This window comes from Buchnera aphidicola (Aphis helianthi) (assembly GCF_005083845.1).
GTDB classification, from domain to species: domain Bacteria; phylum Pseudomonadota; class Gammaproteobacteria; order Enterobacterales; family Enterobacteriaceae; genus Buchnera; species Buchnera aphidicola_AW.
Map to the genome: position 1 here is coordinate 230,687 of NZ_CP034894.1, position 57,671 is coordinate 288,357.

The window sequence follows — 57,671 nt, forward strand, 5'->3', positions numbered from 1 at the left end:
GTATTTTTCCATTCCAATACCAGTGGCTACTACTGTTACTCGAAGTGTATCATTCATATCAGGATCTAAAGATGTCCCTATAACAACTGTGGCATTATCTGAAGCAAAAGATCTAATAGTGTTTCCTACAGTTTCAAATTCGTCTAATTTCAAATCAAAACCAGCAGTAATGTTAACTAAAACACCTCGAGCTCCTGACAAATCTATATCTTCTAATAAAGGACTAGATATTGCTATTTCTGCGGCTTCTTCTGCACGATTTTCTCCAGAAGATATCCCTGTACCCATCATAGCATATCCCATTTCTAGCATAACAGTACGTACATCAGCAAAATCTACATTCATAAGACCAGGTCTTGTAATTAGTTCAGCAATACCTTGAACAGCTCCCTTTAATACATTATTTGCAGCACCAAAAGCATCTAGTAAAGAAATACCCCGACTTAGTACTTTTAGTAATTTATCATTTGGTATAGTAATTAAAGAATCTACATGTTTTGATAATTCAACAACTCCTTGATCAGCTATAATCATTCTTTTTTTACCTTCAAAATTAAAAGGTTTTGTGACTACAGCTACGGTTAAAATTCCTAATTCTTTTGCTATTTCTGCTACTACTGGAGCAGCTCCGGTTCCTGTTCCACCTCCCATTCCAGCAGCTATAAAGACCATATCAGAACCATCTAACGCTGATTTTAGTAGTTCTTTATCTTCTTCTGCTGAATTTCGACCAATTTCTGGATTTGCACCAGCTCCTAATCCCTTAGTAATATTGTTTCCTATTTGAATAGTTTGACCTACTTCTATTTTTCTTAAAGCTTGAGCATCAGTATTAATAGCAAAAAATTCAACACCTTCTATACGTTCTCTAACCATATATTCTACTGCATTTCCACCACCTCCACCAACACCAACGACTTTAATTATTGCATTATTACTTAATTCTACAGGCTCAAACATAATTTAATTCCATTATCTATCTTAAATTTTAGAGATGTTTAAAATTGGTTTAAAATTCTTTTTTAAACCAATTATTAATTTGTTTAAACCATTTTTCAAGAAAAGAACTTTCTTTTTTTATATTTTTAGATTGTAAGTAAGATTCTTTTCCATAGTGTAATAAACCCACTACTGTTGAATAATGTGGTTCAGTTATATTTTCTGTTAAACCTGAAATATTTATTGGTTTAGCAATTCGAACTTTATTTTGAAACACCTTTTCTGCACATTTATTTATTAATGAAATAGTTGAAGCACCTCCTGTTAATACTATACCACTTGATAATTGATGTTTTCTGCCTTCTTTATAAAGTTGATTTTGTATATAAAGAATTCTATTATTAATTAAAGTTAATAGTTCATTATATCTGGATTCAATTACTTCTGATACAATATCTAATTGTATATTTTTAAATGCATTTTGATGTTTCTCAGAAAACTCAATATTATTTGATGATTCTATAGATGATTTTAATAAAGAACCATAATTTATTTTTATAATTTCTGAATCATTATAAGATTTGCTAAATGCATATGAAATATCTTTAGTAACAATATTTCCTGCATATGGAATAACTTGGCTATCTTGTATAAATCCGTCGATATAAGTAGTAAAATCTATTGTGCCTCCACCTATATCAATCATACATACACCTAGTTTACATTCTTCTTCGGTTAATACAGATTTACTAGATGCAAGACCTGAAAAAATTACTTGATCAACTTTGATATTACATGTTTCTACTGCTTTAATAATGTTTTTAGCTATATTTTGATGACAAGTAATTAAATGAACTCGTACTTGCATTCTTATCCCTGATAAACCTATAGGGTTTTTTATTCCAGATTGTTGATCAATTGAATATTCTTGTGGAATAACATGTAGTATATGATGTTCATTTAGAATTTTTACCGATTTTGCAGTATGTATTACATTTTCTATATCTTCTTCTGTAACTTCATCTTCAGAAATCGGAACGATTCCAATTTCATTTTGACAATTAATATATTTACTAGATAATGCTAAATATACAGAAGTAATGTTGCAATTAGCCATAATTTCAGCTTGATGGACAGATTCCTTTATACATGAAACAACTGTATCTAAATTGTTAATTCTACCTTTATCTATTCCCTTTGATTTACATATTCCAATTCCAATTATTTTTATGGTATTATCTATTAAAATTTCGCCTACTAAAGTAACCACTTTAGTAGTTCCTACTTCCAGTCCTACTACCAATTTTTTATTTGTTGATATAATCATTATTTCTTAGCCTATACTATATTTTTTAAATTATTAATTTTATTATCAATCAGGATTTCTGATATTTTATATTATAGTTGTTTGACATCAACAATGTTTTTAAAATTGTTTATTTAGACAGAAATAAGTTTTTAAAAATCTAAATTTTTTAAAAATTTTTTCTTATAGAATATTTCATAACGTTTATTTTAAAAAGTAAATTCGTTAAATTATAAAAATATTATTAATATTAAAATAATAAAGTATATTTATTTTATGTAAATTTATTAATTAATAATAAACGTTTTATTTTAAAACACTTTAGAATTTTCAATATATTTAAATTAAAATATTAATTAAATAATTGGTATAATAGTTTTATTCAAAATTTTTAATACTAATTCATCGAATGATATACCTATAGCGTTTGCAGACATTGGAAGTAAACTACGATTTGTCATACCAGGAATAGTATTGATTTCTAGTAACCAAAAATTATTATTTTTATCTAATATTACGTCTATTCTACCACATCCGTTACATCCTAATGCATTCCAAGCGTGTTGTGCTATTTTTTTTAATGTTTGCTCTTGTTGTAAATTTAATCCGCTTGGACATAAATATTTGGTAGAAGATAATTGATATTTTGCAGAATAATCATAAAAATTATTTTTTGCGATAATTTGAATAGAAGGTAATATTTCTTTATCAAGAATTGAAATTGTATATTCTGTTCCTTTTATAAACTTTTCTACTAAAATATCATTGCTATAATTAAATGCTATTTCAATTGCATTCTTTAGTTGATTTTCTGAATGAACTAATGTTATTCCTATACTTGATCCTTGACTATTTGGTTTTACCACAAGAGGATATTCTAATTTAAAAATTTTTTTTGTTAAAATAGAATAGAAATTTTTTAAAAAATCTTCTTTTTGTATATATATATCTGGTAATACAGGAAGACCAGCAGATTTCCATAATAACTTAGTTCTTTTTTTATCTAAAGCAATAGAGGATGCCATAATTCCACTACCAGTATAAGGAATATTCAAATATTCTAATACTCCTTGTATACTACCATCTTCTCCACCTTTTCCATGAAGCGCAATATATGCAATATGAAATCCTTGCGTTTTCAAATGCATAATAGGAAAATCACGTGGATCAAATGCATATGCGTTAATACCAGATCGAATTAAACTCTGTAGAACTGCATTTCCTGATGCTAATGATATTTGACGTTCTGTCGAATTTCCACCTAATAATACTGCTACTTTTTTTTTCATATTATCACTTTTTTATTTTTTTTAACAAAAATTTTATTAGCTATTTTTTCTATATTACCAGCACCTTGTATTAAAATAATATCATTTCCATTTAAACAAGAAACAATAGAATTTAATATTAGTTTATAATTTTTAATTAGAACTATATTTATACTTTTTGTTTTTTTTATATCCCTATATAGTGATTTGCTATCTGCTCCAACAATAATATTTTCATTTGCAGAATAAACATCTAATATTAATAGTGTATCTACTTGAGATAAAACTTTAATAAAATCGTTATATAAATTATGTGTTCTTGTATATCGATGAGGTTGAAAAATCATTATTAAGTTTTTTTTAGGCCAACTGCTTCTTATTGTCTTAATGTTTTCAGATAATTCATTAGGATGATGTCCATAATCATCTATTAACATAATATTTTTATTTATAGTATTATTTATTTTTATTGATATTTTCCCAAGATATTCAAATCTTCTACAAGTACCTTGAAATTTTTTTAATGATTTAAGAATGTTTTGATCGGATATTTTTTGATTGGTTGCTAGAGCTACTGCAGCTGCTGCATTTAAAGCATTATGTTTTCCAGGTATTTTTAGAACAACATCTAAATTTGATTGATTTTTTCGAACTAAACTAAAATTTGAAATAAAATTATTTTGTTTATAACAATTAATTTGAATTGTAGCAGATTTATTAAATCCATATGTAATTATTTTACATTGTATTTTTGGTATTATTTCTTGTATAGCAGGGTTGTCTATACATAATATAACAGTATTATCTAATGGGATTGTTTTTATAAATTTTAAAAATGATTGTTTTAACAAATCAAAATTATTGTTATAATAATTCATGTGGTCAGGTTCAATGTTAGTTACAATAATAGTTTTTGGAGTTAAATAAAGAAATGAACTATCACTTTCATCTGCTTCTGCGATAAGATAGTCAGAATATCCTAGTTTAGAATAAGAATTAATTGATTTTATTAAACCACCATTAATAATAGTCGGATCTAATTTGTTTTCGTTAAATATATCAAAAATCATAGCTGTAGTAGTTGTTTTTCCATGTGTTCCAGAAACAGCTATTCCAAACTTAAACTGCATTAGTATTTGTAACATTTCTGCTCTTAATAATATAGGAATTTTTTTTTTTTTGCTTCTATAATCTCTGGATTGGTAAATGGAATAGCACTAGATATAATAATTAAATCAATATTATTAACATTTTTTTTAGAATGCTGAAAATAAATAATTGCGCCTAATTCTATTAGTTTTTTTGTAACTGATGTTTTTAATATATCTGAACCACTAATTTTATATCCTAATTGTAATAAAATTAAAGCAATTCCATTCATTCCAGAACCTCCAATTCCTATAAAATGAATTTTATTGAATAATTTATTTTTAAAGAAGTTATTTTTTTTTACGTTAATTATATTCATTTTTTTTATATATTTTATTGTTAAAAATTTATTTTTTATAAATATTGTTAATTATTTTAAAAATTTTTATTGTAGAATTTCTTACTCCTAGAGAAAAAGCTTTTTTTGCCATTTTAAGTAATTTTTCTCTGTTTAAAGAATTTAATATTTTCACTATTACTTGTATATTAAATTCGGATTGATTAATAATTTTTGCAGCACCATTATTTTGTAAGTCCTGTGCATTTAATAATTGTTGTTGATCTTTATGTGGATATGGTATAAATATTGCTCCTAATCCTACAGTAGTAATTTCACTTACAGTTAGGGCCCCAGAACGAGATATAACTAGATCTGCCCACTCGTATGCAGATGCAATATTTTCAATAAAAGCATTAATTATATGCTGATCAAATCCATATTGTTGATATTTTTTTTTTGTTTTTTCTAATTCATATTTTCCTACTTGATGCCAAATAATAACTTTTGATTTTAACAATAATGATATTTCAGGTAAAACACTATTAAAAATAGATGCACCTTGACTTCCACCAATAATTAATATTCGTAGAGGACCAGATCTATTTATAAAACGTTTCATAGGAGATGGAATTTTAATAATATTTTCACGCACTGGATTTCCAACGACTTCAGCATTGGGTAAAACACCTGGAAAAGCCTGCATATTTTTTGTAGATATTTTAGCAAGTAATCTATTTGTAATACCAGGAATTTTATTTTGTTCATGTAAAATAAAAGGAATTTTTGAAGTCCATGCTGCCAATCCTCCAGGACCAGATACATACCCTCCCATGCCTAATACAACATTTGGTAAATAATTATTTATAATTTTTTTTATTTTAAAATATGATTTTAATATATGTATGGGAGAAGCAAGTAACGTTTTTAACTTAGCATTTCTTAATCCATTTATATGAATAAGATGAAGTTTAATATTATATTTAGGAACAATATCAGACTCTATTTTATTTTTTGTTCCTATCCAATTTACATTCCATCCATGTTTAATTAAATATTGAGCTATAGTAATAGCTGGAAATACATGTCCACCACTACCACCTGCTATAATTATAATTTTTTTAGCACTCATTTAATTTTCCTTAGGTAAAGCTTGATTTTCACTTAATCGTAATTCAAAATCAATTCTTAATAACATACAAATAGCAATTAAGTTAATAATTAAACTTGAACCTCCATAGCTAATTAATGGCAAAGTTAATCCCTTAGTAGGTAATATTCCAGTAACAGCACCAATATTAATTAACGTTTGAAAACTAAACCACAAACCAATAGAGCAAGCTAAAAAACCTGAAAAAATTTGATTTTTTTCCAAAGATTTTTGTCCAATATACATAGCTCGAAAAGAAATAATAAAAATAGTTAATAATATTAAAAAACAACCTATATATCCTAGTTCTTCTCCAATAATAGAGAATATAAAATCACTATGAGCTTCTGGTAAATAGTTTAATTTTTGTATAGAATTTCCTAAACCTTGTCCAAAAAAATGTCCTCTTCCTAAAGCTATTAATGATTGTGTTAATTGATATCCATTACCGAATGGATCTTGCCAAGGATTCCAAAATGATATTATTCTATTAATACGATATGGTTTAATTAATATTAAAAATCCAACTATTAATATAACTACGCCAATAATTAAAAAAAATTGTTTTATTTTTGCCCCAGAAATAAATAAAATTGATAAAGAGGTAAGAAATAAAACAACTACTGTTCCTAAATCAGGTTCTACTAATAAAAGAATTGATTGCATAGTAATAATACTCATGGGTTTAAAAAATCCCCAAAAGTTATTATGTACTTCTTTAATTTTTCTTGAAAGGTAATTAGAGATATAAAGAAAAGAAGAAATTTTACATATTTCAGCAGGTTGTATATGTAATATACCTATACTTATCCATCGATGTGATCCATGTATTGATTTACCTATTAATAGTACAAAAATAAGCAATAAAACTGAAAATATAAGAATAATATTGCTATATTGATTCCAAAAAACAATAGGTATTCGTAAAAATAAAAAAGATAATAAAAACGTTAAAATAAAATAAAATATTTCTCTTTTTGCAAAAAAAAATGGATCTTTATATAAGCTTTGCCCTATAGGTATAGATGTAGATACCACCATAATTAATCCGGTAATACATAATCCTAAAGTTAACCATACTATTAATCTATCATATAATATGATATACTTTTTTGTATTTTTTTTTATTTTTTTTTTAAAAACATTAACTTAATTCCTTTGATAATGTTATAAAAAGATTACCTCTTTCTTCAAAATTCTTAAATTGATCTTTACTACTACATCCTGGAGATAAAAGTACTATATCACCTGATCTAACTTCTTTAGAAATTAGAGTCATAGCATCTTTTAAATTTTGAACATAAATAGATTTTTTTTGAAATATTTTTGCTATATTCATACCGTCTTTTCCAAAACAATAAACTTTAATTTTTAATTTTTCTAAATAATTTTTTAGAATGTTAAAATCAGCAGATTTTTTATCTCCTCCTAATAATAACCATATTGTTCCTTTAGTGTTAATGTTTTTTAAAGCTGCTTTAGTGCTATCAATATTAGTGGATTTTGAATCATTAATCCAAGATATATTATTCCGTTTATGTACTATTTGGAATCTATGTGGTAAACTCGAAAAGTTGCTAAGTACATCTATAGCTTTATCTCTAGGAAAACACATAGCATCTGAAATAGCTAATGATACTAAAGCGTTTTCATAATTTTGATATCCATACAATGATGTTTTTGATATATCAAGTATTTTTGTTTCTTTGCAGTATAAAAATACTTTATCTTGTATATTATCAATATAATAATCACTATCATTTGTTCCAAAAGTAATACATTTTTTACATGATTTTTTAAAAAAGTAGTTTTTTTCTTTTGCGTTAACTAAACATATTTCTGAGTTTTTATAAATAGATAATTTAGTTTTTTTATATTGTTTAAAACCTCCCGGATACCTGTCTAAATGATCTTCTTTAATATTAAGTACTGCAGCTATTTTTGATTGTAAACTAAATATATTTTCTAATTGAAAACTAGATAGTTCTAATATGTATAAATCAGATTTTTTTTCTAACATATCTAATGCTGGAAATCCAATATTACCTCCTAAATAGACTTTGTATCCTAAATTTTCAGAAATTTTTTTTACCATTGTAGATACAGTACTTTTTCCGTTAGTTCCAGTAATGGAAATAATTGGAGATTTTGCTTCTCTAGAAAATAATTCAATATCACTAATTATTTCGATACCTAACATTCGAGCTTCTATTAAAATGGGTTTAAACGAAGACACTCCAGGACTAATAATAATTAAATCTGATTCTAAAATCCATTTTTTTTCTAAACTTCCTAATTTGTATTGAATATTCTTAGGGATTTTATCTAAATAATAAGGTTTATTAGATTCATCAATTATTTTAGGCATTGCACCTCTTTTTAGAAAAAAATTAATACAAGATATTCCAGTTAGTCCTATACCTAAAATTAATATTTTTTTTTTCGAATACTTATATGACATCATGTATCCTTAAAGATATAATGCCTATTAATAATAGTATAAAAGATATTATCCAAAATCTAATAGTAATTATAGGTTCTGATAATCCTTTTATTTCGTAATGATGATGAATGGGAGCCATTTTAAATATTCTTTTTTTTCTAACTTTAAAATAAATAATTTGTAATATTACTGAGATGGTTTCAAAAACGAAAATTCCACCCATTAATAATAATAATAGTTCTTGATGTAATAATATAGATATTATTCCTAATGCACCACCTAATGATAAAGATCCTACATCTCCCATAAATATTTTAGCTGGATGAATATTAAACCATAAAAAACCTAATCCAGAACCAACAATTGAAGCACATAAAACACTCATTTCACTTGCTTTATCGGAGTAAGAAATATTTATATAATTAATTAAATTAAGATCTGAACTAAAAAAAGCAATTAAACCTAATCCAAACGATACAAAAATTACTGGCATTATTGCTAGTCCATCTAATCCATCTGTTAAGTTTACTCCATTACTTGAACCTAACAGAACAAAGTAAGATAAAAATATATAAAAAAAATTTATTTTCAAAGGTATTGCATGGTAAAATGGAATTATCAGTTCAATATAAATATTATTTTTTTCATTAGAATACATTACATAAATGATTAATATAGCAATTATTGATAACCAAAAAAATTTCCAAAATATTTTTAATCCTATTGAATTATTACATTTAATTTTTTTATAGTCGTCTAATAAGCCAATTAAACCATATCCTAATATAATAAAAAGCACATACCAAATATACATATTATGTAAATTACAATAAAGTAAAACAGATAAACATATTGAAATAATAATAAATATTCCACCCATAGTAGGAATATTGTTTTTATCGAGATGTTTAATAGGTCCGTCAATTCGAATTATTTGAAATTTTTGTATTTTTTTAAAATAAGATATAAAATATGGTATAACAAGTAAATTTATACAAAATGATGTTAATAAACTAAATATTATTCGAAAAGAAATAAAAGTAAATATTTTAAAATTTAAGTATTTGTTAATTAAAAATATCATTTTTTTTTACACTCTTTTATTAAATATTGTATGATTGTTTCCATTTTCATACTACGTGAACCTTTGATTAAAATTGTACTTATACTTTGTTTTAAAATAATTTCTTTTAATTTTTTTTTTAATATATGTTTATTTTTTTTTGTGAAATGCTTTCCATTTTTACATATTTTAAAAACTTCATAACTATAACTTCCAAAACTAAAAATATGATCAATATTTGATAAATTAGCAATATTGCCTATAATTTTATGGTATAAAATACTTTTTTCACCTAATTCTGCCATATCTCCTATCACTAATATTTTATAACCTGGCATTTTTTCTAAAATTTTAATAGCTATAATCATAGAAGCAACGTTGGAATTATATGTATCATTAATTAAAGTTATATTTTCACTTAGTTTTATTGGTTCTAATCGTCCTGGTATAATAGGAGTTTCTAATAATCCAATTTGAATTTGTTTCAATGGTATTTGAACAGAAAATGCAAGAGCACTAGCAGCTAATGCATTAGATATACTTTGATACCCTAAAAAAGGTAAAACGATATTTATATTACCAGATGGTGTATGCATAACAAAACATGTTTGATTTGCATGCATTTTAATATCAGTAGCAAAAAAATTACTATCTTTTTTTTTTCAATAGAAAAATAAAATATTTTTTTATTTTGAATTTTTTTTATCCATTGTGAAAGATGATGACTATCTAAATTAATAATAACTATACCTTTATATTTTAAATAAGATAGTATTTCTGATTTTTCTTTTGATATTCCTAACAACGATTTAAATCCTTCTAAATGGGAATAATAAATATTATTTATTAATGCGATATTTGGTTGAGCAATTTTTGAAATATAATGAATTTCCCCAGGATTATTAGATCCTAATTCAATTACTCCATATTTATCTGTTTGTTTTAATTTTAATAAAGTAATAGGCACTCCTATATGATTATTTTCATTACCCATAGTGTATATTATATTATGGTGTTTTTTAAGTATAGAAGCTGTCATTTCTTTTACTGAAGTTTTTCCACATGATCCAGTAATAGCTAATATTTTTGGATTAGTTATATTACGAACCCAAGTAGCAATTTGTCCTAAAGCAATCGCAGTATCTTCAACTATAATATAAGAAATACATGATATTATTTTTCTATTAGTTATTACAGCAGAACAGCCTTTCATAATAGCTTCTTTAATGAAGTTATGTGCATCAAATTTATTACCTTTTAAAGCAATAAATAAGGTATTCGGTATTACTTTTTTAGTATTTATACTAATATGATTTATTATTATATTTTTTCCGTATAAAAAACCATTTGTAATACTAGCAATTTTTTTTAACGAAATCGGAATCATGTTTTTTTTCCAATAAGTTTAATACTATTTCTTGATCTGAATAGTGAATATATTGATTTCCAATTATTTGATAATTTTCATGTCCTTTTCCAGCAATAAAAATTATATCATTAATATTCGATTGAAAAAAAACATAAGAAATAGCTTTTTTTCTATTTGGAATAATTATTATTTTTTCTTTTTTTATGCATTCAGATATAATTTCTTTAATGATTTTATTTGGATTTTCATTCCTAGGATTATCATTAGTAATAACAACTGTATCTGCTATTTTTTCTGATATTTTACCCATTAAAGAACGTTTTCGTTTGTCTCTTTCTCCTCCACAACCGAATATACACCATATTTTTTTTTTAGAATATTGCCATTTAATAGCGTTTAATGATTTTTCTAATGCATCAGGAGTATGAGCATAATCTATGATACAAATTGGTTTTTTAACAATATTAAATTTTTGCATACGTCCATATACTGGACTAAGTTGAATAGCTGTTTTAATAAGATCAGATAATTTATAATTCATTTCCAACATACATGCTAGTGCTAATAATAAATTTTCTATGTTAAATTTGCCTATTAAATAAGTAGACAAGGTTCCATTGCCCCAACTAGATTCAAATTTTATATTAGTTTTTTCACCATTACTTTGAATATAAATGGCATTTATCCATTTTGTAGAATATTTTTTTTGTGTACAATCTTGGATTGTAACTGCAATTGTATATTTATTAGAAAACTTTTTTAACCATTTTTTTGCATATTTATCGTTGGCATTTAATATTATTTTTTTGACTCTATGATTAGTAAACAGAGAAAGTTTAGCTAATTCATAGTTTTTCATATTTTGATGATAATCTAGATGATCTTGTGTTAAATTAGTAAATATTGCAATATAAAACACAATATTTTTAACTCGATTTTGAATTAAACCATGTGACGAAACTTCCATAGTAACTAATTGAACTTTATTTAATACTGAATATAAAAACGATTCTATATCGACAGCTGATGAAGTAGTATTATATGTTGATTGTAATGATTTATAAAATCCATTTCCCAGAGTCCCCATTGTTGCAATTTTATTTCCTAATAATTCACTCCATTGATTAATTAATTGTGTTACTGTAGTTTTTCCATTAGTTCCAGTAATACCAATAACTTTTAATTTACTGCTTGGTCTATCATAAAATCTTTCAGCTAATCTTGAAAGATATTTAGATAGTTTAAAAAAAGAGATTATAGGAACATTATTAATATAATTTATTTTACCATGCTCTGTTTTTTCTGTAATTTCAGATAATACTGCTACTGCTTTTTTAGAAATCGCTTCGCAAATAAAATTATTACCGTCTTTTTTTTTACCTTTTATAGCTATAAAGATATCTTTAGATTTTATTTTTCTACTATCTATAACTAGATTATTAATACTTTTATTTGGAAGATTTTTAATCCAAGGTAATAAAAAATATTTTAAATTGTTTTGTTTCATAAAATTGTATATAAATTTTTTGCTATTTTTTATAAATTATCTGGTTTTATTTTCATTTTGTCTAATACTGATACCATTATCTGATTAAAAACTGGAGCTGAAACTGCACCTCCATAATATTTGTTTCCCTTTGGGTTATCAATAACAATTACTAAAGAAAATTTTGGATTATCTGCTGGAGCAACACCTGCAGTATAAGCTACATATTTTTTTATATAACGTCCATTAGGACCAACTTTTTTTGCTGTTCCTGTTTTAATCGCAATGCGATATTTTTTTACTTCAGATTGTTTATCGTTTGGGTTTGTTTGAATTACATTTTCTAGCATATTCAGTACATTTTTTACATATTTTTGAGGAAAAATTCGTTTTTCATATGATGGATGATTAATTTTAACAATAGAAAGTGGTCGATAAACTCCATAACTTCCTATAGTTGTATATAATCTTGCTAATTGAAGTGGTGTTACCATAAGTCCATATCCAAAAGAAAAAGTAGCTTTTTCTAATTTTGATAATTTTTTCTTTTTAGGCATAAGTCCTGGATGTTCACCAATTAATTTTAAATTAGTTCGTTGACCTAATCCAAATTTTAAATATGTTTGAATTAGATCTTGACTTTTCATAGTGAGTGCAATTTTTGATACTCCAACATTACTAGATTTTTTTAATATTCCTGCAATATTTAATTTTTCATAATATGAAACATCTTTAATTTGATGTTTGTTAATAAAAAAAGGTTTAGTATTTATTATTGAATTTTTATTAATAAGTCCTTCTTTTAATGCTTCCATAATAACTATTGGTTTAACTGTAGAACCAGGTTCAAAAATATCTGAAACAGCTCGATTTCGAAAATTTTGAGATGTTGCATATTGTCTTTCATTTGGATTATATGCGGGGCTTGTAGCCATTGATAATATTTCTCCAGTCTTAATATCAACTAAGATAGCTATTCCGAAGTCTGCTTTATTTTTATCGACTGCTTCATATAATTTTTGATAAGTAATATTTTGTAATTCTTTATCAATACTTAATATTAAATTTTTAGCATTAGATTTGTGAATCAAAGACATATTTTCAATTACATGACCTTGATTATCTTTTCTTATTTGTCTTCTACCTGGTTTTCCTATTAAGTGATCGTTGAAATTTTTTTCAATACCTTCAATCCCTTGATCATCTATATTATTCACTCCAATAAGTTGGGCAGCAATTTTACCAGAAGGATAATAGCGTTTTGCTTCTGTTGTTAAATAAATACCAGGTAGTTTAAGATCTTTAATATATTGACCAAGGTTAGTATTAATTTGACGTGCTAAATAAATAAATTTGAAATTTTTATTAAAATTAAGATGAAAAATAAATTTTTTTAATGGAACAGAAAGAATTTGAGATAATTTTTGCCATTTTATATTATTTTCAATTTCTATATCATTGTGAACTATACTAGGATCTATAAAAACTGCATTTACTGGAACAGTTACGGCTAATGGATATCCGATACGATCATTGATAATACCTCTAGTGTTCATAACTGATTGTATTCTCAACGTTCTACGATCTCCTTCATGCGATAATTTTTCAGAATCAATAAATTGAAGAAATATTATACGTAATGTTAAGATAATCAAAAATGAAAAAACAATAATACATAATGCGATAAAACGCCAATTGATATAAATTGTTTTTTTTATTTTTTTATTTTGATATAATTTTATATTTTTTTTTGTATACATTTTATAATTATCTTATGTTTCGAGAATTTTAACAAATTAATAAAATTTATATTTTATTATATTTAACTTTGAAATAATTAAATTTTTTGATCAATTAACTTCAGGAATATCAAGAGTATTTTTTTCAATAATTAAATTTCTCCATTCATCATTTTTTTTATTTTTTTCTATATGTAACTGTTCTTCTTCATTAATTAACATTCTAGTTTTATAAACTATAATTACAATAGAATTAGCAGATAATATTATTGCAAACAATAAAATTAGATGAATTTTAAAATATAAAAGAAAATCATTTTTAATAATATTTGGTAGATCATAGTGTTGTTTTGTATTCATATTATTTTAATTCTGCTGTACGTAATATAGAACTTCGAGCTCTAGGATTTTTTTTAATTTCTTCGAAACTTGGAAATAATCGATTTATAATTTTTAATTTACATATTTTTAGTTTTTCAATTTCTTTTTCTGTGATAGGCATACCATATGGTATTATTTCTTTAACACTATTTTTTATCATAAATTTTTTGATTATTCTATCTTCTAATGAATGAAAGCTAATAACAATAATACGACCTCCTGGTTTTAATATTTTTAATGTATCTTTTAGTGCATTTTTTATTTCTTCTAATTCTTGATTAATATAAATTCTAATTGCTTGAAAAGTTCGTCTAGCTGGATGTTTAAATATATTTTTTATTGGTATTGATCTTTTTATAATATTTACTAATTCTAAAGTTTCTGTTATTTTTTTTCTTTTATTGTAATTTTTAATTGCATATGCAATTTTTTTTGCAAAACGTTCTTCTCCAAAATTTTTTAAAACACAAATAATTTTTTTGATATCGCTTTTAAAAATCCAATCTGAAGCTGTAATTCCACAATTTTGATTCATTCTCATATCTAAAGGTCCATTTTTTTTAAATGAAAAACCTCTTTGATAATCTTCTATTTGTAATGAAGAAACTCCTAAATCAAATAATATTCCATCTACTTTTCCAACAATTTGTTTAGATTTAGCATAATTTAAAATATTTGAAAAGGTATCATGAATTATACAAAAACGTTGATCTTGAATTTTATTTCCTATTAATACAGAATTTAAGTCTTTGTCAATAGCATATAATTTTCCTTTTTTTCCTAGTTTTTTTAAAATTTCAATAGAATGCCCACCCATGCCAAATGTACTATCAATATAAATACCATTTTCTTGAATTTTTAATGATTCAATTATCTCTTCTGTCATAACAGGAATATGTTTTATATTTTGGTTCATAGTAGAATTGTATAATATCAATGAAAAATAAACATGATCATTCGTATTTTAAATGATCATGTTTAATAATTAATAAAATGCTTATAAATATGTTTTTAATTTTTGTCTAAAAACATATTATAAATATATTATATTTTTTTATCCTCGAGAAATTCCTACTATTCCAGAACGAGTCATTTCAATAATTTCGGATATATTTCTAATTATTTTAAGAAAAGAATCTAACTTTTTTGTAGTACCTGAAAGTTGTAATACATATGTTGTAGAAGTGATATCTACAATTTGTCCTCGAAAAACTTCAGTAATATGTTTAATATCATTTTTGCAATTGTTTTTTTGTACTTTTAACAACATAATTTCACGTTCTATATGAGATGTTTGTTCAATTTTTATAACTCTTAAAACATCAATTAATTTATGTAATTGTTTTTCAAGTTGTTCAATAGATTGTTCATTTCCTACTGTTTGTATAGTCATTTTTGATAGAGAAGGGTCTTCGGTAGGTGCTACTGTAACTGTTTCTATATTATAACCTCTTTGTGAAAAGAGCCCTATTACACGTGATAATGCACCTGATTCATTTTCTAAAAGAATAGATAAAATTCTTCGCATATTTTATTAGCCCTCTTTTTTCCTTAACCACATTTCATTCATACCTCCTCCTTGAACCTGCATAGGATAAACGTGCTCTGAATTATCTATTTGAATATCTAAAAAAACTAAATTGCCTTCAGATAGTTTTTTTAAAGCAAATATTAATTTTTTTTCTAATTCTTCTGTTTTACTTATACGTAATCCAATATGTCCATATGATTCTACTAATTTCACAAAATCTGGAAGTGATTCCATATATGAATGAGAATGTCTTCCAGAATAAATCATATCTTGCCACTGTTTTACCATTCCTAAAGAAGAATTATTTAAATTTAATATTAAAACAGCTAAATTATATTGTTTTGCAGTTGATAACTCTTGAATATTCATTTGAATGCTACCATCACCAGTAATACAAATTACAGTAGCTTCAGGTATTGCTAATTTTACACCTAGTGCTGCTGGTAATCCAAATCCCATAGTACCTAATCCACCGGAATTAATCCAATGTCTAGGCTTGTCAAATTTATAATATAGTGCTGCAAACATTTGATGTTGACCAACATCGGAAGTAATATAAGATGTGCCTTTAGTTAATTTAAATAGAGTTTGTATAACATTTTGAGGCTTTATTTTTATGCTTTGTTTATTATATTCTAAACTTTTAGTTTGTTTCCATTCTTTTATATTATTCCACCAATTTTCTAAAGAGTGAATTTTTGGTTCTTTTTTTATTAGTTCTAATATTTCTCTTAAAACATGTTTAGCATCTCCAACTATTGGTATATCTGCAGAAACAGTTTTAGAAATAGATGTAGGATCAATATCAATATGTAAAATAGTAGCATTTGGACAGTATTTTGTTAAATTGTTTGTTGTTCTATCATCAAATCGAACACCAACAGCAAAAATAACATCGGCATTATGCATTGCCATATTAGCTTCATAAGTACCGTGCATACCTAACATTGAAATACTTTGAGGATGATTACCGGGAAAAGCTCCTAATCCCATTAAAGATGTTGTGACAGGACAATGAGTTTTTTCTGCGAATTTTAATAATTCATGATTGCTGTTAGAACTAATAACTCCACCACCAGCATATATAACAGGTTTTTTTGCTTTTAATAATATACTTAGCGCTTTTTTAATTTGTCTGTGATGACCTTTAGTAGTTGGATTATAAGATCGTATATGCACATTTTTAGGCCAAATAAATCCATATTTACTTTTTTGTTTTAAAACATCTTTAGGTAAATCAATAACTACTGGACCAGGACGTCCAGTAGACGCTATCCAAAAAGCCTTTTTAAAGATATTAGGTATATCTTCAGTTTTTTTAACTAAAAAGCTATGTTTTACTATTGGTCGAGAAATACCAATCATATCACATTCTTGAAATGCATCATACCCAATTAATGATGATGCTACTTGTCCTGAAATTACTATCATTGGAATTGAATCCATATAAGCTGTGGCAATTCCAGTAATTGCGTTAGTAGCACCTGGTCCGGAAGTCACTAATACCACACCTGTTTTTCCAGTAGATCTTGCGTATCCGTCAGCCATGTGAGTAGCTGCTTGTTCATGTCTTACTAAAATGTGTTCAATTCCACCAACGGTTTTTAGGGCATCATAAATGTCTAGTACCGCACCACCAGGATAACCAAATATATGTTGTATTCCCTGATTAATTAATGATCTAATAACCATTTCGGCTCCTGATAATATTTCCATTTTTTCCTCCAGGATGCTATTTTATTAGTTTTATTCCTAGTTTTTTATTTGTAGTTTATCCTGATAGTTTATCTAGATAAAGCAAGAACAATATTGATAATTAAAAAATAAAAATTTAAATATTTTTTAGTATTTTTGATGTTTTAAATTAAAATTAATTTATTATTACAAATATATTAAATATTATCAATAAATTGAAATAAATTAAACCATTATATATTCTATACAAAATTAAATATTTTTTAGAATAGTTGTTATTTTATCAAAAATTTTTTAAATTGTGGTGATGTCCATGTTGATAATTTATTTTTTTCTTTAGATATAATGCAAACAGCTAAATTTTCCTTTATAGATAATTCCTTAGCTTTTTTCAAACCTAATAAAAGCAATCCAGTATCCCAACTATCTGCTTCTAACGCAGTTGAAGAAATAACGCTTACAGATATTAAATTATTTTTTACAGGAATTCCATCTTTAGGATTAATAATATGTGCAATATTTTTGCCATTAAGAAAATAATAATTAAGATAAGTTCCAGCTGTACTAATAGACTGATTTTTTAGATGAATAAGTAATTGAATTGCTTTTGTTTTATCAGTAGGTTTTTGAATTGCGATAAGTTTTGATTTTTTATTATTTTCTATTTTAACTAAAACTGTACCTCCTATTGAAATAGTGTAATTTTTTATTCCTTTTTTAGATAAAATACAAGATAAATGATCTACAGCAAATCCTTCAGCTAATGTAGAAGGATTGATTTTTATACCATCTATATTTTTTTGTAAATATATTCCATGTACGTTATTAATAAGTTTTAAATGTTGAATACCTGTAAGATTGATATTTTTTTTTATTATATTTTTTGAAGGATAATTATGAGGTTTTTTTTGAGTTCCAAATCCCCATATATCAATTAAGGTGCCAATAGTTATATCTAATTTTCCATGAGTTTTCTTATGAATTGTTTGTGCTGTTAAAATAATTTTTAGAAAGTTTTTATTAATTTTTAATAGTTTATATTTTTTTAATTGATTGAATTGATAAACTAAAGATTTTTTTTTCCAAGGAGATAATAATTGTTCATCTATATCTAAATTTTTTTGTATTAATTTTTTTATATATTTTATATTTTTAATTTTTATATTGGGAATTTTTACCTGCCAGTATGTTCCCATTGTTTTTCCTTGTAATTTTGTTATTTGTGTTTTTTTTTCGTTTTGATAATCTTTACAAACGATATAAAAAAATATCAAGCAATATAAAAAGATTTTAATTATCTTATTTAAGATCATAATTATAAAACCATTTTTTTTAAACAAAAAATGTTATATAGAAAAAATACAATTTAATTTATTTTATATAAATATTTATAAATTTACATAAAAAATAAATATTTATAAAATTACAAATTTTTAATTGTTTATTAAAAGTTTTTTTATTTATCTGATAACGATCGATGGAGTTAATGGATGATGGAGTGTATACTAAAATTTTATTTCAATTGATAATTTTAATTGTTATTCGTTTTATCAAGATTAGATTGTAATTTATGAGAAAGAAATAATGAAAAGAATAAATATAGTATTACGCGGGACAGTATTTATTTTAACTCTATTACTAAGTTTTGGAATGTCTTGGGGAAATGCAAATGTTACTTCTAATAATATATCCTCAACACAAATTATTCCTAGTTTAGCACCTATGTTAGAAAAAGTAATGCCTTCAGTAATTAGTATTAATATTGAAGGTAATAATACAATTCAAACGTCTCGATTACCTCATCAATTTCAACCATTTTTTGGTGATAATTCTCCTTTTTGCCAAGGTAATTCACCTTTTCGGAATTCTCCTTTTTGTCATTCTAATCCAAATTCCGATAATACAAATGAAAAGTTTCATGCGCTAGGATCAGGTGTTATTATTGATGCTGAAAAAGGATATGCTGTTACTAATAATCACGTTGTAGAAAATGCAAATAAAATACAAGTACAATTAAGTGATGGACGTCGCTATGCAGCTCATGTAATTGGAAAAGATCCAAGATCTGATATTGCTTTAATACAATTAAAAAATGCAAACAATTTAAGTGCAATTAAAATTGCAGATTCTGACTCTCTAAGAGTTGGTGATTATACTGTAGCTATAGGTAACCCGTATGGTCTTGGTGAAACTGTGACATCTGGTATTATTTCTGCTTTAGGCAGAAGCGGACTAAACATTGAACATTACGAAAATTTTATTCAAACTGATGCTGCTATTAACAGAGGTAATTCTGGAGGAGCATTGGTTAATTTAAATGGTGAATTAATAGGTATTAACACTGCAATATTAGCTCCAGATGGGGGTAATATAGGTATTGGTTTTGCTATTCCTGGAAACATGGTTAAAAATCTTACTGCACAAATAGTTCAATTTGGACAAGTAAGACGTGGTGAGTTAGGAATAATAGGTATGGAATTAAATTCTGATTTAGCAAAAATCATGAAAATTAACACTCAAAAAGGTGCTTTTATTAGTCAAGTTTTACCTAACTCCTCTGCATTTCAAGCAGGTATTAAAGCTGGAGATATTATTATATCTTTAAATAAAAAACCTATTTACAGTTTTGCAGCATTACGTGCTGAAATTGGATCTTTACCAGTGACTACTAAAATGGAGCTAGGAATTTTCCGAAATGGTAAAATTAAAGATATTATTGTTGAATTAAAACCATCTTTTAAAAATAGTATTAATTTTGGCGAGATTTATATAGGTCTCGAAGGTGCTAATTTATCTAATTATATATTAGATCATCAGAAAAAAGGCGTAAAAGTAGAAGATGTTAAAATACATACTTCAGCTGCAAAAATTGGCTTTAAAAAAGATGATATTATTCTAGAGGTTAATCAAAAACTAATAAATAATTTAGATGATTTGAAACACGAATTAGATTCCAAGCCACATGTATTAGTTTTTGGAGTAAAAAGAGGAAATTCTAATATTTACTTAGTAACTGAACAATTAGTAAATGAATAATTTTTATATAATTCCGCCCGATTTTTTCATACGGGCGGTTTTCTATATTATTTTAAATTACGTAATAATTGATTAATTTCTACTTTGCTCATTGTCTTACAATCTACTTTTTTGACAATAATTGCAGAATATAAATTATATTTTTTATTTTGTGATGGTAAACTTCCTGAGACTACAACAGAATTAGCAGGAATTCGTCCATAAGAAATTTCTTCTGTTTCTCTATTATAAATTTTAGTACTTTGACCAATAAAAACACCCATAGATATTACAGAACCTTTTTCTACAATTACCCCTTCTACAATTTCAGAACGAGCACCAATAAAACAATTATCTTCAATTATAGTGGGATTATTTTGTAGAGGCTCTAATACCCCACCTATACCAACTCCTCCTGATAAGTGTACATTTTTTCCGATTTGAGCACAGGATCCTACAGTGGCCCATGTATCAATCATAGTTCCTTCATCTATATATGCACCTATATTAACGTATGATGGCATAACTACTGTATTACGATTAATGAATGCGCCATATCTAATAGTAGCCTGAGGTACTATACGAACTTTTTCTTTTTTAAAATTTTCTTCAGTATATTTATTATATTTAAGTGGAATTTTATCGTAATAATTAGTATTTTCACCTATAAAAATATTATTTTTTGTAAAATATATATATAATAAAATTGCTTTTTTTAACCATTGATGAGTAATCCATGTATTATCTTGTTTTTCTGAAATACGAATTTTTCCTTTATTTAATAATTTAATTATATAAGTGATTGTTTCATAAGTTTCAGCATTAATAGTTTTAAAATTTATTTCATTTCTATGTTCATAAGCATTTTCAATTATTTGTTGAAATTTTTTCATTATAAATTATCCTAATTTACTATATTTTGTTATATAAAAAATTTAATTTTATTAATTAATGAAACTAGGAAGTATTTTTTCATGTTTTTGCCATGTTAAAATATCACATCCATTATTTGTGACCAATATAGTATGCTCGTATTGAGCAGATAATGAGTGATCTTTTGTTTTTACAGTCCATCCATCTTTCATACATTTGACTTCTGATTTTCCTGCATTAACCATAGGTTCAATAGTAAAAATCATTCCTTTTTCTAATAATATTTTATTATTATTTTTATAGTGTAATATATGTGGTTCTTCGTGAAATGAAGCACCGATTCCATGCCCACAATATTCTTTTACAACTGAAAAACCATTATTCTCAACATAATTTTCAATTATTTCTCCAATTTTATAAAGTGGTATTCCTGGTTTAATTATATTTAAAGAAGCATAAAGGCTTTCTTGAGCAACTTTACATAAACGTTTAGATAACGTATTTGTTTTACCTACAAAAAACATTTTTGAGGTATCAGCATAATAATTGTTTTTAATAACTGTAACATCAATGTTTACTATATCTCCTATTTTTAAAATTTGATTTTTATTTGGAATACCGTGGCATACAACATCATTAACAGAAATACAGACAGATTTTGGAAAACCATGATATCCTAAGCAAGCTGGAATGGCATTGTTTTGCTTAATAAAATCATGACAAATATCATTTAGTTCTTCTGTACTTATATTTGGTTGAATATATGCTTCAATCATTTCTAATACTTGTGCAGCTAGTTTTCCAGATATTCTCATTTTTTCTATTTCTGATTCTTTTTTTATTATACAATTCATAATATTTAACCAATTTAAATAAATTAAATTTAATTTGCTTAAATTATAGTTTATAAAATTTAGTTATAAAAATTTTTTATTTTAATATTTAATTATTAATTGAAAGAAAAAATGAAACACATTAATAATTATTGCTGTTCTTAAGTATCTAATATGATATATTTTATTCAATTTGTTAAATATATTTAATATTATTACATTTAGCTAAAATATTTGTCTTTTCTTGTTTGATATAAACGTTATAAAATTATTTATTTCATCAAACATTTATGTTTTATACTTTTTATTTAAGGAATTGTTATGGAAATTGTATCAATGAGAGATATGTTAAAAGCAGGGGTTCATTTTGGACATCAAACCCGATATTGGAATCCGAAAATGAAACCATTTATTTTTGGTTCTAAAAATAAAGTACATATTATTAATTTAGAAAAAACTCTTCCAATGTTTAATTTTGCTTTATTAGAATTAAAAAAAATATCTGTTAAAAAAGGTAAAATATTATTTGTTGGAACAAAAAGAGCAGCTAGCAAAAAAATTAAAGAAACAGCAATAATTTGCGAACAATTTTATGTTAATCATCGTTGGTTAGGAGGTATGCTGACTAATTGGAAAACAGTACGTCAATCTATTAAGCGCTTAAAAGATTTAGAAATAGAATCTAAAGATGGTACTTTTTTAAAACTTACAAAAAAAGAAGCATTAATACGAACACGTGAATTATTTAAATTAGAAAATAGTTTGGGTGGTATAAAAAATATGGGAGGTCTTCCAGATTGTTTATTTGTTATTGATGCTGCTCATGAACATATTGCCATTCAAGAAGCAAATAACTTAGGGATTCCTGTTTTTGCTGTCGTAGATACTAATTCTAATCCTGATGGTGTAGATTATATAATACCGGGAAATGATGACGCAATTAGATCTGTTTCACTATATTTAAAAGCTGTAACAATAAGTATTTGTAAAACAAATCATCAAACTTCATTATCTGAAGTATTAATAAATGAAAAAGAAAATATACATATTTAATTAATATATATTCGTATTTCAAAACTGAAAAGAGAAAAACTATATGACTACTAATATTAGCGCTGAATTAGTTAAAAAATTAAGATTACGTACAGGTGTTGGTTTTATGGAATGTAAACGAGCGTTAATAGAAGAAAATGGAGATATTGAGTTATCAATTGATAATTTGAGAAAATCAGGAAAATTGCAAGCTTCTAAAAAATTACAAAATACTACAAATCAAGGTTTAATATTTTCTAATATTGAAAATAATACTGGAGCCATGATTGAGTTAAATTGTCAAACTGATTTTGTTTCAAAAGATGCATTATTTATTGCTTTAGGAAAAGAAATAATTTCATCAATATTATCTAATAAAATCATAAAAATTGATGATATAAAAAAACATTTTGAAGAACAATTAACAGAATTGATTATTAAGTTTGATGAAAATATTAAAATCAATCGATTTAAAATTATTAAAGGTAATAACATATTTTCTTATATACATGCTGGTCGCATTGGTGTATTAGTTAGTGCTAATAATTTAAACCAAGATATATTAAAAAATATTGCAATGCATATAGCTGCAAGTAAACCTGAATATATATATCCACATGAAGTACCTAAATCTATTTTTGAAAGAGAGTATAATATTCAATTAGAATTAGTAAAAAATTATAAAAAACCCACTAGTATATTACAAAAAATAGTAGATGGTCGTATGAATAAGTTTGTTAATAACATTTCACTTGTTGGTCAAAATTTTATAATTGATCCAAATAAAACAGTAGGTGAAATATTAAATGAAAATAATGGAAGTGTTGTATCTTTTGATAGATTCGAAATAGGAGAAAATATAGTTAATGAAAAAAATATTGATTAATAGTGATATAATTTTCTTTTAAAGAAAATATATGTTTATTTAATACATAAAATATATTCGGATTAAAAAAAATGTCAACCAATATAAAATTTATATACCCCCGTATTTTACTAAAAATAAGTGGCGAAGTATTACAAGGAGTGAATAAATTTGGTATTGATATAAATTCTTTAAAAAAAATCGCTAAAGAAATAAAATTAGTATTAAATATTGGTGTACAAGTAGGATTGGTCATTGGTAGTGGAAATTTATTTCGTGGTTCAACTTTATCTAAAACTGGTATAAATAGAATAGCATCTGATCATATTGGCATATTATCAACGATAATTAATAGCTTAGCAATGCATGATATAATGCATTATTACTCTATTCGTTCTTATGTCATGTCTGCTATACCAATGAATGGTATATGCGAAACTTATACTTATAAACGAGCAATAAAACTTTTATGTAATAATTGTGTAGTAATTTTTGCTGCCGGTATAGGTAATCCTTTATTTACCACAGATTCAGCAGCATGTTTACGTGGAATTGAAACACAATCAAATATTATTTTAAAAGGAACAAAAGTTGATGGAGTTTATTCTAAAGATCCAAAAAAATATTCTCATGCAATTTTTTATAAAAAATTAACATACAAAGATGTTCTTAAAAAAGAACTAAAAGTTATGGATTTATCTGCTTTTTCTTTAGCTAGAGATCATGATTTACCCATTCGAGTCTTTAATATTAATAAGCCTCAATCTTTATATCGTATTGTTACAGGATATGATGAAGGTACTATTATTACCACATAAAATATAATAATTATAGATACGTAAAATATTTCAAAAGAATAAACTTAATAATAAATAAAAAATAAATATAACCGATAGGTAATCATGTGATTAATCAGATTTATATGAACAGTAATCAAAAAATGGAACTATGTATCAAAAATTTTCAAATTCAAGTAAATAATATTAAAACTGGAAGAGCATCTCCAGAACTTCTCAAGAATATATATGTTGAATATTTTGGTTCTAAAGTACCAATTTTCCAAATATCTAATATAATAGTTGAAGATTATCATACTCTTAAAATTAATATATTTGATAGTTCTAATACAAATTTAATTAATAAAGCTATTTTGAATTCAAATCTTGACTTAAATCCAATTATACATGGTAAAGATATAATTGTACCAATACCAGGATTAACAGAAGAAAGAAGAAGAAACCTTGTTAAAATTATAAGAAATAATGCAGAAAATACTCGGATTTATATACGAAATATTCGAAGAGATGCTAATGAAAAAATTAAAATTTATTTGAAAAATAAAATTATTGGAACAGATCAAGAACATAGTGCACAAAATAAGATTCAAAAAATAACAGATGAATATATTAAGAAAATAGAAACTATTTTGGTCGTAAAAGAACAAGAATTGATGAAATTTTGATATATTATTAACAACAAAAGTGAAAATTAATATTTATATCTTAAATAGATTAATAAAAACATTTTTTATAATAAAAAGTTTTATGAAAAAAATAACAATTTTAGGTTCAACTGGTTCTATTGGTATTAGTACAATATCTATTATTAAAAAACATCCTAATTTATTTAAAATAGTCGCCTTAGTTGCAAATAAAAATTTTTCTATGATGTTGAAGCAATGTGAATTTTTTTCTCCTGATTGGGTAGCTATGAAAAATGAAAGATCTGCAAATATACTTAGAATAAAACTTAAAGAGAAAAAAATTAAAACACAAGTTTTATCTGGAATTAAAGAAATTTGTGCACTAGCTTCTTTGGAAGATAATGATGTTGTAGTATCTGCAATTGTTGGAATGGCAGGTTTAATGCCTACTTTATCGGCTATATATGCTGGAAAAACAATTTTATTAGCTAATAAAGAATCTTTAATTACTTGTGGTCATATATTTATGAATGCTGTGTCTTTTCACGATGCTAAAATAATTCCTATAGATAGCGAACATAATGCTATTTTTCAGGTTTTACCTAAACGTTTACAAAAAAATTTAGGAAAAGTTAATTTAAAAGAAAATGGTATTAAATCTATTATTTTAACTGGTTCAGGTGGACCATTGTATAATTTAAAAAAAGAAAATTTACCTTTTGTTAAACCTGAACAAACATTTATGCATCCGAATTGGTCAATGGGAAAAAAAATATCAGTAGATTCAGCAACTATGATAAACAAAGGTTTAGAATATGCTGAAGCAAGATGGTTATTTAATGCCTCAGATAGTGAAATTAATATTTTAATTCATCCTCAGTCAATTATTCATTCTATGGTAGAATATATTGATGGTTCAGTATTAGCTCAACTTTCAATTCCAGATATGAAAGTTGCTATTTCATATGCGATGTCATTTCCTAATCGTATTGCTTCCGGTTCTGATTTTTTAAATTTTAAAAAATTGAAGTATTTAAATTTTTTTGAACCAGATTTTATACAATTTCCATGTTTAAAATTAGCAATTGATGCTTTTTCGAATGGTCAATCAGCAATGACAGTTTTAAATGCTGCTAATGAGATTTCCGTATCTGCTTTTTTACATTCAAAAATTCAATTTAATAAAATTTATGAAATAAATAGTGATATTTTAATATCCTCTTCTTTTTTAGAACCTACTTCCGTTGAAGAAATTTTAGAAATCGATAAAAAAACTAGAATAAAAACAGAAAAAAAAATATTAACTTTAATTAATTAAACAAATAATAATATTTTTATTTTAAATTAATTTTATTTATAAGAGAAATATATATTTAATGTTATGTAAATATTTACAACCCAAAACAACATTAAGAAAAAAAATACCTCGTCATATTGCTATTATTATGGATGGAAATGGAAGATGGGCTCAAAAAAAAGGTAAAATACGTACCTTAGGTCATAAAGCAGGTTTTAAAGCAGTTAAAGAAGCAATTAAATTTGCTATTCAAAATAAAATAGAAGTATTAACATTATATACTTTTAGTAGTGAAAACTGGAAACGTCCGAAATTAGAAGTAGTATCTTTGATTAAATTATTTTTATTTGCATTAAAAAATGAACTAAAATATTTAAATAAATATAATATTTGTCTTAAAGTAATTGGTGATTTAACGTTTTTTAGTGAAGAATTACAATCGTGTATTTATCAAGCAGAAAAAATTACTTTAAATAATAGTGGTTTGATTTTAAATATTGCTGCAAATTATGGTGGTAAATGGGATATAGTGCAAGGTGTAAAGAAAATAATAACTGCTGTTCACAATGGAGATTTAAATATTAATCAAATTGAAGAAAAAACGTTTTCTCAATATTTGTCTACTAGTAGTTTATTACCAGTAGATTTAGTCATTAGAACTGGAGGGGAGAAAAGACTGAGTAATTTTTTATTATGGCAAATAGCATATTCTGAATTATATTTTACTGATGTCTTATGGCCTGATTTCAATCGATTTGTATTTCAAGATGCAATGAGTTATTTTAGTACTCGAAACCGTCGTTTTGGAGGACTTATTAAAGATTAAAATATTGGTAATATTATTTAAATTTTATTAAAAATATTTTTTTGATAATATTAAATATTACCAAAATTTTATTTTTTATTTCTTATTATATCTTTTAGATTATATGCTATAAAAGCATGTAAGGTATTAGATCTATTGCAGGAAAAGTTGCAATAATGTTAATTAAAAAATTTTTTATGGTTTTTTTAATGTTTTTTAGTATAAATATTTATTCAAAAAATCTATGGACTATAAAAAACATTGAATTTCAAGGATTAAGATATTTTTCAAAAGAGGAAGCATTGAAAAATATTTTGTTTAATATTGGTAGTGAGATATCTGAACATGATATTAAGAACAGCATTAAATCTTTATTTCAAACGGGAAAATTTGCAGATATTAAAGTATTATGTTCAGAAAAATCACTTATTTTTAAAGTAATAGAACGACCTTTAATCTATCATATTAATTTTTTAGGAAATCATGTAATTACAAATACTATTTTAAAAAAATATCTTGATCAATTAGGATTTGAAATAGGTAAACAATATAATCCATATTTAACAAATATTTTTATAGAAAATATAAAAAAATTTTATAATCATGTTGGACGATATAAAGTAAAAATTAAATTGATAACAACTTTTTCTTCAAATAATAGAGTTAATTTGAAAATATTAATTGATGAAGGAAATTTGTCACAAATAAATAGTATTCAAATTTTGGGAAATAAAAATTTTTCTCGAGATGAAATAATTTCTTTATTTAAGTTAAAAGATTATACACCCTGGTGGTATTTATTGGACAAATGTGTTTATTATTCTGATCAATTAGAAAAAGATTTAAATAACTTAAGTAAGTTTTATTTAAACAAAGGATATTATTATTTTCATATAGATAAAAAAACAATTAATTTTTTAAAAGATCAAAATAAAGTTAATATTGTTTTGCACATTTCCGAAGGAAATAAATATAACATTGCTCAATTTTTTATTAATGGAAATACATTACAGTATTATAAAAAAATCAAAAATTTAATTAATATCAATCATAATGAAGTTTATAATCAAGAAAAAATTGATTTAATCATTCATAAAATAAAGTATTTTTTATCTGAAAATGGATATATTAATGCTCAAATTGTAATTAATCCTCAAATAAATTTTAAGAAAAAAACTATAATTTTAAATTTTAATATAAATATTAATCAACGTTATTTTGTTAATAAAATACGTTTTATAGGTAATGAGTTAACACAAGATTCAGTTTTGCGTCGTGAAATAAAACAAATAGAAGGTGAATGGTTAAATTTAAAATTAATTGATTTAGGGAAAGAATCACTAGAAAGAATTAAATATCTTTATGATATTAAAATTACTAAAGATTTTTTATATCATAAAAAAAATGCAGTTGATATTACCTATGAAATAAAAGAGCAACCTACTGGTACTATAAATTTTGGATTAGGATATGGAAAAGATAGCGGTTTAAGTTTTAATGCATCTCTTTCAAAAGATAATTTATTGGGATCTGGTAATTCTATTAAAGCTAGTGTTATTAAAAATGACAATCAAAAATATGCAGATTTTCTAGTTACATATCCATATTTTTTCGATGATGGTACGAATTTAAATATGAGATTATTTTATAATAATTTTAAATATCATCTTAATGATACATCAATGCTTACAAAGCAAACAGCTGGTTTTGAAAGTGATTTAAGTTTTTTAATTGATGAATTTAATAGGTTTAATGTAGGTTTTGGATATACTAGAAATAGTTTAATTAACACAGATAATTTAATTAATACAACTAGTTTAGTCCATCAAAAAAATAAAAAAATTTTTATAACTAATATTAATCAAAAATTTGATGATAAGTCTTTAACAAATAGTTTAGTAAATAATTTTACTTTAAATTATTCATTTTTACATAATACTTTAAGAAATGTTTATTTTCCTGTTTCTGGTAATCAAACTTATTTCAGTGGTAAAAATACTATTCCTGGTTCTGATGATAATTTTTATAAATTTTTATTAGATACTGAACAATATATACCGTTAGATGAAGAAAAAAAATTTATATTTTTAACTCATTTTCGAGCTGGTTTCGGAGATAGTTTAAATAAAGAAAAACTACCTTTCTATGAAAATTTTCATTCAAATAGCTCTAATAATGTTCGTGGATTTCGTGTTAATACTATTGGTCCAAAGCAAAATGATGCTATTAATAATTTAAAAGAATGTTTGGGACATAAAAACAATAATTTTTGTGAATCTTTAGACTCAGTCGGTGGAAATGCTATGATTATGACTAATTTAGAATTAGTTGTGCCCATACCATTTGTTAAAGAAGAGTATACAAATTTTCTTAGGTCTTCATTGTTTTTAGATGCTGGTAATATTTGGGATACTAAATCGAAACAACAAAAAAATAATTCTAATTTACAGTTTATAGATTTTAGTAGCTTAAAAAATATTTATTCTTCAATTGGTTTGTCTTTACAGTGGTTTTCGCCTATTGGACCGTTAGTATTTTCTTATGCTTTTCCTATTTATACAAATCAAAGCAATCAGTTAGAGGCGTTTCAATTTAATATTGGTAAAAATTGGTAATTTAAAGTAAATCAAATTTTTTATTATTATTTGTTAAAAAATATACGGTTTATTTATAAAATATGTGTTATTTGAATTGGTTATTTTTTATAAGGTAAGTATGTTAAATTATAATCATAATATTTTAGACATCAAAAAAATTTTAAAAATTTTACCCCATCGTTATCCTTTATTATTAATTGATCGAATTTTAGATTTTAAAATATTTTGTTATGTGAAAGCATTAAAAAATTGTACTATAAATGAGCCATTTTTTCAGGGACATTTTTTAAAAAAACCTATTTTTCCTGGTGTTTTAATTATTGAGTCTATGACTCAAGCAGCTGCTATTTTAATATATAAGAGTACAGGAATTTTAAATATCAACAAATTATACTATTTTGTTGGTATTGAAAATGCTAGATTTAAAAAAAATGTTATTCCTGGCGATCAAATATTTATTGAAGTATTTTATATTAAAAATAAAAAAAATTTAATTCAATTTAAAGCTATTGCATTAGTAAATAATATAAATATTTGTCATGCTACTATTCTTTTTTATAAAAAAGTTAATATTCAGTAAAATATTTTTATATCAAGTTTGGAAAATAAATGAGTTCATTAAAATTTGTTCATCTTCATGTACATAGTGATTATTCAATATTTGATGGGTTATCTAAACCAGAAGATTTAGTAAAAAAAGCATTTTCTTTTAATATGATGGCTCTAGCTCTTACAGATTTTAGCAATTTGTATGGTGTAATTAAATTTTACAATTCTGCACATAAATGGGGTTTAAAACCTATTATTGGAACAACAGTAAAATTTGTTTCAGAATTTATAAAAAACGATTTAGTAGAACTAACTATATTAGCTTCAAATCAAGAAGGATATAAAAATTTAATTACATTAATTTCTCGTTCTTATAAAAAAGGATATATTAACAATAAATCTGTAACAATAAAAAAGAAGTGGCTTACAGAACTTAATAATGGATTAATATTACTTTCTGGTGGATGCCAAGGTGAAATTGGAAAAGTTTTATTGCGTAGTCAATATACATCAATATACTCTTGTTTAAAATTTTATGAAACATACTTTCCTTCTTGCTATTATTTAGAATTAATACGAACAGGAAGAAAAAATGAAGAAAAATATTTACATTTAGCTGTAGATTTATCTTATTCTAAAGGTATTCCAGTAGTTGCAACTAATGATGTTTGTTTTTTAAACGAAGAAGATTTTAAGATTCATAAAATTAGAATCGCAATTCATGAAGGAGAAATCTTAAAAAATTCTAAAATTCAAAATAATTATAGTAAACATCAATTTCTTAAAAGTGAAGAACAAATATTTCATCTTTTTTCTGATATTCCTGAAGCATTAGTAAATAGTGTAGAAATTGCAAAACGTTGCAATGTTTTTATATCTTCTGGAAAATATTTTTTGCCACAGTTTCAAACAGGTAAAATAAGTGTACAAGATTATTTAGTTAACAAAGCTAAACAGGGATTAAAAAAACGTTTAAGAGTATCTTTTTCTAATATTAACATAGATAAAGAAACTTATTTAAAATATAAAAATCGTTTAGTTATGGAACTAAATATAATAAATAAAATGGGTTTTCCTGGTTATTTTTTAATTGTTATGGAATTTATACAATGGGCAAAAAATAATAATATTCCAGTAGGACCTGGTAGAGGTTCAGGTGCAGGTTCATTAGTCGCATATGTATTAAATATAACAGAAATAGATCCTTTATTGTTTAATTTATTATTTGAACGATTTTTAAATCCAGAACGTATTTCTTTGCCTGATTTTGATATTGATTTTTGCATGGATAAGCGAGATAAAGTAATTGAACATGTTTCAGATATGTATGGGAGAAATGCAGTAGCTCAAATTATTACTTTTGGAACAATGACAGCAAAAGCTGTAATTAGAGATGTAGGAAGAGTTTTAGGTTATCCCTATGGATTTATTAACAATTTATCTAAATTAGTACCTTTAGATCCAGGCATAACACTTGACGAAGCTTTTTCTAGTAAATCAGAGTTATATAATCTTTATAAGAATGATGAAGATATAAAAAAATTAATTGATATATCTAAAAAGTTAGAAGGAGTAACTCGAAATATTGGGAAACATGCAGGTGGAGTTGTAATTTCACCTACTAAGATCACTGATTTTTGTCCATTGTATTGTGATGAAAGTGGAAATAACCCTGTTACTCAATTTGATAAAAATGATATTGAGTACGTTGGTTTATTAAAATTTGATTTTCTTGGTTTACGTACATTAACAACAATTAGTTGTACAGTAGATATGATTAATTCAAGATTATTATCGAATCAACAAAAAATTAATATTAATTCTATTTCTTTAAATGATAAAAAATGTTTTTATTTATTAAAAAAATGTAAAACTACAGCTATTTTTCAATTAGAATCTCATGGAATGAAAGATTTAATTAAAAAGTTAAAACCAGATTGCTTTGAAGATATTATTGCTCTTTTAGCACTCTTTAGACCCGGACCATTACAATCTGGAATGGTAGACAATTTTATAAATAGAAAACATGGATATGAAAAAATTTCATATCCGGATCATAAATGGCAACATATACTTTTAAAACCAGTATTAGAATCTACTTATGGTATTATTTTATATCAAGAACAAGTAATGCAAATTGCTCAAATTTTAGCAGGTTATACTTTAGGAAAAGCTGATATTTTAAGACGTGCTATGAGTAAAAAAGATTTAAAAGACATGGAAAAGCAAAGAAAAATTTTTTTAAAAGGATGTGAACATAATAGTATTAATATAAATTTAGCAACAAAAATTTTTGATTTACTAGAAAAATTTGCAGGATATGGATTTAATAAATCACATTCTGTAGCTTACGCTTTAGTATCTTATCAAACATTATGGCTAAAAACATATTATCCGGCAGAATTTATAGCTTCTACTATGAACTCTGATATAGATAATACGGAAAAAATTATAATTCTAGTAAATGAAGCGTTTAATATGAAATTAAAAATTATTCCTCCAAATCTTAATTTAAGTAAATATGAATTTTATGTTGATTATAGTAATAATATAATTTATGGTCTTGGTGCGATCAAAGGAATAGGTGAAAATTCAATAAAAAGTATTATTAAAGAAAGAGATAAAAATGGTTGTTTTTATGATTTGTTTGATTTATGTATTCGTTGTGATTTAAATAAGATAAATCGTAGAATATTAGAAAAACTAATTATGTCTGGTAGTTTGGATTCTATTAATAAAAATAGAAATCAGTTACTTAATTTAATTGAAAATGCTATTAAAGTTGGAAAAGAGCATAAAAGAATTAAAAATAATGGACAAGCCAGTCTTTTTGGTACGTTTCAAGATGAATTGAAAATAATAAAAAAAAATAATTTATCTCAATCCTCTTATTTTGAAAAAGATCAATTAAAGAATGAATATCAAGTTTTAGGTTTTTATTTAACAGCACACCCTATTAATCAGTATGAAAAAGAATTAAAACATTATATAAATAAATTAAAAATTTCAAAACTAAAGTTTAGTAATAAAATTAAAATAGTTTCAGGGATCGTAGTTTCAGTTAAAGTAAAAACAACAAAAAATAAAAATAAAATAGTTATACTGATATTAGATAATTATACTAGCCGTATAGAAGTTCTAATATTTAAGAAAGTATTCAATTTATTTGAACATCTAATTAAAGTAAATGAAATTTTAATAATTCAAGGAACAATCGATTTAACTAGGAATTCAAAAATAATAGCACATGATATTATGAATTTAATGCTAGCAAGAGAAAAATATGTTCAAAAGTTAATTATTATATTAACGCAACAAAACGATGAACTTTTTTTAAAAAAAATATATCAGTTATTAGAAAAACAAGATAAAGGAAGTATTTTTGTTGATCTTTTTTGTAAAACAGTCAAATTATCTTTTAATTTCATCAAAAAAGAGAATTTTTATATTACTGTTAATAATGAGTTTTTGAATGAACTAAAATTTTTAGTTGGATCAGAAAAAATACAATTAAAATTTTATTAAATTAAATATTTTATAAAATTTTTTTCATTTTTTTCTTAATATAAGAAAATGATTTTAATATTTTAATTTATTTTTTAAAAAAGAAATAATATCTTGTATATTAATGAGAATATTTTTTTTATTTCTTCTTTCTCGATACTCAACACTGTTTTTACTTATGTTACGTTGACTAACAATAATTTGATGAGGAATACCCAGTAAATCTATTTCATTAAACATTATACCTGGTCTTTTATTTCTATCATCTAAAATTACGTCTATTTTTTCATTTTTAATTAATTTATATAATTCTTCTGTAACTCTTTTAGTTTGTTGACAATTATTTATATTAATGGGTAAAATAGCTACTTGAAAAGGAGCAATAGAATTTGGCCAAATAATACCCTTATCATCATAATTCTGTTCAATGATAGCAGCAATAATTCTTGTTATTCCAATTCCATAACACCCCATATATAAATTTTTTTGTTTTCCCAATTTATCTTTTACTAATATATTCATTTTTTTAGAATATTCTTGTTCTAATTGAAATATATGTCCAATTTCAATACTTTTTTTAATTTCTAAAGATTTTAAACCGTCTGGTCCTACATCATTTTCTGTAATATTTCTAATATCAACAATAGTTGGAATTTGAATATCTATATTCCAGTTTACATTAATAAAAAATTTATTATTAATATTTGCTCCAATAGTAAAATTCTCCATATAGTATACTGAAACATCAGCAAATATAGGAACATTTAAATTTAAAGGTCCTAAAAACTTTTTTTGAATTCCCGTTGATGAAATAATTTCTTCTTCATTCATTAATTTTAATGGTTTTTCAAAAATATCAATTTTTTCTAATTTAAATAAGTTTAATTCATGTTCTGATTTTATTAGTACAGCAGCAAACGAAAACTTTTCATTTTTACGAGTTCGAACTAAAATGGTTTTTACTAAATTTTTGGTAAGGTTTTGAATTTCATGAATACTTTTAATAGATTTTATACTTTTAATCTTATTATGAATATTGTTATTATTTTTTTTAAAAAAATTAATAGATTCTATTGATTGAGCTGTATTAACATTAGAAGAATATAATGTATTTTTTGAAAATACTATCTCATCTTCTCCATTCTCAGATAATGCTTGAAATTCATGAGAAATTTTACCACCCATTGATCCGGAATCAGCATTAACTACTCTAAATTGAAGTTGCATTGTATTAAATATGTTAATATAACTTTGATAAAATTTATCATAAGTTTGTTTTAAGCAAGATTTATTAATATGAAAAGAATAAGCATCTTTCATAGTAAATTCACGAGATCTAATAATTCCAAATCTTGGACGTATTTCATCTCTAAATTTAGTTTGAATTTGGTATATAATTAATGGTAAATCTTGATATGAACGGATTTCATTGCCAATCAAATGAGTTACAACTTCTTCATTAGTTGGTCCTAATATAAACTTTTGATTACGTCGATCAAAAAATTGTAATAGCTCTTTTCCATATATATTTAAACGTCCACTTTTTTCCCATAATTTTTCAGGTTGTATAATAGGCATAGAAATTTCTAATGCGTTGATTTTTTTCATTTCATTTATAATAATTTTATTTATTTTTTTTAAAACTCTTAAACCTGTTGGCAGCCAAATATATAAACCTGAAGATAATTTTCTAATCATTCCACTTCTTAACATAAGTTGATGACTAATGATTTTAGTATCATGAGGAGTTTCTTTTAAAGTTAGTAGTAAATATTGAGTTGCACGCATATATTAAGATCTCAATGTAAATAAAAAGTTATATAAAATTAAAGTACTTATTTTTAATTATCAATATTAATTCTATTATATAATAAAATATTTTATAAGATATTTTTTAATAGTTTTAATTTTTTAGTATTAATTAAATTTCATTAATAAAATATTTAAATCAATTTTTTTTATTCATTTCTTATTAAATAGAACAACAATAATGGTTAAAAATATTTAAAATGAATCATGATATGCACGAAGAAAAAACTGAACAACCAACTGAACATCATATTAAAAAATCTCGAAAGAAAGGACAAACAAGATATTCTCGAGAATTAAATTCTTTATTAATTTTAATAGTTGGATTATTAAACTTATGGTGGTGTGGAGATTTAATTGTACTTGAATTTAGCAAAATTATATCTAATAGTTTTTGTTTTGATAATAGTATTATTTTCAATAAACAAAACATTTTATTAAATATTTTTATTTCTTTAAAAAAAATTTTTATTGTCTTTTCTCCATTGTTAGGGTCTTTGCTTTTTATTATTATAGTACCCGCTGTTTTTTTTAGTGGTATTAAATTTAATTTAACGTCATTAAAATTTAATTTAAAAAAATTAAATTTAATAAGTGGATTAAAAAGAGTTTTTTCTTTAAAAATATTTCTTGAGTGTTTTAAAAACATGTTAAAGTTGTTTGTAATTGGAAGTATAGCTTGTTGGTATTTATGGATACATTTTTTTGAAATATTATTCTTTAATATTAAAGATATTTTTTCTGCTTTATCTTTTGGATTTCATACTATTGTTTTTTGTTGTATTTTAACAATATTAGGTTTAATTCCAATTGTGATTTTTGATATTTTTTGGCAACAATTTCAACATTACAAACAATTAAAAATGACTCATCAACAAATAAAAGATGAATTTAAAGAGCAAGAAGGTCATCCACATTTAAAAATTAGAATTCGTCGTCAAATGAAAGAAAATTTTAGAAGAAGAATGATTTTAAATGTTCCACAATCTGATGTTGTTATCACTAATCCGGTACACTACTCAGTAGCATTAAAATATGATGAAAAAAACATGAATGCACCTAAAGTAATTGCGAAAGGTATAGGCGATGTGGCTATTAAAATACAAAAAATTGCAATTCAAAATAATGTTGCTATAATTTCCGCTCCTTTATTAGCACGTGCATTATATCGTTATTCAGAAATCGGACAATATATTCCAGGTCCTCTTTATAAAGCTGTTGCTGAAATTTTAGCATGGGTATGGAAGGTAAGAAAGTGGAAAAAAGAAGGTGGAATTTTTCCAGAAAAACCAAAGAATATCTTTGTTCCATCAGAATTTAATTTTAAAGGAGAAAGTAAAAGTAATGGTTAATTTTTCTTCTATTTTTCGAATTATAAAAAATTTCAAAAATACTCAGTGGAAGGTATTAGCAGGACCAATACTTATTTTAATTATCTTATCAATGATGGTTTTGCCATTAGCACCTTTTATTTTAGATGTTTTTTTTACTTTTAATATTGCGTTATCAATAATAATTTTACTTGTTTCTATGTTTACTAGAAAAACTTTAGATTTTGCTGCTTTTCCAACTGTTTTACTATTTTCAACATTGTTAAGACTAGCATTAAATGTTGCATCTACTCGTGTAATTTTTTTAAACGGTCATACTGGAACTTATGCAGCCGGTAGAGTTATAGAATCGTTCGGTCATTTTTTAGTAGGTGGAAATTTTGCTATTGGTATAGTTGTATTTGTTATTCTAGTTATTATTAACTTCATGGTAATTACGAAAGGGGCAGGAAGAATAGCAGAAGTTGGAGCAAGGTTTATATTAGATGCCATGCCTGGTAAACAAATGGCAATTGATGCTGATTTAAATGCAGGTTTAATCGGAGAAGCAGAAGCCAAAAAACGTCGATTACAAATTACACAAGAAGCTGATTTTTATGGTTCTATGGACGGTGCAAGTAAATTTGTTCGAGGAGATGCAATTGCTGGTATTTTAATTATGGTGCTTAATATATGCGGCGGATTAATCATTGGTGTTTTTCAACATAACATGTTATTAACTAAAGCTGCAGAAGTTTATACTTTATTAACTATAGGAGATGGTTTAGTCGCTCAAATACCTGCTTTAGTTATTTCTACAGCTGCTGGCGTTATTGTTACGAGAGTTAGTACTAATCAAAATGTTGGTGAACAAATGATTAGTCAGTTGTTTTGCAATTCTCAAGTAATATTATTAAGTGCAATTGTTTTGGGTATACTTGGTTTAGTACCTGGCATGCCAAACATAATCTTTTTGATATTTACAATTTTGTTATTTATTCTTGCTTGGTGGTTAAATCAAAAAAAACATATTTTTAAAAACAATATTTCATCGGTTTCTCAAAATGAATATAAACCTATTTTAAATTCAACTTCTGAAGCTTCTTGGAACGATGTTGAATTAGAAGATCCTATTAGAATAGAAATAGGATTAAATTTAATTCCTATGATAGATGTTAAAAAAAATGGTGATTTATTGGAAAAAATTCGTGTTGTTCGTAAAAAAGTTGCAAAAGAAATTGGATTTCTTCCTCCTTTAGTACATATTAAAAATAATATGAATTTAATTGGGAATTCATATCGTATTTTTATTAAAGGTTTAGAAGTAGGTAATGGAGAATGTTTATACGGAAAATTAATGGCAATTACTACTGGTAAAGAAATAGAATCATTACCTTTTAAGAAAGTTACTGAACCTACTTTTGGTTTATCTGGTTATTGGATTGATAAAACATTTAAAATAGAAGCTGAAAAAAAAGGATATTCTGTAGTTGACTCAAGTTCTGTTATTGCAACACATTTAAATTTTTTAATTTCACAACATATTAATGAGTTATTTGGTCGTCATGAAACTCAGCAGTTGTTAGATCGTGTTAATTCAGAAATACCAAAAATTACTGAAGATTTAATACCTAATGTAATTGATTTAACAACTTTGCATAAAATTTTAAAAAATTTACTTTTAGAAAAAGTTCCTATACGAGATATGCGAACTATTTTAGAAACATTATCAGAACATGCTATTAATCAAAAAGATTCCAATGAGTTAACTAGTATAATTCGAATTGCTTTAAGTAAACTTATAATACAAAAACTATTTCATAAAAAAAATGTTATTGAAGTTATCGTTATAGAATCAAATTTAGAGCAATTATTATTAGATAGTTTAAAAGGTGAAAAAATTAATATAGAACCAGGTTTATCTGATATGTTATTATCTAAAACTAAAGAAGCAATTGAAAAGCAAGAGTCAATAAATGCTCCTATTGTTTTATTAGTACCTCATTCTTTAAGATTATTTTTATCTAAATTTTTGCGTGCTCATTTTCCAGAATTAACTGTTTTATCTCAATTTGAGATCACAGAAATCAATGATATAAAAGTGACTAATATAATTGGAAGTTAACAATATATTATGAAACAGATTGGTGTGGTTTTAAGTGGTACGTTAAATTAGTACTACATTATTGCCTCACCGTACTGATATTTAAAAAATTTTTATTGTTACATTTTTTTTAATATTTTAATTCCTAAAATATTAAGTCCTTTTTTTAATGTTTTTGCTGTTAAAAAAGCAAGTTTTAATCTACTTTTACAGGTTTTAATTTTTTTAGAAAATAAAATTGAACAATTTTCATAAAAATTAGAAAAATATGTTGCTAATTGATAAAGATAATTACACATAATATGTGGAGTTCCTTTTTTTTCAAGAATTAAAATAATTTCTTCGAATTCTAATATTTTAATTGCTAATCTAATTTCAGTATCTTTAGTTAAAACAATTTTTTCTGAGATTTGATGTATTTTTATAGTAGATTTTTTTAAAATAGATATAATTCTTGTATAAGCATATTGTATATAAGGAGACGTATTACCTTCAAAAGTTAACATTGTATCCCAATCAAATATATAGTTAGTATTTCTGTTTTTAGATAAATCTGCATATTTTACTGCGCTTATACCTATAATATTTGATAACTTAATAAGTTTTTTTTGAGATAAATTTGGTTTTTTTTTCTTAATTAAATCTCTAGCTCTCTTTATTGCTTCTTCTAACAGTACAGTAAGTTTTATAGTATTTCCATCACGAGTTTTAAAAGGACGTTTATTTTTAGATAGCATCATTCCAAATGTATGGTGTTCTAATGATAAATTGTGAGGTATATATTTAGCTTTTTTAGAGATAGCCCATACTTGTTGTAAATGTTGAGATTGTCGAGAATCAGTATAATATATTATACGATCAGCATGTAGTGTTTCATATCGATATTTTAAACAAGCAATATCGGTTGTAGCGTATAGGAAAGCTTTATCTTGTTTTTGAATAATTACTCCCATATGTTTTCCTGATCTATTTTTAAATTCATCTAAAAAAACAATAGTAGAACCATTTTTTTCTATAGCTATTTTTTTTTCTTTAAGATCTTTAACAATACTTGGAAGCATTGTATTATATAAACTTTCTCCCATAGTATGCTCTTTTTTTAAAGTAACATTAAGTTTTTTATATATATGATAGTTATAATTCATTGTAATTGACACTAATCTTTTCCAAATAAAAAAACAATTATCATCTCCATTTTGTAATTTAACTACATATTTTCTTGATTCATTTTCAAATGTTTTATCTACATCACATTTTTTTTTTGATTTACAATAAAAAGTTTCAATTTCTTTTAGCGAAATAATATTTTTTTTTAACTTTTTTTCTAATTTTTTATGTTTTAAATATGCGATTAACATTCCAAATTGAGTGCCCCAATCTCCGATATGATTAGCTCTAATTACATTGTGTCCTAAAAATTCTAAAGTTCTTACTATAACATCGCCTATAATTGTAGATCTTAAATGTCCTATATGCATTTCTTTAGCAATATTTGGAGAAGAATAATCAACTACTATTGTTTTTTTAGGGTAAACATAATTTATACCTAAACGAGATGAAAAAAATAACTCTTCTAACTTGTTTGATAACCAATTCTGGTCAATAAAAATATTAATAAAACCAGGATAAGAAAATGTTATTTTTTTATATATATTTTGTGTTTTAATAAAAAAAAATATTTTTTCAAATAAATCATATGGTTGAATTTTAGTAATAGTAGACATTTTAATTAAATTATTAACTTGATAATTTCCAAATTCTTTTTTCTTACTAGGTATAATTAATGGTTCGCAATAATTTTTTAAACCAATATTTATTAAAGCTTGTTCAATATCTTTTTTTATTATATATTTTATTTTCATTTATAACCTTAATATTGATACTATTTAATTAAAAAACGTTTAGTTTATTAATTATAATAGATTTTTTAATAAAATATTATTTTTTTAAACAATTCAAGCACAATTAAAATAAAAATAAAAAAATTTAGTAAACATTTATAGTGCATTTTTTTATAAATGAAATATTTTTAAAAAATAAATGTTTAAAAAAATTAAAATTATAATTAATTTAATTAAAAGGTTGACAAGATCTAAAAATAAATGTAATCTCTTACTTAAATCTTTAAAAGCAACAACGCTCTTTAAAAAAATATTAGATAATCTGTGTGGGCACAGAAAATTAAGTACAATAAACTTTATTTAGTTTTAAATCTCTTAAATTTATTTAAGAGATGTTTTTAAAAATTGAAGAGTTTGATCATGGCTCAGATTGAACGCTGGCGGCAAGCCTAACACATGCAAGTCGAGCGGCATCGAGAGAAAGCTTGCTTTCTTGTCGGCGAGCGGCAAACGGGTGAGTAATATCTGGGAATCTGCCCAAAAGAGGGGGATAACTACTAGAAATGGTAGCTAATACCGCATAAAGTTCTAGAACCAAAGTAGGGGACCATTAAAGGCCTTACGCTTTTGGATGAGCCCAGATGAGATTAGCTTGTTGGTAAGGTAAAAGCTTACCAAGGCAACGATCTCTAGCTGGTCTGAGAGGATAACCAGCCACACTGGAACTGAGACACGGTCCAGACTCCTACGGGAGGCAGCAGTGGGGAATATTGCACAATGGGCGAAAGCCTGATGCAGCTATGCCGCGTGTATGAAGAAGGCCTTAGGGTTGTAAAGTACTTTCAGCGGGGAGGAAAAAAATAAAACTAATAATTTTATTTCTTGACGTTACCCGAAGAAGAAGCACCGGCTAACTCCGTGCCAGCAGCCGCGGTAATACGGAGGGTGCTAGCGTTAATCAGAATTACTGGGCGTAAAGAGCACGTAGGTGGTTTTTTAAGTCAGATGTGAAATCCCTGGGCTCAACCTAGGAACTGCATTTGAAACTGAAATACTAGAGTATCGTAGAGGGAGGTAGAATTCTAGGTGTAGCGGTGAAATGCGTAGATATCTGGAGGAATACCCGTGGCGAAAGCGGCCTCCTAAACGAATACTGACACTGAGGTGCGAAAGCGTGGGGAGCAAACAGGATTAGATACCCTGGTAGTCCATGCCGTAAACGATGTCGACTTGGAGGTTGTTTCCAAGAGAAGTGACTTCCGAAGCTAACGCATTAAGTCGACCGCCTGGGGAGTACGGCCGCAAGGCTAAAACTCAAATGAATTGACGGGGGCCCGCACAAGCGGTGGAGCATGTGGTTTAATTCGATGCAACGCGAAAAACCTTACCTGGTCTTGACATCCACAGAATTTCTTAGAAATAAGGAAGTGCCTTCGGGAACTGTGAGACAGGTGCTGCATGGCTGTCGTCAGCTCGTGTTGTGAAATGTTGGGTTAAGTCCCGCAACGAGCGCAACCCTTATCCCCTGTTGCCATCGGTTCGGCCGGGAACTCAGAGGAGACTGCCGGTTATAAACCGGAGGAAGGTGGGGACGACGTCAAGTCATCATGGCCCTTACGACCAGGGCTACACACGTGCTACAATGGTTTATACAAAGAGAAGCAAATCTGCAAAGACAAGCAAACCTCATAAAGTAAATCGTAGTCCGGACTGGAGTCTGCAACTCGACTCCACGAAGTCGGAATCGCTAGTAATCGTGGATCAGAATGCCACGGTGAATACGTTCCCGGGCCTTGTACACACCGCCCGTCACACCATGGGAGTGGGTTGCAAAAGAAGCAGATATCCTAACCCTTTAGGGAAGGCGTCTACCACTTTGTGATTCATGACTGGGGTGAAGTCGTAACAAGGTAACCGTAGGGGAACCTGCGGTTGGATCACCTCCTTAAAAATATATACTTTTTTCGAAGTGCCCACACAAATTATCTAATAAAATTTTTAGAAAGGCTTGTAGCTCAGATGGTAAGAGCGCACCCCTGATAAGGGTGAGGTCGGTGGTTCAACTCCACTCAGGCCTACCATAAAGATATAGTAGAGCTATAAATCTATAAGGGGCTATAGCTCAGCTGGGAGAGCGCCTGCCTTGCACGCAGGAGGTCAGCGGTTCAATCCCGCTTAGCTCCAAAATTTATCTTTTCTTTTTCTTAAATAATAGAATATTTCAAAAGAGTTTTTACATTTTTCAAAACCTATCCTTTTTTTTGAATAAATTTCATCTGTTCTTAAAAACAAATTAATTTTTTTTTCATTATTAAGATAAAATGGAAAAATATTTTTTTTTAAAAATATTTTTTTTTGCACCTTTTTATAATAAATCTTAATATTTTTATCTTCTGGTAAAAAAAGCATAGAAAAAATTAAATTTGATAAAGTATACTCGTGAGAACAACATAAAATAGTATTATCCGGAAATGATTTAATTAATTGAATAGAATTATACATATTTAAATAATTGTTTTGAAAAACTCGACCACAACCAGCTGAAAAAAGAGTATCTCCGCAAAATAAATATGGTTTTAAATAGTATGAAACATGACCTAATGTATGACCTGGTGTAGAAATCACATAAATGTTATTTTTTAATAAACATATTCTATCTCCCCCTTTAATAATTTTATTAACATTATAATTTTTTGTTTCTTCAGGTCCAAAAACAATAATATTAGGAAATTTTTTTATAATATTTTTTACACCATTTGTATGGTCTTTATGAAAATGAGTAAGCAAAATTGCTTTTGGACTCCATTTTTGTTGATTAATTTTTTCTATTATAAGATCTGATACACCTGGATCTATGATTATACAAGAATGATCTTTATTATATAAAATCCAAATATAATTATCTTTTAATACAAATATATTTGTTAAAATCATAGTTTCTCCATTGATTTTTTATAAAAAATATTTTCATAAAATTTATCTTTAATTGTTGGGTTATTTGCAGATTTACGTGCAATTTTATCACATTTTTCATTTTCGATTTGACCAATATGTGCTTTTACCCAAAACCATGTGATAAAATGTTTTTTTAATAAACTATTAACACGTAACCATAAATCTATATTTTTTACTGATTTTTTATTATCTTTTTTCCAGTTTTTCTGTTCCCACTTATATATCCATTTAGTTACTCCTTGTTTAACATATTGACTATCTGTAAAAATCTCAACAATACAAGATTGTTTTAAAGATTCTAATCCTGAAATTACACCCATTAGTTCCATTCTATTATTAGTAGTTAAAAAAAATCCATCAGTTATTATTTTTTCTTTTATTTTATAACGTAATATTGTTGCATATCCACCTGAACCTGGATTTCCTAAACAAGAACCATCTGTAAATATTTTTACTGATTTTAATATCATATTAAATATTCCAAAAAATTAATTAAACTATGAGTATTATAAATAATAACAAAAGAATAATTGTATTAGATACTGAAACTACTGGTATAAACAATTTTGGAAAACCTTTTATTAATCATAGAATTATTGAAATTGGAGCTGTTGAAATTATTAATCGTCGTTTTACAGGAAATAATTTTCATGTTTATATTCAACCAAATAGATTAATAGATTCAAATGCTTTAAAAATTCATGGAATTACTAATGATTTTTTATCAGACAAACCATTGTTTAAGAATATAGCTAAAAAATTTTTTAATTATATTCGAAATTCTCAGTTAGTGATTCATAATGCATCATTTGATATAGGATTTATAAATCAAGAGTTTTCCTTATTAAAAAATAAAATAATAGATATATCTAAATTTTGCTATATTATTGATACTTTAAAGATTGCAAGAGAATTATTTCCAGGGAAAAAAAATACATTAGATGCACTATGTAATCGATATAAAATAAAAAATTGTCATAGAGTTTTACACGGCGCTCTTTTAGATTCCTTTTTGTTAGGTAAATTATATCTTTTAATGACTAGTGGTCAAGAATCTTTGTTATTTGATAACAAAATTGAAAATACCAAAAATTTTGAATCTTGTGGTAAATTAATAGTAAATAAAAAAAAATCTTTAAAAATATTAAAAGCAACTAAAGAAGAATTAAAAATTCATGAAAAATATATAAAACATATACAATACAAAAAATAAAAATATATTTATTCATATTAAATTTTAAAGAACTATAAAAAGATGATTGACTGATTTTTTTAAAATATGTACAATAATAAAAGTACAAAAGGTGCGGTAGTTCAGTTGGTTAGAATACCGGCCTGTCACGCCGGGGGTCGCGGGTTCGAGTCCCGTCCGCACCGAAAAAATATGTATTTAAAAAAATTATTTTCAAATCGAAATTATAACGATGTATAAAACAACTATTTATTTTGAATTAAACAATGCATTAAACGTATTAAAAAATTTTTTAGAAAATAAAGAACAAATAAAAAATATTGAAAAATCTGCTATTTTGATTTCAGAAGCATTCAAAAATAAAAATAAAGTGATTTCTTGTGGAAATGGAGGATCACATTGTGACTCTGTTCATTTTGCAGAAGAGCTTACAGGTATGTACAGAGAAAAAAGATCAGGATATCCAGCAATACCTATTTCTGATACTGGTCATATTTCTGCGGTAGGAAATGATTTTGGGTATGATTATATATTTTCACGTTATATAGAAAGTATAGGAAATCCCAATGATATATTATTAGCAATTTCTACTTCTGGTAACTCTAATAATATTATTAATGCAATAAAAACAGCACATCAAAAAAAAATGAAAGTAATTTCTTTAACAGGAAATAATGGAGGAAAAATTAAAAAATTATCTGATATAGAAATTTGTGTACCACATTATGGTTATTCAGATCGAATACAAGAGATGCATATAAAAATTATTCATATATTAATATTAATTATTGAAAAAGAAATGAAAAAATAAATTAATCGTAAGTTTTATTTTAATAGTTTAAAATCCTAAAATAGATACAAATTATTTCCACTTTTCTAATAAATGCTATTTTATAGTTTTGGAATTTTTCATGAGTGAGAAATATATTGTTACTTGGGATATGCTTCAAATTTATACTAGAAAACTAGCTAGTCGATTACTTAAAATAAATTCATGGAATGGAATTATTGCTGTTAGTAGAGGAGGTTTAGTACCTGCTTCATTATTAGCAAGAGAATTAGGTATTCGATATGTTGATACAATATGTATTGCAAGCTATAACTACAATTGTTTACAAAAAAACAGAAAAATTATAAAAAAAACAAAAAGTAATAGTGAAAAAATTATTGTAGTAGATGACCTTGTTGATACAGGTGGTACTGCAAATATTATTCGAACGTTATATCCAAAAGCATATTTTGTAACTATTTTTGCAAAACCCATGGGTAGATTACTAGTAGATGATTATATTATTGATGTTGGTCAAAATATATGGATAGAACAACCTTGGGATATGTCAATATCTTATATTCCTCCTCTTATCAACAAAAATTAAAATTTTAAATTAAATAATACTTTTTAAAAATTTTGTCATAAGATTTGTATAAAATATATGCGAAAGGATGCATTTATGATTAATAAAATAAAAAATACAAAAAATACAAAAAATGAAAAAAATATAATAAAAAATTCAGAAATTAATGAAATTAATGAAATTAATGAAATTAATGAAGATAAAGGTTTAATTGATATTCTAAAAAACGAAATAAAAATATCTGAAAAAAAAATAAATACAATTATTTTAACACAAAATGAAGAAATTTTAAAAATAAAAAATCGATTAAATAGTGAGATTAAAAAATATAAACAATTTTCTTTAGAAAAATTAATTACTGAATTTCTTCCAATTATAGATAACATCGAATGTGCTTTCAATTTAATACAACAAAAAAAAGAAAAAATATATGACAAAATTTTAAAAAATATCGAACACATTCTTTCTTTAATAAAGAGTATGTTTGATGAATTTAAAGTATCTAAGATAAATGATATAAAAGTTATATTTAATCCTGATATTCATGAAGCTATATCTATCAGACATACTCAGGAAATTCAATCTAATTATATTATTGAAGTGATGCAATCCGGTTATATACTTTCTCATTCTCGTTTATTACGTCCAGCTATGGTTATAGTATCAAAAAATATAGATAATAATGTCTAAAATAAAAAAATTAAAAATATTATTTTTACATTTATTAATAGTTAAAAAAATTAATTATTTGATTTGATTTATATTTTAGTTTTTAATATTTTTTAAAGAGTTATATTTATTTCTTCTTCTTTCTTTTGGATCTATTTTTAAATTTCGATAAATTTCAATTCTATCTCCATGTTTTATTTGTTTGTTTAAATGAACTAATTTATTATAAATACCTACATTATTTTTATAAAAATTAAGATTTTGTACTGTATTATATAAATTTGATGCTAATAAAGCATCTTTTACAGTTGAATTAGATTTTATGAAAATATTTTTAATATACTGTATTTCTGATAAAGCATAAATTATTGTTACTTGAATTGTTTTCATATTATTTAAATTTTTTTAATCTTATTAATATAAGAGGTATTAACATTTTTTTTTTTAAAAATCAATCTATATTAATTAAAAAATATTTAAATTAATTTTTTGGATTCTAACTAACTATGTTAACTAAAAAAAAACATAATTTAAAATTATCTACTATTTACACTAATAAAAAAGCATACTACAACTATTTTATAGAAGAAACTTTTCAATCAGGTTTAGTATTACAAGGATGGGAAATTAAGTCTATTAGAGAAGGCAAAATAAACATTTCTGAAAGTTATATTAGTAATCATTTACATGAAATGTATCTTTTTAATTCTATTATTCAACCTTTAAATACTACTTCTAATCATTTTCCTTGTGATCCTATAAGAAAAAGAAAATTGCTTTTACATAGAAACGAAATAAATTACTTATCTATACAAAAAAATAAAATTGGTTACACCTTAATTACACTTTCCTTGTTTTGGAAAAAATCTTGGTGTAAATTAAATTTTGGATTAGCTAAAGGTAAAAACAAAATAGATAAAAGAGAAGAAGACAAAAAAAATACATGGAAGAGAGAAAAATTAAATATACTTAAAAAAACTAAAATTATATATTAAAAATATTTTATGACAGATGATCAAGACAAATATTGGATGAAAATTGCTCTTAAATATGCATATCATGCTAAGAAAAAAGGAGAAATACCTATAGGAGCAATATTAGTTTTACAAGAAAAAATTATCGGAATAGGTTGGAATAGTTCTATTATTAAGAATGATCCAACTGCTCATGCTGAAATTGTTGCCTTACGTCAAGCTGGAAAAAATATAAAAAATTATAGATTAAAGAATACTACGTTATATGTTACATTAGAACCGTGTCTAATGTGTTTTGGAGCTATCATACATAGTCGTATTTCGAGATTAGTATTTGGAGCTAGTGATAAAAAAGATAAAAAATATCTTTTTAAAAATATTTTTTTAGAACTACAAAAAAAAAATAAATTAAAAATTCAAAAAAATATTATGGAATATCAATGTTCTCAAATATTAATTAATTTTTTTAAAAATAAAAGAAAATAATTTATATAAACTAATTATTTTTCTAAAATAACTATAGCATGCGCATATAATTTTTGATCAGTTATACTAACATGTACAGCTGTACATTTCATTTCTTTATATTTTTTAAAAGCACAATCTAAAAAACGCAATTTTGGTTTTCCTAAAGAATTATTATATAATTCCAACTGATTAAAAGTTATTCCATAATTAATCCCTGTTCCCAATGCTTTAGAAGCTGCTTCTTTAGCTGCAAATTTTTTAGCAATAAAATTAATTTTATTTCTAGATATCATGTATTCTTTCCACTCTTGTTTTGATAAAATTCTTTTAGCTAATTTGTTTCCAAAATATAAAATATTTTTTTTAATACGTTCAATTTCAATAATATCTGTTCCTATACCTATAATAGACATTAATTATATTCCTATAAGTATTTTATTAAAAATACAATTTTATTTTTAAAATTAGTTAAAATATTTTAAGTATTTTAACTAATTTTAAAAAATAAAGTTATTTTTAATATTATTTAATCTTTTCTATCACCCAGATTAACAAATAAACTTTTTTATTAATTTCTTTTTCAATATAATATCTAGATAACATACTAATTTTTTTGATTATTTCTCCATGAGAGCCAATAACAATTTTTTTTTGTCTTTTATTTTTTACATAAATAATTGCATTAATATGCAATTTTTTAAATTTATATTCAATTGATTCAATTTTTACTGTTAGTATTGATGGCAATTCATCTCTTAAGAATAATATTAATTGTTTACGAATAATTTCAGATATTGAAAAATAAAAAGAGTTTGTTGTAATATGAGTTTTTGGAAAAATATGTTGATTTTTTGGTAAATATTTTTCTACAATTTTTTCTAATAAAATAATATTGCTTCTTTTTTTTACTGAAACAGGAATAATTTCTGTTGCATTAGTTTTTTTAAAAAGTATATCAATATATGATAAAATATTATTTTTATTAATTAATTTATCTATTTTATTAATTGTATAAATTATTGGAATATTCATTTGTTTTATTTGATTAAAAATAATTTCATCTTCTTTTTTCCATATATTTCGATCCATAAGAAATATAATTAAATTTGTATTTTTTATTATTTGTAAAGTTTTTATATCATAACAATGAACTCCAGGCGTATCTATATAAATAGATTGATAATTTTCATTTGTTTTAATACCTGTAATATTACTTTGTGTTGTGTTCTTTTTTTTTGATGTAATAGAAATATTTTTTTTAACTATTTCATTGATTAAAGTTGATTTACCAACGTTTGGTCTTCCAACAATCGCTATATATCCACAATATTTTTCTTTTTTATTCACTCTACACCTAATTGAATTAATGCTTTTTTAGCTGCATCTTGTTCGGCTTTTCGTCTACTTGTTCCTTTACCAATAAACAATTTGGAATTTATACTTATTTCGCAATGAATAGTAAATAATTGATTATGGGCTTCTCCGCATATCTTTACTATAAAATAAGTAGGTAATGATAAATGTTTAGATTGTAAATATTCTTGTAGTCTTGTTTTTGGATCTTTTTGTGTATCTCCCGGACTTATTTTTTCTAAACGTTTTTCATACCATTTAAGTATTAATTCTTCTACTGTTTTAATATTGCTATCTAAATAAATACTTCCAATTAAAGCTTCTACAGTATTTGCTAAAATAGATTCACGACGAAAACCACCACTTTTTAATTCTCCTTGACCTAATTGTAAATATTCTCCTAAATCAAATTCATACGCTATTTCTGCTAATGTATTTCCTCGTACTAAAGTCGCTCTCATACGACTCATATCTCCTTCATCAATAGACGGAAAATGTTGATATAAAGCGTTAGCAATTACGAAACTTAATATAGAATCTCCTAAAAATTCAAGTCTTTCATTATGATTACTACTTGCACTACGATGTGTAAGTGCTTGTTTTAATAAATCTTTATGAGTAAAAGTATATCCTAATACTTCCTGTATTTTATTTGTTACGATGTGGTTCATGTTATACCAATTTCAATGCTATTTTAATTGATTTGTATATATAACAGGAAAAATAGTAAAATTTGATAGAATTAGAAAAATATTTTAAAATTCATATATAATTTATTTTAATATATTTTATTTCCAATTCTATTAATACGTATACCTGTTGGCCATTCATTTTCTTGTTTTTCAAAACTCATCCATATTATTAAAGCTTTTCCTAAAATATTTTCTTCTGGTACAAATCCCCAATAACGACTATCTAAACTGTTATCACGATTATCTCCCATCACAAAATACTTATTTTTTGGTATTATCCAAGTGAATTTAGGTAAATTGTCTTGTTGATAATAATCGTCTATTGAATTTTTAACTTCATCTAATAATAATATATTATGTCTAAAATTATTAATATTTTCTTCTATCTTTTTAAAGTAAATAGAATTATAAGTGTTTTCTTTTTTTAGATTATTTTCTGGGAACAGATATATTTTTTGAATAAATTTAGTAAACTGTTTATTTGAATAATTAATAGGTAATTGATTTTTACAATTATGTGTATTTATATAATTAACACAAATTTTAATGTGTTTATTATATATATTGTATTCAATTTTATCTCCTGGTATTCCTATTATACGTTTAATATAATTTATATTAGATTCTATAGGATGCTTAAAAACTATAACATCTCCGCGTTGTGGATATTTATTATTTATTAAAGTTTTATTTGTAATCGGTTCTTTAATACCATACGCAAATTTTTCTACTAAAATGAAATCTCCTATTAATAGTGTTGGCATCATTGAGCCTGAAGGAATTTGAAAAGGTTCATATATAAAAGAACGTATTATAAAAACGACAAAAAACATTGGGAATAACGATGATATATTTTGAAAAATATTATTTTGATTGTGAAAAAATATTTTATTTGTTATAAAGTTTTTATTTTTTTTTTATTTAAGAAATAATTTGTCATTAATTGTATACGAATAAAAATCCAAAAAAAACCAGTAAATAATGTACTACATATTAAAAATATAGTTAATATATTAGGCATTTTTATCTCTTTTTTAATTATTAATATTTAAAATAGTAAGAAATGCTGATTTTGGCATATTTACATTACCTATTTTTTTCATTCTTTTTTTACCGTCTTTTTGTTTTTTTAATAATTTCTTTTTTCTACTAATATCACCACCATAGCATTTAGCTAGTACATTTTTTCGTAACTGTTTAATTGTTGCTCGAGCAATAATAACATTATTAATAGTCGCTTGAATACTAATATCAAATTGATGTCTAGGTATTAGTATTTTCATTTTTTCAACTATTTCACGAGCTCGATATCGTGCGTTTTTATAATATGAAAGAGTAGTTAATGCATCAACTCGTTCTGAATTAATTAATATATCTATTCGAACTATTTTAACTGATTGAAAATATTTAAAATCATATTCTAATGAAGCATATCCACTAGAAATTGATTTTAATTCATCAAAAAAATTTAAAACAACTTCACTCATTGGAATGTGATATTTTAAAGATACTTGATTTTCATGATAAACCAAATCAATCTGTATTCCTCTTTTTTTAATACATAGTTTCATTACTGAACCAAGAAATTTCGGGGGTAATAAAATATTACATTCAGCAATGGGTTCTTGAATATTTTTAATTGTATTAATAACAGGAAAATTTGAAGGACTATCTAAAGAAATTTTTTTTCCATTAATTAATTCAATTTGATAAATGACAGTTGGTGCTGTTGAAATTAAATCAATAGAATATTCTCTTTCTAATCGTGCTTGTACAATTTCCATATGTAACAAACCTAAAAATCCACATCTAAAACCAAATCCAAGAGCATTAGAACTTTCTGGCTCAAAAAACAAAGATGAATCATTTAAACTTAATTTTTCTAAAGCATCTCTAAATGTTGCATATTGATCTGATGTCGAAGGAAATAGACCTGCATAAATTTGAGGTTTTATTTTTTTAAATCCAGTCAATATTGTGTTTGATGGATTATTATAGTTAGTTAAGGTATCTCCTACTGGAGCAGCTGAAACATTTTTAATACCACATATAATCCAACCTACTTCACCACATTTTAATTGTTGTCTATTGACTTTTTTAGGAGTAAAAATACCTAATTGATCAACAAAATACGTTTTTCCAGTACTCATTACTTGTATTTTATCTTTTTTAGATATTAATCCATTTTTAACTCTTATTAAAGATACTACACCTAAATAGTTATCGAACCATGAATCAATGATAAGAGCTTGTAATGGAGCTTTTACATTTCCATAAGGATGAGGTATACAAGTAATAATTTTATCAATCAGTTCTTCAATACCTTCACCAGTTTTTGCTGAACATTTAATAGCATTACATGAAGAAATTCCAATAATATCTTCAATTTCTTTTTTAACTCGTTCTATATTCGAGCTAGGTAAATCAATTTTATTTAAAACTGGTAATATTGATAAATTCATTTCTAAAGCAGTATAACAATTAGCCAATGTTTGAGCTTCAACACCTTGAGTTGAATCAATCACTAATAATGCACCTTCACAAGCTGCCAAAGATCTAGATACCTCATAAGAAAAATTTACATGACCAGGAGTATCAATAAAATTTAATTGAAAAATATTTCCTTTTTTATCTTTGTAATCAATCATAACACTTTGTGCTTTAATTGTAATTCCTCTTTCTTTTTCTAAATCCATGGAATCTAAAACTTGATTAGACATTTCTCTCGCAGATAATCCACCACATGTTTGAATTAAACGATCTGACAAAGTTGATTTACCATGATCAATATGAGCGATAATAGAAAAATTTCTTATATTTTTCATTTTTTTTATTTAACTTATTTAAATTAATTAAATATATTTAATTTTAATTAGATTTTAATTTAAAATTTATTTTATATTAATATTTTTTAAAAGTATAAATATTTAATATATTTCTTATTTTTGTTTTTTTAATATACTATATTCTAATTATATTAATCAGATTATATTTAAAAATATTTTAAAAATTAAATGTAAATTATATGTTGATTTTTTATTAAACATAATATTTTCTTTAACAAAAATACGATACTATTTTTATGATAAAAAAGAAAAAAGTTATAATTGCTATGTCCGGAGGTGTTGATTCATCTGTTGCTGCATGGCTTTTAAAAAAAAATAATTATTTAGTAGAAGGTTTATTCATGAAAAATTGGGAGGAAGAGGATAAAGAAGATTACTGCCATTCAAAAAAAGATTTACATGATACTGAAAATGTTTGTAAAAAATTAGATATTTACCTTCATAAAATAAATTTTTCTCAAGAGTATTGGGATAAAGTTTTTACACATTTTTTAAATGAATATAATAAAGGTAATACTCCAAATCCTGATATATTATGTAATAAAGAAATTAAATTTAAATTATTTTTAAATTATGCTATTAAACAACTTAAAGCAAATTATATTGCTACTGGTCATTATGCTCGAATTTTAAAAGAAAATGGAATTAATTATCTTTTAAAAGGAATAGATTATAAAAAAGATCAAAGTTATTTTTTATACACTTTACAAGATTATCAATTAAAAAAAATTTTATTTCCTATTGGTACATTTAAAAAAAATCAAATTAGAATAATTGCAAGAAAAATAGGCTTAAAAGTTGCAGATAAAAAAGATTCTACTGGTATTTGTTTTATAGGTCCAAAAAACATAAATAGTTTTCTTTCTCGTTATCTTAAAGAAAAAAAAGGTAACATAAGAACAATTAATGGAGAAATTATTGGAAAACATAGTGGTTTGTTTTATTATACATTAGGACAACGTAAAGGTTTAAAAATTGGAGGAATGAAAGAAACATATAATATGCCATGGTATGTAGTTGAAAAAAATATACAAACAAACTCATTAATTGTTGCACAAGGATCAAATAATCCATATTTAATGTCAATAGGTTTAATAGCTGAAAAAATAAATTGGATAAACAATATTAAATTTAAGTTACCTTTTTCTTGTAAAATTAAAATAAGATATCGTCAAAATGATATTTCTTGTAGTATAAAATATATAGACAATTTATATATTAAAGTTTTATTTGACATTCCTACTATTGCAGTTACACCAGGACAATCAGTAGTTTTTTATTTATCTGATGTTTGTATTGGTGGAGGAATTATTAAATATAAATTACCATTACTTTAATTTTTTATATTTTTAAATAAATTTATAATCATAATTAATTTTTAATAATTGTAAATTATTCAACTTAAATATAGGAGTTAATATGGAATTAAATTTATTAACAGCTATTTCTCCAATTGACGGAAGATATTTTAAATTGACTAAATCCTTGAGATATATATTTAGTGAATTTAGTTTTTTAAAATATCGTCTTCAAGTAGAAATTTTATGGTTTAAAAAAATAATAAGCATGCATAAAATATTAAAAATTCAAAATATAGAAAATGAAGATATATTATTTATTGATGATATTTTAAAAAATTTTACTATAAAAGATGCAATGTATATTAAAAAAATAGAAAAAAAAATCAATCATGATGTTAAAGCATTAGAATATTTTTTAAAAAATAAATTTTCTCAATCAAAAAAATTATCGTTAATATCAGAATTAATACATTTCTCATGTACTTCAGAAGATATTAATAATGTCGCTTATGCTTTAATGATAAAAGATGCACGTGATCAAATTTTATTACCTTTATGGTCTGAAATCATTGATTTTCTGAAAAAATATTCTATTCAATATAAAAATAATTCTTTATTATCTATGACTCATGGACAACCGGCCACACCTTCTACTATGGGGAAAGAAATATTAAATTTTTATTACAGAATAAAACGTCAATTTTTTAAGTTAAAAGAAATAGAAATATTAGCAAAATTTAATGGAACTACCGGTAATTATAATGCACATTTAATAGCATATCCAAATGTTAATTGGCATATAATTAGCAAAGAATTTATAACATCATTAAATCTTGTTTGGAATCCGTGTACAACACAAATTGAACCACATGATTATATTGCAGAACTATTTAGCTGTATATCTCTTTTTAACACTATATTAATTGATTTTAATCGTGATATTTGGGGTTATATTTCTCTTAATTATTTTAAGCAAATCTCAGTTGATCATGAAATAGGTTCTTCTATAATGCCTCATAAAATAAATCCTATTGACTTTGAAAATTCTGAAGGTAATTTAGGATTATCAAATGCTATAATGAATCATATGATAAATAAATTACCAATTTCTAGATGGCAACGTGATTTAAGTGATTCTACAGTTTTAAGAAATATAGGGGTAGCATTATCTTATTCAATAATTGCATATAATTCAATCTTAAATGGTTTAAAAAAGTTAAAAATTAATACTTATCAACTTTTAAAGAATTTAAATAATAATTGGTCGATTCTAGCTGAAGCCATTCAAACTGTTATGAGACGATATAATATTAATAATTCTTATGAACAATTAAAAAAATTCACTCGAGGAAAAGAAATAAATAAAGTTGATATACATCAATTTATATCTAACTTAAATATTCCAGAAATAGAAAAAGAACGTTTAAAAAAAATAACTCCAATAAATTATATTGGATCTGCAGTGCAGATTATAGACGAAGAAACTAAATAAATATATTTTAAAATTTATTTGTTAAGGAGTTTTTCTTGTGACATTAAAAGCTCTGATTTTTTCAATTATTTTTGTTTTAGGTTGTAATAAGTCTTTAATAATAAAAAAAACATTTTCTTTAAATAAAAAACAAATCGAAAAAACAATTGATCATTGGCATTATTTTATTAAACATGCATCAAATAAATATGATGTTGATGAAAAATTAATTAAATCTATTATATACGTTGAATCTTCTGGAAATCCTTTCGCTAAGAGTAGTTCTAATGCAATTGGATTAATGCAAATTAAAGCATCTGCAGCTGGTTTAGATATATATCGATTAAATGGTAAACAAGGTCAACCATCATTAGCAGAACTATATAATCCTAGAATTAATATTAATATTGGAACTTCATATATTAGTTTATTACAAAAAAAAAATTTATTTGGTATTAAAAATAAAGAAATCATGCGATATGCAACTATTGTTTCTTATGTTAACGGAGCAAATGCATTATTAAAAATGTTTTCTAAAGATAAAAATACAGCTATCAAAATTATAAATACTATGACAATAAATACATTTTTTAAAAATATGAAAAAACACCCTTCTAAACAAGCATCAAATTATTTAGAAAAAGTCATAAAAATTTATAAATTAATTTAGATATGCTGTCTTTTTTTAGATATGAGTAGAAATTAAATTCTATCTACTATAAAATATTTTATACATAAAATT

General features: G+C 24.6%; 50 protein-coding genes, 3 tRNA genes, 1 rRNA gene and 1 pseudogene (1 of these 55 cut by a window edge). 25 read left to right on the top strand and 30 right to left on the bottom strand.

What is annotated here, in order from left to right; all coding sequences use genetic code 11:
• From ftsZ to D9V62_RS01160, 18 genes are all read right to left on the bottom strand, one after another.
• Positions 1–960 carry the 5' portion of a cell division protein FtsZ gene (gene ftsZ, locus D9V62_RS01085; protein ID WP_158339974.1) on the bottom strand. The gene continues 195 nt to the left of window position 1, outside the view, so 960 of the gene's 1,155 nt are visible here — the first part of the coding sequence; the start codon lies at positions 958–960; its stop codon lies off the left edge, out of view.
• Positions 961–1,009: 49 nt separating this feature from the next.
• A complete protein-coding gene (gene ftsA, locus D9V62_RS01090; protein WP_158339975.1) occupies positions 1,010–2,266 on the bottom strand; it encodes a cell division protein FtsA in 1,257 nt (418 codons plus the stop codon).
• Between the two features lie 335 nt (positions 2,267–2,601).
• On the bottom strand, positions 2,602–3,534 hold the full coding sequence (locus D9V62_RS01095) for a D-alanine--D-alanine ligase (RefSeq protein ID WP_158339976.1): 933 nt from the start codon (positions 3,532–3,534) through the stop codon (positions 2,602–2,604).
• Positions 3,531–4,658, bottom strand: a complete 1,128-nt coding sequence (gene murC, locus D9V62_RS01100; protein WP_261979509.1) for a UDP-N-acetylmuramate--L-alanine ligase — start codon at positions 4,656–4,658, stop codon at positions 3,531–3,533. Before murC ends, D9V62_RS01095 begins: the two co-directional genes overlap by 4 nt.
• A gap of 8 nt (positions 4,659–4,666) precedes the next feature.
• On the bottom strand, positions 4,667–4,981 hold the full coding sequence (locus D9V62_RS03175) for a Mur ligase domain-containing protein (protein ID WP_261979510.1): 315 nt from the start codon (positions 4,979–4,981) through the stop codon (positions 4,667–4,669).
• A gap of 28 nt (positions 4,982–5,009) precedes the next feature.
• Positions 5,010–6,071, bottom strand: a complete 1,062-nt coding sequence (gene murG, locus D9V62_RS01105) for an undecaprenyldiphospho-muramoylpentapeptide beta-N-acetylglucosaminyltransferase (RefSeq protein WP_158339977.1) — start codon at positions 6,069–6,071, stop codon at positions 5,010–5,012.
• Positions 6,072–7,217 carry a cell division protein FtsW gene (gene ftsW, locus D9V62_RS01110; RefSeq protein ID WP_158339978.1) on the bottom strand — a complete coding sequence of 382 codons (1,146 nt, stop codon included), beginning with the start codon at positions 7,215–7,217 and terminating at the stop codon, positions 6,072–6,074. It abuts the gene before it with no gap.
• Positions 7,218–7,233: 16 nt separating this feature from the next.
• Complete coding sequence (murD, locus tag D9V62_RS01115; RefSeq protein WP_158339979.1) at positions 7,234–8,550, bottom strand: UDP-N-acetylmuramoyl-L-alanine--D-glutamate ligase; 1,317 nt, start codon at positions 8,548–8,550, stop codon at positions 7,234–7,236.
• The gene (mraY, locus tag D9V62_RS01120) at positions 8,540–9,616 is read right to left on the bottom strand and encodes a phospho-N-acetylmuramoyl-pentapeptide-transferase (protein ID WP_158339980.1); all 1,077 of its coding nucleotides are present in this window, start codon (positions 9,614–9,616) and stop codon (positions 8,540–8,542) included. Before mraY ends, murD begins: the two co-directional genes overlap by 11 nt.
• Entirely contained in the window at positions 9,613–10,218 is a 606-nt protein-coding gene (locus D9V62_RS03180) for a glutamate ligase domain-containing protein (protein WP_261979511.1), read from the bottom strand. The genes mraY and D9V62_RS03180 overlap by 4 nt, the downstream gene beginning before the upstream one ends.
• Positions 10,167–10,982, bottom strand: coding sequence for a UDP-N-acetylmuramoyl-tripeptide--D-alanyl-D-alanine ligase (gene murF / locus D9V62_RS03185; protein ID WP_261979512.1), 816 nt, complete (start codon positions 10,980–10,982; stop codon positions 10,167–10,169). Before murF ends, D9V62_RS03180 begins: the two co-directional genes overlap by 52 nt.
• A complete protein-coding gene (gene murE, locus D9V62_RS01130) occupies positions 10,951–12,471 on the bottom strand; it encodes a UDP-N-acetylmuramoyl-L-alanyl-D-glutamate--2,6-diaminopimelate ligase (protein ID WP_158339981.1) in 1,521 nt (506 codons plus the stop codon). Before murE ends, murF begins: the two co-directional genes overlap by 32 nt.
• Positions 12,472–12,500: 29 nt before the next feature.
• Entirely contained in the window at positions 12,501–14,210 is a 1,710-nt protein-coding gene (gene ftsI / locus D9V62_RS01135) for a peptidoglycan glycosyltransferase FtsI (RefSeq protein ID WP_158339982.1), read from the bottom strand.
• 90 nt (positions 14,211–14,300) lie between these two features.
• Positions 14,301–14,549, bottom strand: a complete 249-nt coding sequence (locus D9V62_RS01140; protein WP_158339983.1) for a cell division protein FtsL — start codon at positions 14,547–14,549, stop codon at positions 14,301–14,303.
• Between the two features lies 1 nt (position 14,550).
• Positions 14,551–15,486, bottom strand: coding sequence for a 16S rRNA (cytosine(1402)-N(4))-methyltransferase RsmH (gene rsmH, locus D9V62_RS01145; protein ID WP_158339984.1), 936 nt, complete (start codon positions 15,484–15,486; stop codon positions 14,551–14,553).
• 138 nt (positions 15,487–15,624) lie between these two features.
• A complete protein-coding gene (gene ilvN / locus D9V62_RS01150; RefSeq protein WP_158339985.1) occupies positions 15,625–16,098 on the bottom strand; it encodes an acetolactate synthase small subunit in 474 nt (157 codons plus the stop codon).
• A gap of 6 nt (positions 16,099–16,104) precedes the next feature.
• Positions 16,105–17,817 carry an acetolactate synthase 3 large subunit gene (locus D9V62_RS01155; protein WP_158339986.1) on the bottom strand — a complete coding sequence of 571 codons (1,713 nt, stop codon included), beginning with the start codon at positions 17,815–17,817 and terminating at the stop codon, positions 16,105–16,107.
• A 254-nt stretch (positions 17,818–18,071) separates the two neighbouring features.
• Positions 18,072–18,992 carry an FAD:protein FMN transferase gene (locus D9V62_RS01160; protein WP_187312795.1) on the bottom strand — a complete coding sequence of 307 codons (921 nt, stop codon included), beginning with the start codon at positions 18,990–18,992 and terminating at the stop codon, positions 18,072–18,074.
• A gap of 388 nt (positions 18,993–19,380) precedes the next feature.
• Here D9V62_RS01160 and degP point away from each other — a divergent pair, with 388 nt between their 5' ends.
• Positions 19,381–20,832, top strand: coding sequence for a serine endoprotease DegP (degP, locus tag D9V62_RS01165; protein ID WP_158339988.1), 1,452 nt, complete (start codon positions 19,381–19,383; stop codon positions 20,830–20,832).
• Between the two features lie 47 nt (positions 20,833–20,879).
• Here degP and dapD read toward each other — a convergent pair whose 3' ends face one another.
• Entirely contained in the window at positions 20,880–21,704 is an 825-nt protein-coding gene (gene dapD, locus D9V62_RS01170; RefSeq protein ID WP_158339989.1) for a 2,3,4,5-tetrahydropyridine-2,6-dicarboxylate N-succinyltransferase, read from the bottom strand.
• 51 nt (positions 21,705–21,755) lie between these two features.
• Entirely contained in the window at positions 21,756–22,538 is a 783-nt protein-coding gene (gene map, locus D9V62_RS01175; protein WP_158339990.1) for a type I methionyl aminopeptidase, read from the bottom strand.
• Positions 22,539–22,838: 300 nt separating this feature from the next.
• Here map and rpsB point away from each other — a divergent pair, with 300 nt between their 5' ends.
• From rpsB to dnaE, 9 genes are all read left to right on the top strand, one after another.
• The gene (gene rpsB / locus D9V62_RS01180) at positions 22,839–23,570 is read left to right on the top strand and encodes a 30S ribosomal protein S2 (protein ID WP_158339991.1); all 732 of its coding nucleotides are present in this window, start codon (positions 22,839–22,841) and stop codon (positions 23,568–23,570) included.
• Between the two features lie 43 nt (positions 23,571–23,613).
• Positions 23,614–24,435: a translation elongation factor Ts gene (gene tsf, locus D9V62_RS01185; protein ID WP_158339992.1), complete on the top strand. Its 822-nt coding sequence runs from the start codon at positions 23,614–23,616 to the stop codon at positions 24,433–24,435.
• A gap of 71 nt (positions 24,436–24,506) precedes the next feature.
• A complete protein-coding gene (gene pyrH / locus D9V62_RS01190; RefSeq protein WP_158339993.1) occupies positions 24,507–25,232 on the top strand; it encodes a UMP kinase in 726 nt (241 codons plus the stop codon).
• 86 nt (positions 25,233–25,318) lie between these two features.
• Positions 25,319–25,876: a ribosome recycling factor gene (gene frr, locus D9V62_RS01195; RefSeq protein WP_158339994.1), complete on the top strand. Its 558-nt coding sequence runs from the start codon at positions 25,319–25,321 to the stop codon at positions 25,874–25,876.
• Positions 25,877–25,958: 82 nt separating this feature from the next.
• Entirely contained in the window at positions 25,959–27,155 is a 1,197-nt protein-coding gene (ispC, locus tag D9V62_RS01200) for a 1-deoxy-D-xylulose-5-phosphate reductoisomerase (protein ID WP_158339995.1), read from the top strand.
• Positions 27,156–27,213: 58 nt separating this feature from the next.
• Positions 27,214–27,960: a polyprenyl diphosphate synthase gene (uppS, locus tag D9V62_RS01205; protein ID WP_158339996.1), complete on the top strand. Its 747-nt coding sequence runs from the start codon at positions 27,214–27,216 to the stop codon at positions 27,958–27,960.
• 188 nt (positions 27,961–28,148) lie between these two features.
• The gene (bamA, locus tag D9V62_RS01210; RefSeq protein ID WP_261979513.1) at positions 28,149–30,554 is read left to right on the top strand and encodes an outer membrane protein assembly factor BamA; all 2,406 of its coding nucleotides are present in this window, start codon (positions 28,149–28,151) and stop codon (positions 30,552–30,554) included.
• Between the two features lie 100 nt (positions 30,555–30,654).
• A complete protein-coding gene (gene fabZ / locus D9V62_RS01215) occupies positions 30,655–31,116 on the top strand; it encodes a 3-hydroxyacyl-ACP dehydratase FabZ (RefSeq protein WP_158339998.1) in 462 nt (153 codons plus the stop codon).
• A gap of 29 nt (positions 31,117–31,145) precedes the next feature.
• Positions 31,146–34,610, top strand: coding sequence for a DNA polymerase III subunit alpha (gene dnaE, locus D9V62_RS01220; RefSeq protein ID WP_158339999.1), 3,465 nt, complete (start codon positions 31,146–31,148; stop codon positions 34,608–34,610).
• A 54-nt stretch (positions 34,611–34,664) separates the two neighbouring features.
• Here the strand turns inward: dnaE and D9V62_RS01225 are convergent, their stop codons facing one another.
• The gene (locus tag D9V62_RS01225; protein ID WP_158340000.1) at positions 34,665–36,377 is read right to left on the bottom strand and encodes a proline--tRNA ligase; all 1,713 of its coding nucleotides are present in this window, start codon (positions 36,375–36,377) and stop codon (positions 34,665–34,667) included.
• A 221-nt stretch (positions 36,378–36,598) separates the two neighbouring features.
• Here D9V62_RS01225 and flhB point away from each other — a divergent pair, with 221 nt between their 5' ends.
• The gene (gene flhB / locus D9V62_RS01230; RefSeq protein ID WP_158340001.1) at positions 36,599–37,750 is read left to right on the top strand and encodes a flagellar biosynthesis protein FlhB; all 1,152 of its coding nucleotides are present in this window, start codon (positions 36,599–36,601) and stop codon (positions 37,748–37,750) included.
• The gene (flhA, locus tag D9V62_RS01235; protein WP_158340002.1) at positions 37,743–39,833 is read left to right on the top strand and encodes a flagellar biosynthesis protein FlhA; all 2,091 of its coding nucleotides are present in this window, start codon (positions 37,743–37,745) and stop codon (positions 39,831–39,833) included. Before flhB ends, flhA begins: the two co-directional genes overlap by 8 nt.
• Before the next feature lie 98 nt (positions 39,834–39,931).
• Here the strand turns inward: flhA and argS are convergent, their stop codons facing one another.
• The gene (gene argS / locus D9V62_RS01240; protein ID WP_158340003.1) at positions 39,932–41,674 is read right to left on the bottom strand and encodes an arginine--tRNA ligase; all 1,743 of its coding nucleotides are present in this window, start codon (positions 41,672–41,674) and stop codon (positions 39,932–39,934) included.
• Positions 41,675–42,055: 381 nt separating this feature from the next.
• Here argS and D9V62_RS01245 point away from each other — a divergent pair.
• The 3 genes from D9V62_RS01245 (at position 42,056) to D9V62_RS01255 (ending at position 43,837) form a co-directional block, all read left to right on the top strand.
• Positions 42,056–43,601, top strand: a 16S ribosomal RNA gene (locus D9V62_RS01245).
• Positions 43,602–43,657: 56 nt separating this feature from the next.
• A tRNA-Ile gene (locus D9V62_RS01250) sits at positions 43,658–43,734 on the top strand.
• Between the two features lie 30 nt (positions 43,735–43,764).
• Positions 43,765–43,837 (top strand) — tRNA-Ala (locus D9V62_RS01255).
• Here D9V62_RS01255 and gloB read toward each other — a convergent pair.
• The gene (gene gloB / locus D9V62_RS01260; protein ID WP_158340004.1) at positions 43,829–44,587 is read right to left on the bottom strand and encodes a hydroxyacylglutathione hydrolase; all 759 of its coding nucleotides are present in this window, start codon (positions 44,585–44,587) and stop codon (positions 43,829–43,831) included. The two genes, D9V62_RS01255 and gloB, sit on opposite strands and share 9 nt — an antisense overlap.
• Positions 44,584–45,075, bottom strand: coding sequence for a ribonuclease HI (gene rnhA / locus D9V62_RS01265; RefSeq protein WP_158340341.1), 492 nt, complete (start codon positions 45,073–45,075; stop codon positions 44,584–44,586). Before rnhA ends, gloB begins: the two co-directional genes overlap by 4 nt.
• 32 nt (positions 45,076–45,107) lie before the next feature.
• Between rnhA and dnaQ the strand changes: the two genes are divergently transcribed.
• From dnaQ to D9V62_RS01290, 5 genes are all read left to right on the top strand, one after another.
• Positions 45,108–45,821: a DNA polymerase III subunit epsilon gene (gene dnaQ, locus D9V62_RS01270; RefSeq protein ID WP_158340005.1), complete on the top strand. Its 714-nt coding sequence runs from the start codon at positions 45,108–45,110 to the stop codon at positions 45,819–45,821.
• Positions 45,822–45,911: 90 nt separating this feature from the next.
• Positions 45,912–45,985 (top strand) — tRNA-Asp (locus tag D9V62_RS01275).
• Between the two features lie 47 nt (positions 45,986–46,032).
• Positions 46,033–46,611, top strand: a complete 579-nt coding sequence (gene lpcA / locus D9V62_RS01280) for a D-sedoheptulose 7-phosphate isomerase (RefSeq protein ID WP_158340006.1) — start codon at positions 46,033–46,035, stop codon at positions 46,609–46,611.
• A 100-nt stretch (positions 46,612–46,711) separates the two neighbouring features.
• Positions 46,712–47,176: a xanthine phosphoribosyltransferase gene (gpt, locus tag D9V62_RS01285; protein WP_158340007.1), complete on the top strand. Its 465-nt coding sequence runs from the start codon at positions 46,712–46,714 to the stop codon at positions 47,174–47,176.
• A 75-nt stretch (positions 47,177–47,251) separates the two neighbouring features.
• Positions 47,252–47,845, top strand: a complete 594-nt coding sequence (locus D9V62_RS01290; RefSeq protein WP_187312796.1) for a nucleotide exchange factor GrpE — start codon at positions 47,252–47,254, stop codon at positions 47,843–47,845.
• Positions 47,846–47,920: 75 nt separating this feature from the next.
• Here D9V62_RS01290 and D9V62_RS01295 read toward each other — a convergent pair whose 3' ends face one another.
• Positions 47,921–48,214, bottom strand: coding sequence for an RnfH family protein (locus tag D9V62_RS01295; protein WP_158340009.1), 294 nt, complete (start codon positions 48,212–48,214; stop codon positions 47,921–47,923).
• A gap of 116 nt (positions 48,215–48,330) precedes the next feature.
• Between D9V62_RS01295 and smpB the strand changes: the two genes are divergently transcribed.
• Positions 48,331–48,819, top strand: coding sequence for an SsrA-binding protein SmpB (gene smpB / locus D9V62_RS01300; RefSeq protein ID WP_158340010.1), 489 nt, complete (start codon positions 48,331–48,333; stop codon positions 48,817–48,819).
• A 9-nt stretch (positions 48,820–48,828) separates the two neighbouring features.
• On the top strand, positions 48,829–49,284 hold the full coding sequence (gene tadA, locus D9V62_RS01305) for a tRNA adenosine(34) deaminase TadA (protein ID WP_158340011.1): 456 nt from the start codon (positions 48,829–48,831) through the stop codon (positions 49,282–49,284).
• Positions 49,285–49,298: 14 nt separating this feature from the next.
• Here the strand turns inward: tadA and acpS are convergent, their stop codons facing one another.
• The 5 genes and pseudogenes from acpS to lepA all read right to left on the bottom strand — a co-directional run bounded on the left by acpS (position 49,299) and on the right by lepA (position 54,136).
• Complete coding sequence (gene acpS / locus D9V62_RS01310) at positions 49,299–49,679, bottom strand: holo-ACP synthase (protein WP_158340012.1); 381 nt, start codon at positions 49,677–49,679, stop codon at positions 49,299–49,301.
• A 109-nt stretch (positions 49,680–49,788) separates the two neighbouring features.
• A complete protein-coding gene (era, locus tag D9V62_RS01315; RefSeq protein ID WP_158340013.1) occupies positions 49,789–50,613 on the bottom strand; it encodes a GTPase Era in 825 nt (274 codons plus the stop codon).
• Complete coding sequence (gene rnc / locus D9V62_RS01320) at positions 50,610–51,290, bottom strand: ribonuclease III (protein ID WP_158340014.1); 681 nt, start codon at positions 51,288–51,290, stop codon at positions 50,610–50,612. Before rnc ends, era begins: the two co-directional genes overlap by 4 nt.
• Before the next feature lie 107 nt (positions 51,291–51,397).
• Positions 51,398–52,332: pseudogene (gene lepB / locus D9V62_RS01325) on the bottom strand (signal peptidase I).
• A gap of 13 nt (positions 52,333–52,345) precedes the next feature.
• Entirely contained in the window at positions 52,346–54,136 is a 1,791-nt protein-coding gene (gene lepA / locus D9V62_RS01330; RefSeq protein WP_158340015.1) for a translation elongation factor 4, read from the bottom strand.
• 257 nt (positions 54,137–54,393) lie between these two features.
• Between lepA and mnmA the strand changes: the two genes are divergently transcribed.
• The 3 genes from mnmA (at position 54,394) to D9V62_RS01345 (ending at position 57,599) form a co-directional block, all read left to right on the top strand.
• On the top strand, positions 54,394–55,494 hold the full coding sequence (mnmA, locus tag D9V62_RS01335) for a tRNA 2-thiouridine(34) synthase MnmA (protein ID WP_158340016.1): 1,101 nt from the start codon (positions 54,394–54,396) through the stop codon (positions 55,492–55,494).
• 82 nt (positions 55,495–55,576) lie between these two features.
• Positions 55,577–56,950, top strand: coding sequence for an adenylosuccinate lyase (gene purB, locus D9V62_RS01340; RefSeq protein ID WP_158340017.1), 1,374 nt, complete (start codon positions 55,577–55,579; stop codon positions 56,948–56,950).
• Between the two features lie 37 nt (positions 56,951–56,987).
• A complete protein-coding gene (locus tag D9V62_RS01345; protein ID WP_158340018.1) occupies positions 56,988–57,599 on the top strand; it encodes a transglycosylase SLT domain-containing protein in 612 nt (203 codons plus the stop codon).
• The last annotated feature ends 72 nt before the right edge of the window (positions 57,600–57,671 follow it).

Excerpts from the sequence above, each read along its gene's own strand:
- bamA (WP_261979513.1), top strand. The coding sequence starts at position 28,149 with ATGTTTTTTAGTATAAATATTTATTCAAAAAATCTATGGACTATAAAA.
- fabZ (WP_158339998.1), top strand. The coding sequence starts at position 30,655 with ATGTTAAATTATAATCATAATATTTTAGACATCAAAAAAATTTTAAAA.
- ilvN (WP_158339985.1), bottom strand. The coding sequence starts at position 16,098 with ATGCGAAGAATTTTATCTATTCTTTTAGAAAATGAATCAGGTGCATTA.
- D9V62_RS01290 (WP_187312796.1), top strand. The coding sequence starts at position 47,252 with ATGATTAATAAAATAAAAAATACAAAAAATACAAAAAATGAAAAAAAT.
- gpt (WP_158340007.1), top strand. The coding sequence starts at position 46,712 with ATGAGTGAGAAATATATTGTTACTTGGGATATGCTTCAAATTTATACT.
- pyrH (WP_158339993.1), top strand. The coding sequence starts at position 24,507 with ATGTCAACCAATATAAAATTTATATACCCCCGTATTTTACTAAAAATA.
- mraY (WP_158339980.1), bottom strand. The coding sequence starts at position 9,616 with ATGATATTTTTAATTAACAAATACTTAAATTTTAAAATATTTACTTTT.
- D9V62_RS01155 (WP_158339986.1), bottom strand. The coding sequence starts at position 17,817 with ATGGAAATATTATCAGGAGCCGAAATGGTTATTAGATCATTAATTAAT.
- map (WP_158339990.1), bottom strand. The coding sequence starts at position 22,538 with ATGAATTGTATAATAAAAAAAGAATCAGAAATAGAAAAAATGAGAATA.
- rnc (WP_158340014.1), bottom strand. The coding sequence starts at position 51,290 with ATGAACCACATCGTAACAAATAAAATACAGGAAGTATTAGGATATACT.
- D9V62_RS03180 (WP_261979511.1), bottom strand. The coding sequence starts at position 10,218 with ATGCATGCAAATCAAACATGTTTTGTTATGCATACACCATCTGGTAAT.
- D9V62_RS01095 (WP_158339976.1), bottom strand. The coding sequence starts at position 3,534 with ATGAAAAAAAAAGTAGCAGTATTATTAGGTGGAAATTCGACAGAACGT.
- argS (WP_158340003.1), bottom strand. The coding sequence starts at position 41,674 with ATGAAAATAAAATATATAATAAAAAAAGATATTGAACAAGCTTTAATA.
- dnaE (WP_158339999.1), top strand. The coding sequence starts at position 31,146 with ATGAGTTCATTAAAATTTGTTCATCTTCATGTACATAGTGATTATTCA.
- ftsA (WP_158339975.1), bottom strand. The coding sequence starts at position 2,266 with ATGATTATATCAACAAATAAAAAATTGGTAGTAGGACTGGAAGTAGGA.
- murG (WP_158339977.1), bottom strand. The coding sequence starts at position 6,071 with ATGAGTGCTAAAAAAATTATAATTATAGCAGGTGGTAGTGGTGGACAT.
- purB (WP_158340017.1), top strand. The coding sequence starts at position 55,577 with ATGGAATTAAATTTATTAACAGCTATTTCTCCAATTGACGGAAGATAT.
- D9V62_RS01295 (WP_158340009.1), bottom strand. The coding sequence starts at position 48,214 with ATGAAAACAATTCAAGTAACAATAATTTATGCTTTATCAGAAATACAG.
- murC (WP_261979509.1), bottom strand. The coding sequence starts at position 4,658 with ATGTTACAAATACTAATGCAGTTTAAGTTTGGAATAGCTGTTTCTGGA.
- acpS (WP_158340012.1), bottom strand. The coding sequence starts at position 49,679 with ATGTCTATTATAGGTATAGGAACAGATATTATTGAAATTGAACGTATT.
- D9V62_RS03175 (WP_261979510.1), bottom strand. The coding sequence starts at position 4,981 with ATGAATATAATTAACGTAAAAAAAAATAACTTCTTTAAAAATAAATTA.
- uppS (WP_158339996.1), top strand. The coding sequence starts at position 27,214 with ATGTTATGTAAATATTTACAACCCAAAACAACATTAAGAAAAAAAATA.
- flhA (WP_158340002.1), top strand. The coding sequence starts at position 37,743 with ATGGTTAATTTTTCTTCTATTTTTCGAATTATAAAAAATTTCAAAAAT.
- gloB (WP_158340004.1), bottom strand. The coding sequence starts at position 44,587 with ATGATTTTAACAAATATATTTGTATTAAAAGATAATTATATTTGGATT.
- D9V62_RS01225 (WP_158340000.1), bottom strand. The coding sequence starts at position 36,377 with ATGCGTGCAACTCAATATTTACTACTAACTTTAAAAGAAACTCCTCAT.
- smpB (WP_158340010.1), top strand. The coding sequence starts at position 48,331 with ATGTTAACTAAAAAAAAACATAATTTAAAATTATCTACTATTTACACT.
- mnmA (WP_158340016.1), top strand. The coding sequence starts at position 54,394 with ATGATAAAAAAGAAAAAAGTTATAATTGCTATGTCCGGAGGTGTTGAT.
- tsf (WP_158339992.1), top strand. The coding sequence starts at position 23,614 with ATGACTACTAATATTAGCGCTGAATTAGTTAAAAAATTAAGATTACGT.
- dapD (WP_158339989.1), bottom strand. The coding sequence starts at position 21,704 with ATGAAAAAATTTCAACAAATAATTGAAAATGCTTATGAACATAGAAAT.
- rsmH (WP_158339984.1), bottom strand. The coding sequence starts at position 15,486 with ATGAACCAAAATATAAAACATATTCCTGTTATGACAGAAGAGATAATT.
- tadA (WP_158340011.1), top strand. The coding sequence starts at position 48,829 with ATGACAGATGATCAAGACAAATATTGGATGAAAATTGCTCTTAAATAT.
- ftsI (WP_158339982.1), bottom strand. The coding sequence starts at position 14,210 with ATGTATACAAAAAAAAATATAAAATTATATCAAAATAAAAAAATAAAA.
- lpcA (WP_158340006.1), top strand. The coding sequence starts at position 46,033 with ATGTATAAAACAACTATTTATTTTGAATTAAACAATGCATTAAACGTA.
- murD (WP_158339979.1), bottom strand. The coding sequence starts at position 8,550 with ATGTCATATAAGTATTCGAAAAAAAAAATATTAATTTTAGGTATAGGA.
- lepA (WP_158340015.1), bottom strand. The coding sequence starts at position 54,136 with ATGAAAAATATAAGAAATTTTTCTATTATCGCTCATATTGATCATGGT.
- murE (WP_158339981.1), bottom strand. The coding sequence starts at position 12,471 with ATGAAACAAAACAATTTAAAATATTTTTTATTACCTTGGATTAAAAAT.
- D9V62_RS01160 (WP_187312795.1), bottom strand. The coding sequence starts at position 18,992 with ATGGGAACATACTGGCAGGTAAAAATTCCCAATATAAAAATTAAAAAT.
- dnaQ (WP_158340005.1), top strand. The coding sequence starts at position 45,108 with ATGAGTATTATAAATAATAACAAAAGAATAATTGTATTAGATACTGAA.
- rpsB (WP_158339991.1), top strand. The coding sequence starts at position 22,839 with ATGGAAATTGTATCAATGAGAGATATGTTAAAAGCAGGGGTTCATTTT.
- D9V62_RS01140 (WP_158339983.1), bottom strand. The coding sequence starts at position 14,549 with ATGAATACAAAACAACACTATGATCTACCAAATATTATTAAAAATGAT.
- murF (WP_261979512.1), bottom strand. The coding sequence starts at position 10,982 with ATGATTCCGATTTCGTTAAAAAAAATTGCTAGTATTACAAATGGTTTT.
- ispC (WP_158339995.1), top strand. The coding sequence starts at position 25,959 with ATGAAAAAAATAACAATTTTAGGTTCAACTGGTTCTATTGGTATTAGT.
- degP (WP_158339988.1), top strand. The coding sequence starts at position 19,381 with ATGAAAAGAATAAATATAGTATTACGCGGGACAGTATTTATTTTAACT.
- flhB (WP_158340001.1), top strand. The coding sequence starts at position 36,599 with ATGAATCATGATATGCACGAAGAAAAAACTGAACAACCAACTGAACAT.